The following is a 56,801-nucleotide window of genomic DNA, read 5'->3' as shown; positions in this document are numbered from 1 at the left end:
GCCGAATACGGCATGTTACCCCGCGCGACGCATACCCGTAACGCGCGTGAGGCTGCCAAAGGTAAACAGGGCGGCCGTACCCTGGAAATTCAGCGCCTGATTGCCCGTTCACTGCGTGCTGCTGTGGATTTAAAAGCGCTCGGTGAGTTCACCATCACGCTGGACTGCGATGTGATCCAGGCAGATGGCGGCACCCGTACCGCTTCTATCACCGGTGCTTGTGTGGCGCTGGCCGATGCACTTAACAAGCTGGTGGCGGCAGGCAAGCTCAAAACCAACCCGCTGAAGGGTATGGTGGCGGCGGTGTCCGTGGGCATCGTCAAGGGCGAAGCGCTGTGCGATCTGGAGTACGTTGAAGACTCCGCCGCTGAAACCGACATGAACGTGGTGATGACGGAAGATGGCCGCATCATTGAAGTGCAGGGCACCGCCGAAGGCGAACCCTTCACTCACGAAGAGCTGCTCTCGTTGCTGGCGCTGGCCCGGGGAGGCATCGAATCCATTGTCGCCATGCAGAAGGCGGCGTTAGAAAATTGATTTTAAGGCGACGTTATAGTCGCCTTTTTTACGTCTGAAAAACGCTTAAGGAGCAAATCCATGAAACCGTATCAGCGCCAGTTTATTGAATTTGCGCTCAACAAGCAGGTACTGAAGTTTGGTGAATTTACGCTGAAATCCGGGCGCAAAAGTCCCTACTTCTTCAATGCCGGGCTGTTTAATACCGGACGCGATCTGGCGTTGTTAGGCCGTTTTTATGCCGAAGCGCTGGTGGACTCCGGTATTGATTTTGACCTGCTGTTTGGTCCGGCTTATAAAGGCATTCCGATTGCCACCACTACTGCCGTTGCGCTCGCGGAGCATCATGAACGTGATGTGCCGTACTGCTTTAACCGTAAAGAAGCCAAAGATCACGGGGAAGGTGGCAGCCTGGTGGGCAGCGCGTTACAGGGCCGCATTATGCTGGTGGATGATGTGATCACCGCCGGTACCGCGATCCGCGAGTCGATGGAAATTATCCAGGCGCACGGCGCGACGCTGGCGGGCGTACTGATTTCTCTGGACCGCCAGGAACGCGGACGCGGCGAAATCTCGGCGATCCAGGAAGTCGAACGCGACTATGGTTGCCAGGTGATTTCAATTATCACGCTGAAAGATCTGATTGCGTATCTGGAAGAGAAGCCAGAAATGGCTGACCATCTGGCGTCGGTACGGGCGTACCGCGAAGCGTACGGCGTGTAAGTAAAAAGGCCCGGTGCGTTACCGGGCCTGAACATTATTGCAACTGCGCGGCCATCAATGGCCAGCGGGCGTCAAAATCTTCCGTCGGACGATATTTGAACTCGCTGCGCACAAAGCGCGACAGCATCCCTTCGCAGAAGGCCAGCAACTGGCTTGCCAGCAGCGCTTCGTCTACGGTGTAACCTTCGCCTTCTCGCATTTTTCGCTCGCGCAGTACCTGGCGCAGCTGCGATTCAATACGATCAAAAAGCTGATTAATGCGGCTTTGCAGGCGATCCTGTTCGAACATCAGCGCATGACCGGTCAAAATGCGCGTCAGACCTGGATTACGCTCACCGAATCCCACCACCAGCAGCACGATAAGACGCAGACGGGCGGTCGTGTCTTTTTCATCTTTCAGGATCAGGTTAATACGTGTGGTCAGGCTATCTTCGATAAACTCAATCAGGCTATCGAACATCCGTGTCTTGCTGGGGAAATGCCGATAAAGCGCCGCTTCTGAAACGCCAACGGAGGCCGCCAGTTTTGCCGTGGTGATGCGCTGGCTGCCGTCGCTGGATTCCAGCATTAATGCCAGAGATTGAAGTATTTCTTCGCGACGATTCCTTTTCGCAGTTTGTTTTTCTGCCATGTTCCAAAATACCCCTGAAAATAAGCACTTGTCAGGCGGACATCCACGCAGCGACCACAAACCGAAGTTTGCGGTAATGTTATGACGTTATGGCGCTGCGAAATGCGTTTAAAAAGCCGCTTATTGACGGCCTGAATGGCCGAAGCCACCTTCACCACGTTCAGTGGCGTCAAAATCTTCTACCAGATTAAATTCTGCCTGAACAATCGGCACGAAAACCATCTGGGCGATACGCTCGCCAGGTTCAATGATGAAGCTGTTTTGTCCACGATTCCAGACGGACACCATCAGTTGCCCCTGGTAATCGGAATCAATCAGGCCTACCAGATTGCCCAGCACCACGCCATGTTTATGCCCCAGCCCTGAGCGCGGCAGGATCACCGCCGCCAACGTTGGGTCAGCAATATGGATCGCCAGACCGGTCGGAATGAGAGTGGTGGCGCCTGGCGCCAGTTCTACGGCGTCATCAAGACAGGCGCGCAGGTCAAGACCGGCAGAGCCGGAGGTGGCATAGGTTGGCAGCGGAAATTCCTGACCAACACGCGGGTCCATAATCTTAACGTCGATTTTTTTCATCATAACGGGTAACGATCTCGTCCAGTAGTTGTTGGCCCAGAAGTGCCTTGCTTTCAAGCGGTAAGACTTTATCGCCATCCTGCCAGAACAGGTGCAGTGCGTTGTTATCGCTATTAAAACCCTGCTGTGCGCCCGAAACATCATTGGCACAAATCAGATCAAGATTTTTACGGCTACGCTTTTGTCGGGCGTATTCTTCCACATTATTTGTTTCGGCAGCAAACCCAACGACGTAAGGGCGATGCGCGGGTAGCGCGGCGACACCCGCCACAATATCCGGGTTTTTCACCATTTTCAGTGTGATTTCATCACCTTGCTTTTTGATCTTCTCGTCGGCAACGGCGGCGGCACGGTAGTCTGCCACAGCGGCGCAACCAATAAAAATCTGCTGCGTTTGCACATTTGCCTGCACGGCAGCTTCCATCTCGAGCGCCGTGGTGACGTCAATACGCGTAACCTGCGGCGGCGTTGCCAGTGATACCGGCCCGCTGACCAGCGTGACGTTCGCGCCACGTCGTGCCGCTGCCGCGGCAATGGCGAAGCCCATTTTCCCGGAGCTGTGATTGGTGATGTAGCGCACCGGATCCAACGGCTCCCGCGTCGGGCCTGCGGTAATCATGATATTAAGATGTTGCAGGTCTTTGACTGGCGAAAAATGCGCCGCGGCCAGATCGACTATTGCCAGCGGATCGAGCATCCGTCCAGGGCCGACATCGCCGCAGGCCTGGCTACCGCTGTCCGGCCCCCAGAGCAGCAAGCCGCGGGAGGCCAGTACACCCAGATTATGCTGAGTGGCGGCCGCCCGGTACATTTGCTGGTTCATGGCGGGCACGACAGCGACCGGAGACGGCGTGGCAAGACAAATTGTCGATACCAGGTCATTGGCCATCCCGGCAGCAACGCGGGCGATTAAATCGGCGGTGGCGGGGGCCAGAATCACCAGATCGGCCCATTTACCCAGTTCGATATGACCCATCGCCGCTTCGGCGGCCGGATCGAGCAGACTGTCGGAAACCGGAAAGCCTGACACCGCCTGCAAACTCATGGGCGTAATAAAGGCTTTGGCGGCCTCGGTCATGGCGACACGCACCTCCGCGCCACGATCGCGCAGGCGGCGCACCAGTTCCGGCGCTTTATAGGCCGCGATACCGCCGCTGACGCCAAGAACGATTTTTTTACCGGCCAGACTCATCATGATTCTTTCCTGTTGGATTTCACCAGAAGGCGGGCATTTTATCACAATCCTGAATCGGTCGTGCTTTTGCGCATTGTTCACTTTGCGAGGCGCTACGCAAAGCCGTCAACCCGTTCTGTGCCAGGATAGCGACTCAACAGGGAGGTAAGGTCCATGGAAGAAACGGTATCTATGCTGCCGCGTGAAAAAACGCTGCAGTTTGGCGTTAAATCGCTCAGTGACGTTGAATTACTGGCGCTATTTTTACGTACCGGAATGCCCGGTAAAAATGTGATGGCGCTGGCACACCATCTGCTGGGTCATTTTGGCTCGCTTTATGGGCTGCTGACCGCAGAATTTGACAGGTTCAGCGAGGTGGGCGGCATTGGTCTGGCGAAGTACGCGCAACTGAAAGGAATTGCCGAACTGGCGCGCCGTTTTTATGAAGTTAAAGTGGCAGTCGAGCCTGCCATTATGTCTCCCGATGTCGCGTTAGCATTTTTGAAAAGTCAGTTAACGGCGGAAGAACGCGAGATCTTTATGGTGATCTATCTTGATAACCAGAACCGGATCCTCAAGCATAGCCGTCTTTTTACCGGCACTATCGCCAATGTAGAGGTGCATCCGCGTGAAATTGTCCGTGAAGCCATCAAAATTAATGCCGTCGGCGTGATCCTTGCGCATAATCATCCGTCAGGCAGCGCGGAACCCAGTAAATCCGATAAAATCATCACCGATCATGTGGTAAAGTGCTGCCAGTTCATGGACATTCGGGTGGTTGACCATCTGGTTATTGGCCGTGGAGAGTATGTTTCATTTGCCGAACGGGGTTGGATTTAGACCACTTTACGCGATCCATTGGGATCTTTGTCTGTTCGGGACTTGAGCACATCGATTACACAGCGTATACTACGCCACCTTTGAGAATCTCGGGTTTGGCATTATGGGCCTGGCATTGTGGGTTCACATTGAACCGCCAGAGGCCAGGTTTGCAGCCTGACGAGGCGCCATAACCCTATACGAAGCTCGAGCTAATTTGATTTTTGGAGAATAGACATGTCCCGAGTCTGCCAAGTTACTGGCAAGCGTCCGGTGACCGGTAATAACCGTTCCCACGCACTGAACGCGACCAAACGCCGTTTCCTGCCGAACCTGCACTCTCACCGTTTTTGGGTTGAGAGCGAGAAGCGTTTTGTCACACTGCGTGTATCTGCTAAAGGTATGCGTGTAATCGATAAAAAAGGCATTGATACAGTTCTGTCCGAACTGCGTGCCCGTGGCGAAAAGTACTAAGTACTTAGAGGAAATAAATCATGGCTAAAGGTATTCGTGAGAAAATCAAGCTGGTTTCTTCTGCTGGTACTGGTCACTTCTATACCACCACGAAGAACAAGCGCACTAAGCCGGAAAAACTGGAACTGAAAAAGTTCGATCCAGTTGTCCGTCAGCACGTGCTCTACAAAGAAGCAAAAATTAAATAATTTTCGCTTTGATGTACAAGAACCCCGCCTGTGCGGGGTTTTTTGCATTCAGCTTCCGGAGAAATCATGCCTGAATTACCTGAAGTGGAAACCAGCCGCCGTGGCATTGAGCCGCACCTGGTGGGCGAAACTATTCTGCATGCTGTCGTGCGCAACGGACGCCTGCGCTGGCCAGTTTCTGATGAAATCCATGCGCTGAGCGACAAACCGGTGCTGAGCGTGCAGCGTCGCGCCAAATATCTGTTGCTGGAGCTGCCCGACGGCTGGATTATTATTCATCTCGGCATGTCCGGGAGCCTGCGGATCCTGCCGTATGAAATGCCTGCGGAAAAGCATGACCACGTCGATCTGGTGATGAGCAATGGCAAAGTACTGCGTTACACCGATCCCCGTCGATTTGGTGCCTGGCTGTGGACGCGATCTCTTGAAGGCCATAACGTGCTGGCACATTTAGGCCCTGAGCCGCTCAGTGACGCCTTTGATGCAGAGTATTTGCGTCAGAAAAGCGCGAAGAAGAAGATTGCCATCAAGCCCTGGCTGATGGATAACAAGCTGGTTGTTGGCGTCGGTAATATTTATGCCAGCGAGTCGCTGTTTGCTGCCGGGATCCATCCTGATCGTCTGGCGTCGTCGCTGTCGGTCGACGAGTGTGAATTACTGGTGCGGGTGATCAAGGCGGTGTTGTTACGCTCTATTGAGCAGGGCGGTACCACGCTGAAAGACTTCCTGCAAAGTGATGGCAAACCGGGTTACTTTGCGCAGGAACTGCAGGTGTATGGTCGGGAAGGCCAGCCGTGTCGTATTTGCGCTGCGCCCATCGTGGCCAGCAAGCATGCCCAGCGCTCAACCTTTTACTGCCGTAACTGCCAGAAGTAAAGCGCGCAGGCGCTACGCCTGTAGCTTCTCAAGTAGCGCCTGATGCACCTGTGCCGGCAGGAAGTGGGTGACGTCACCCTGATGACGGGCCACTTCCTTGACCAGCGACGACGAGATAAACGACCACTCTTTGGATGGCATCAGGAAGACGCTTTCCAGATCCGGCATCAGATGACGGTTCATGTGGGCGAGCTGCATCTCGTATTCGAAGTCAGCGACGGCACGCAGGCCGCGAATAAGAATATTGGCCTGCTGATCGCGGGCAAAATTCGCCATCAGATCGCTAAAACCCACCACTTCAACGTTAGCCAGATGCGCGGTGGCCTGGCGTGCCATTTCAACGCGCTCATCAAGACTGAACAGCGGTTTTTTTCCTGGACTGGCGGCAATCGCCATGATGACCTTATCAAACATGCAGGCCGCACGGGTGATGATGTCGATATGACCGTTAGTGACGGGATCGAACGTGCCGGGATAGATCGCCCGATTTTGCATAATCGACCTTAATGAGCTTTAGGTGGCAAATAGGGTTCAAGTAATTGCAACAAGCGCTGTAGCGCTCCCTGGTTCTGATAGAGCACTTCCACGGCATGTCGACCATAGAAGTTACGGTAATCCGCATCGGTCAGTAAAGAGGTAATTTCATTTGTCAGTGACGCTTCATCGGTCACGGTAATCAACCCTTCAGCTTGTGAAAGGCGCGCACATATATCTTTGAAATTGAAAATATGTGGGCCCATCAGCACCGGGATAGCATGTGCCGCTGCTTCAAGAGGATTGTGCCCGCCTCGCTCTACCAGCGATCCCCCGACAAAGGCAACATCGGCAATACCATAAAGCAGCATAAGCTCGCCCATGGTATCACCGACGACCACTTGCGTCGCGGCGGCCGGGACTTCACCTGAAGAACGGGTGGTATAACGTAATCCACGATCACGAACCAGCTTTACAGCATCCGGGAAACGCTCTGGATGGCGTGGCACCAGGATTAGAAGCAAATCGGGGAACCGTTCCAGTAGCGCCTGATGCGCATCTAAAACAATAGTTTCTTCACCTTCATGCGTGCTGGTCGCAATCCACACCGGGCGATGTGGCGCCCACTGGCGACGTAGTGCTACAGCACGAGAAGCAAGTTGGGGGGTAACTGAAATATCAAATTTGAGGCTGCCAGTAACCGTGAGTTGACTGCGTTTTGCACCCAGCTCAATAAAACGCTCGCCATCTTCATCATTTTGCGCGGCGATAAGCGTAATACGCTGTAATAAGGTGCGCACAAACTTACCTAATTTCGCATAGCCTTTGGCGGAGCGCGCGGACAGACGAGCATTGGCAATGACTAAGGGAATATGACGGTTATGCAGCGCGGCAATCAGATTCGGCCACAGCTCAGTTTCCATGATCAACACAAGTTTAGGATCGACTTTATCCAGAAAACGGTTGATAGACCCGGGCAGGTCATAAGGTAAGTATACATGCTGAACATCGTCCCCGAAGGCCGACATAACACGTTCTGAGCCGGTAGGTGTCATGGTGGTAACGGTGATCGGTAAATCAGGGTAGCGGTGGCGTAACGCCCGCACTAAGGGAATCGCTGCCAGCGTTTCACCCACCGAAACTGAGTGCAGCATTATGCCGCCGGCGTTAAGGGGCTTACTGTAAAACCCGTAGCGCTCGCCCCACCGTTTTCTGTAGGCCGGAGCTTTAGCACCACGCATCCACAGACGCACCCAAATGAGCGGCTGGATAAGGTAGAACAGTGTGGTGTAAAGCAACTGGAGCATAGGACATAACTGGCTTATGAATGTATTGAGGATTCTATGTATTTCACTGTGGCATTACCATTACTTTTGAGGCCTTGGCTGAAGATCGTGAGTACAATGAGCATATTATTAATGCAGCAAAAAATTTTACGGCAAAGAAAAAAGCGATTTTTGTGCCATTTTTGGTATGTAGCCGGAAAACACATGTGTCTTGTTCGCTCTTATAATTAGCTGATTTTCAATGTTAATTCTCGCTATTGTGTAAAAACCATACGGCTCGGAATAAGCGCTAAGAGATGGTACAATAACGACTACTCATTTCATCTGGTGCGATGTGGCAGCGCGAGCGTAACGGTATGATCATTGCTTTTTGCTTGTACAAATATTTTCCTTATGGCGGGTTGCAGCGTGATTTCTTGCGTATTGCACAGACTGTAGCGTCACGTGGTCATAAGGTAATTATATTTACCCAACAGTGGCAGGGTGAGCGGCCGCAAGGCTTTGAGATTGTCATCGTGCCTGTTACCGCCAGGACAAATCACGGAAAAAACGCGCAGTATCACCGTTGGGTCGCCGCCAGGTTAAAGCAGTACGCAGTTGACTGCGTCGTTGGTTTCAACAAAATGCCTGGGCTTGATTTCTACTACGCAGCGGATGTGTGTTATGCCGAAAAAGTCGCGCGCGAAAAAGGTTTCTTATACAAGCTCACCCCGCGTTATCGACATTATGCTTCCTTTGAGCGGGCAACCTTTGAAAGGGGTGCCAGGACACAACTTTTAATGCTCACGGCTACGCAGATCAGTGATTTTGTAAAGCACTATCATACTGAAAAGTCACGCTTTCATATTCTGCCACCTGGAATTTATCCAGACCGTAAATACAGTAACCAGCCTGCCGGCAGCAGAGATGCTTTCCGCAAAAAAAATGGCATTGGCGAACAACAGATCCTGCTCCTGCAAGTGGGTTCGGATTTTAGACGTAAAGGTGTGGAAAGATCTCTTCGTGCCATCGCTGCTTTACCTGAAAATGTGCGAAGCCAGTGTCTTTATTACGTCGTCGGGCAAGATAAGTCAGCACGTTATGAAAATTTAGCCAGGCAATTAGGTATCGCTGACCAGGTGGTCTTCTTTGCAGGCAGAGATGATGTGGCTGAACTGATGTCTGCGGCAGATTTGCTGCTCCATCCTGCGTATCAGGAAGCTGCGGGAATTGTACTCCTTGAAGGCGTAGTGGCAGGGTTGCCCGTGATAGTGAGTGAGGTTTGTGGTTACGCTCATCATATTAAAACGGCAGGCTGCGGTGTGGTTATCCCTGAGCCCTTCGCGCAGGAATCATTAAACCTTGCCCTCTTTGAGGCAGTAACAGATGCCGAAAAACGGCAGGCATGGGCGGAAAAGGCCAGAAGTTACGCTGATACAGAAGACCTCTATAGTTTGGCAGATAAAACGGCTGACATCATTTTAGGCTCTCAACATGATTGAATTAAAAGAACCTTTTTCGACTCTGTGGGCTGATAAAGATCCCTTCGCAGAGGTGGAAACACTTAATGGTGAGGTATTTCGCGCCCTCGAAACGCGCAGAACGTTACGCTTTGAAGTTAACGGCGCAGGGTATTTTTTAAAACTTCATCATGGCACCACCCTTAAAGAAGTAATAAAAAATTTAGTCTCCTTACGTCTGCCGGTGTTAGGTGCCGATCGAGAATGGAACGCCATCCACCGATTAAAAATGCTCGGCGTAGACACTATGGAAGGTAAGGCTTTCGGGCAGAAGGGGATAAATCCACTTGCTCGAACCTCATTCATTATTACAGAAGATCTCTCGCCAACGGTGAGTCTCGAAGACTATTGCAGGGACTGGAAAATTAATCCCCCGGATCTGCACCTCAAGCGCGCCATCATTTCACGGGTTGCGGAAATGGTAGGTAAAATGCATCGCGGTGGTGTAAATCACCGAGATTGTTATATTTGCCATTTTTTACTGCATCTTCCGATGCCAGCAGCGCTCACAGATATGAAAATATCAGTGATTGATTTACATCGAGCCCAAATCCGCAAGAAAGTACCTGTAAGATGGCGTGATAAAGATCTTATCGGCTTATATTTTTCTTCTCTCGATATTGGACTGACAAATCGTGATATTTATCGTTTCTTAAAAGGCTATTTTTTGTTACCTTTGCGGGAAATTTTACAATCTGAAGCAAAGCTTATTGGGAATGCGGCCACAAAGGCGCAAAGTATTCAAGCGAGAACGATCAAAAGAGCATTATGAATCCGCATACATGCTCAGGTTTTATAGGTTGCCTGAAATGAAAATTGATTTCCATAAAATGATAACAAAAAAATTTATTTTTGATCATTCTAGCAATATACAAACTAAACGTTTAAACATTGCTTACGGGGTTGACCGTAACTTTTTATTTGGTGCAGGGGTTTCAATGACATCAGTTATTGTTAACAATCCTGAAATTGCGCTAAATTTCTTTATTGTCACTGATTATGTTGATGAAGACTATTTAGATTGTGTAAAACTGCTTGCCGAGCAGTATCATACATGCATCACCATTTTAGTTTTCGATAATGAAAATTTCAGAAGCTTGCCCAGTACAAAGTCATGGACTTACGCTATGTACTATCGCTATTTTGCATTTGAATATTTAAGTGCTGAGCTTAATTCAGTGCTTTATCTAGATGCAGATGTTATTTGTAAAGGATCTTTATTAGAGCTGACAGATATATATTTTGGCGATGAGTATGCTGCTGTTGTTAATGATATTGATGAAGTTCGTCTGAAATCCGGGAAAAGACTGGGTATACCTGAACTTTCACAGCAATATTTTAACTCCGGCGTGGTATTTGCTAATCTGGTTACCTGGAAGAAAGAAAATCTTTTAGAAAAAGCTTTTGCGATTTTACATGAGAAGCACAAGGATTTACTGTATTTCGATCAGGATGTGTTAAATATTCTTTTTGTCGGTAAATTGATCCATCTGCGACGTGACTTTAATTGCATTTATGGCGTTGATCAGGAATTAGTAAATAAAAGTGATGATGTGTATAAAACATATATTAACGACAATACGATTTTAATACATTATGTGGGCGTGACAAAGCCCTGGCATACATGGGCTAAATACCCAGTATCCCAATATTTTCTTGCCGCTTATAAAAAATCGACGTGGGCAAACCATGGCTTACTGAAAGCACATACGGCAAAACTCTATAAAAGAAAGTCCAGGCACGAAAAACTACAAAAGAAATATGTTAGATCCGTTTTAAGCCATGTCATGTATATAAAAAGTAAAATTCTATCCTGATATTTAAGTGTAAGTGGAGTCAAAATGAAACTCAATGTGGCAGATGCGATAATCACCCAAAAAAGCTACGGTAAGCTGGATGAAAATAAAACTGCACAATTAGATATTGCTTATGGAATTGATAAGAATTTCCAGCTTGGTGCAGGAGTTTCGATCGTTTCAGTAGTAATGAACAATCCTGATCTCAATCTTCATTTTCATATTTTTTCTGATTATGAAGATGAGCAATATAATAAAAATCTTCATAAAGTGGCAGAGGATTTCTCTGTAAAAATAACAATTTATAAAATAGATGATAATTATTTTAATTTCTTACCTAGCACAGCAGCATGGTCGACGGCAACTTATTATCGTTTTATAGCTTTTGAGTATTTATCAACTTCGACTGAAAAATTGCTGTACCTGGATGCAGATGTAATGTGTAAAGGCTCGCTAAAATATCTGACAGAATTAGAGTTTAGCACACATGAATATGCTGCCGTGGTAAAAGATGTGGCTGAAATTCGAGATGTTGCCGGCACTCGCCTAGGTTCGTTAACGTTAAATGGTAATTATTTCAATGCTGGCGTTATGTATGTACTGTTAACAAAATGGAGAGATAATGCTTTTCTTGATAAAGCACTTGAGCTTTTAATTAACAAAAGAGATAGCCTTAAGTTTTTCGATCAAGATGTTTTAAATCTTCTTTTATTAGGTCATACTCATTTCCTGAGCGAAAATTTTAACCGTATTTATGGTATTAAAAACGAGTTAAAATTTAAGGATATTACTAAGTATAAAAATATCATTACTGAATCGACCGTATTGATTCATTATATTGGCGTCACCAAACCCTGGAATACATGGGCTGATTACCCTTCAGCACAATACTTCAAAAAGGCTTACCTGGCGTCTCCCTGGTCAGGGCAACCGCTTATTGGACCCCGAACCCCAAAACAGTTTAAGAAAAAATTTCGTCACGAAAAACTACAAGGTAAATACCTGGATGCAATATCTAGTTATTGTGGGTATTTATTGGCAAAGCTAAAATCTAAATAAAAAGTTGCTCCCTGGTGGGAGCAATCTTTATTATTTGAGTTTAGATTTTAAATATTTTGCATACCATTTTAATGCCGCTAAATAGTGATGTTTTGCAAAACTATTTCTTGAGTAAACACGGTAATCAGTAGGACGCATTTTTGAGGCGTAGGATTTTAATGGTTCTGCTGCCCATGGAGTAAGGTGGTGATAAAAAAGGAAAAGATCCTGAGATAAGCCAGTGTGCTCAGTAAACCATGGCTTCCTTCCACCGGTAAAATGCACAATCTTTGGCAGAGCCTTTTTGTCATAAAAAAAAGTATCTTTGTGTGGCTCTGAATACCAGTTGAAAATATAGTTCCACTCATTCCCAATGAATTTTACATGGCCTTCCATTGCGATATTAAGTGCATCCTGATCAAGATAGGGGAGCGTATTACCCTTTTCAAACAGGATCGCGTTGGCTTTATTCTCAATGTCATGTTCAATCCATTTATCAATATTGATATAAAGAAAACCGGCATTGAAATAATAGGGTGATGTCAGACTAAGCCGTTTAGAATGCCTGCTCTCTTTACCTTCCAGAGCATCATGACTTACCGCGCATATAACGTCACTAATGTCGATTTCGTCTATTCCACTTATATCGCGGAAGCAAAGCGTATCAGCATCCAGGTAGATAAACCTTTTTACCGACCCCTGCAATAGTCTCGGCACAGCGAGTCTCATATAGGTCGATTTATTGATATGTTTTATTTTGAATTCATTCTGGAATTTATCAATATCCTCATTGTTTATTTTTTCAACGTTGATATTGTGATATGTGCTTTTAAGTTTATCAATGTCTTCCTGCGAAACATCATACACAAATACGTGGAATGCTAAATTAACCTGCAGATTATTAACGACAACAGACATGATGGACGTTGCAACATATTCTAAATAATTAGAATCTGTGCAATAAGCGATGTGGATTGTTGGCGTAACATCATTGTCCATCTCAGTCTCTCTCATCTTGTTGATTTAGCTTAATGTCTTGCAATTTTTCATTGACAGCGCTTATTACAGCTTCAGCCGGTATCCACGTTAAATATTGGCCACTACGATCAAGTTCATCTCTGACGGGCATTTCATGGTAAGAACCCGCCCAGAGTAGCGTTGCCTTTTTAGACCATGGTCGCCACTGCTGATAATTAGTGGCACCAAATAAACATACTTGCGGAGTATCAAGCGCTGCGGCCATATGCATTGGCGCGGAATCCACGCCGATAAACATGACTGCATGATCAATCAGGGCAGCAAGTTGTAAAAAAGTGGTTTTACCCGCAAAGGCGGTATTAGGTTTAATGACGCACATCGATGCAATATTTTCAACTTGCTGACGTTCCGCTTCTGCCGGCCCACTGGTTAAAACAACCTGGTAACCTGAGCGAGTAAGATGATCGATAACCTTGGCAAATTTATCATCATCCCAACATTTAAAAAGCTGTCTGGCAGTGGGTTGTATGACTATGTAATTCTTTGCATTGAATCCCGCATCAATGCCGAAGAGCGACTGATAGTCGCTTTCACGATAGTAAAGCGTCAGTTCTGGTATGACATCCTTATCAGCAAAATCTAATCCTTTTAGAATCGAAAGATTTTGCTCAACAATATTGACCCCAGAAACGGGAACCGTTTTTGTGAACAATTTATTCCAGCGTTCTTCCTGCCGTCTAAAGGCAATGGAGTCACGATGCAGTGAAGAAAGGAGATAAGCAATGGGCCATTGATCCGACAGGTTAATGATCAAATCATATGAGTTATTCTTTAAATCCTTTCGCAGCTTAAAAAAGTTAGTAATCTTCTGCCAAAAGCCGTCCTTTTTATTAAGCAGATGAAACTGATTGATACGCGGATCGGCGGATAAGATTGCTTTTGTATCTTTATACAGCAATAAATCAATAGTTGCATCGGGATAGCGGCTACGCAAACTGGCGATGACTGGAGTGGTCAATAGCACATCACCATAAAATTTTAATTTACAAACAAGTATCTTGTTAACATTACCGTTCATATCAATTCCTTGTCGCCCAGAAATTTTTATAGACTTTCGAAAGACGGTGACGTATATAAGACAAATTGCTATCGATCGTAGTAAATTTCATTTTAAAAAATACTTTTCTACTCACCATTCTGGAGTCGAAACAGGCCAGGGCTTTATTTATTACATTCAACATATCTGTGTCGTAGCCATAATATCCTTTGGTCTTGCGCAGAATTTTACGACCTTCTAAAAAAGAATTTACAACCATCAGTGTGGCGATAGTTCTTTTTTCAGGGTGTTCACAAATGTAGTCACACATTTTATTCATTGCGAAAAACATATGTCTGGCATCATCAACAATTAAATTTTCAGTGATACTGCAAGAATTTAATCTGTAATAATACAGTGCGCATTTGATTTTTAATATTTTTTCGCATTTGAAATACTGGAATGGACAAAAAATCATGTCTTCATAGCGTCGATACGCTTCAAAACGATCATTGCCGATGATATTCCTGTGAAAAATTTTTGTTACCAAATGCCATTGTGCTGCACGGAAAATAGGCATCAAAGCCAGCATCTGCTGGTCCTTCAGAGCGATGGTATCCGTAGGTATGTGGCTATTTCTGGTAACTAATTTTTTTACATCTCGGGTAAGATTAAAATCAATAATATGATATTGCTCTTCCCTTAAAATGGGTAATAAAACGTCAAAATAGACTGGGCTAACGCTATCATCACTATCAACAAAACCAATATATTTACCGGTCGCGTGTTCAAGGCCTTTATTTCTGCTTAGCGCGACGCCACTATTTTCCTGATGAAAATATTTAATATGTGAGTCCGGGTTTTGCTGTAAATACTGAGTGATCACTTCTCCTGTACCATCGGTAGAGCCATCATCAATAATGATCAGCTCAACTTCATCAGTGATACCGACTTGTAAAGAGGCCAACGTTTCACCGATAAAGTTAACGTTGTTATATGCTGGTATTATGATGCTTAGCAAATAGCCCGAAAGATTACTCATACGATTTTTCTCTCACCGTACTATTACCCGGTATTAGCATAGAGGCTATGCAGATGGCAAGCATAGCGCTTAGTGCCTCTCCTTTGGCATAAAGTAGTACATCGCTCATACCATATAATATGATAGCGCATGTCGTAATCCCTAACAGGGGGTTTCTATAAATATATGCGGTATAAAGCATCGCCAGATACAGCATTAACAACGCGATTACCCCTGGTATTCCTTTTAATGAAAAAGTATCCATTATTTCATTATGCAGATGGACGTTGAGGAATACCGTTGCCCCTTTCAAAGAGGGATCGCTCGTGGCTGCGGCTTTTACATAAGCATTACGTTGCTCAAGGGACTGGCCCAGGGGGCTGGCGACTCCCGCGATATACGCGGCGTGCTGCATTGCGAGCCTTGCACCTATTGAAGTCCTGCTGTTCTGCTTACTGTAAGCATGCATATCTCTTTTAAAATCTGTATAACGCTTTTCGAGCACCGGCTGTAGAGCAAATACAGAAATAAACATAATCACTAAAAAGGCAGCAATCGACTGCATTAGAATACGCGGTTTTTTCCGGAAATGAAGCAAGGGAAAAACTACTGCCAGAACAGGATATAAGAGAATGGCTGCACGCGTTTGCGTTAATATAATTAAGGCAAAAGAAATAATAAAATGTAAAAAGTAGAATACCACTGCGAATTTTTTTCCCAGGTTCAATATGGCCTGGGAAGCAATTAACGCGATGAAAGTCAGAGCATAAGCTGTACCCGTTGCATGTTCAAAGCCCAGCGTTACCCGATAGTCGGTAGTTAAACTGCCCGGTGATACAAAATACTGATACGCCCCGTATAGATAAAGCATGAGTGCAACGAGGATGACCACCGCAGAGGTGGCTTGTAGGGATGTAGATGTTGTGCGTTTCTGACAGTAAATTCCCAGAGCTACAAACCCCGAGAAAATTAAAACTTTGCCGCCGTTTTGATAAGAACGATACGCCGCAGTGAATATTGATTCCGAATGTTTGAACACGTCCACCCAAACTATTTGCAGGACACCAAAAAGAATCATCAGCCCAGGGAGGATTAAAACACGCTTGTCTGCCAGTACGCTGCGCAAATTTTTACCAATGACGGGTAACGATAGCCCTGTGGTGGCAATAAAAAACTTTAGCGCCAAATCTGGATTGATCAGTAACAAAGAAAATGACAACAGGCAGCCTGCTTTAAACAACCATTCTGCAATTGCAAACGGTGTTATCGCAGCCCGATCCAGATTATTTGAGAAGACATGGCCAAAAAGCATAGTGAACTCTTTTAAGTAATAAGAATCAATAGTATAGGTCTTTCAAAACGCAATCAGCCATAATAGAAGATAATTTATTATCTTTACTTTTAAGGGCAATCTGATTCAACCCGTAACCCCCGATCAGACCCGGATCCGTAGGGCCATAGAGGGTAACATTCGGTCGATCAAGAGCGGCTGTCAGATGACTCAAGCCGGTATCAACCGAAACCACAAATTTCGCTCCTGCCAGTACCTGCGCCACACTTTCTAAATTCATACGCGGCAAAACATCCACATAATCAAATCCCTCTGCCAGTCTCCGTGCGCGGGCTTCTTCGTGAGGCGCGCCCCAGGGTAACTTGATGCGCAACCCTGAATCCTTCAGTAACCCTATCAATGCCCGCCAGTTTTCTTCGGGCCAGTGCTTATCATCGCGAGTGGTGGCGTGCAAAAATACCGCATAATTCCCGGTATTTGAATTCAGATTATTCAAAAAGTGCTGTGAGATGCCGTAATCGCCCTGAGTCTGCGGTCTGGTATAACCCAGGCTGCTGGCGAAGAGTTCGCGGGTACGCTCCACGGCGTGCTGCGCTTTCGCGATGGCATGGCGACGGTTATAAAACAGGCTCGCCAGCGGTTCGCGGGCACTGTGCCAGTCCATGCCATGCTTCACGCCGCGCGCCAGGCGGGTCACCAGTGCGGCGCTTTTTACTAAGCCTTGTGCGTCAATAACAGCGTCATACTGCTTGCTACGAACCGCGTCGCGAAATGCCTGCCGTTCAGCGCGAACAGGCGCGGAAAACCACGCTTTGCGCCAGCGGCGTATCGCCACCGGGATAACGCGATCGACAGCGGCATGCCAGCTTGGGATCTGTGCGAAACCTTCTTCCACCACCCAGTCAAAACGGATACCCGGAATAGCCTGCATAGCGTCGGTTAACGCCGGCAGCGTATGCAGCACGTCGCCCATCGACGAGGTTTTTACGATCAACACCCGCATCCGTTATCCTTCTTCTGCCACTAATAGCGCGTTTAGTTCGTTAAGCACACGTTCCGGTGTGATGTCGATCAGGCTCTGATGATAGCCCTGCTCGCTGTCGCCTTTGCGCACTTTGTGATAGCCGGTGATCAAGCGGATCACGCGGGCTTTGTGCGACAGCGGCGGAGTAAAATCGGGACTGCTGGGTCCGTACAGTGCCACCAGCGGACGGTTCAGCGCCGCGGCGACGTGCATCAAACCGGAGTCGTTAGTAACTACGGCTTTACAGGCAGCCAGTAAAATGACGGCCTGCTCGAGTTGGGTTTCACCGGCGAGGTTACGGCACCAGGCCTGCTGCTCAATGCTCAACGCGGCAAGGATCTCATTGCCGGCGTCGTGATCCTTTGCCGAACCGAACAAGACAACCTGATAACCTTCATCGATCAACTGCTTAGCCAGTTCCGCGTAATGGTAGTGAGGCCAGCGTTTTGCCGGGCCGAATTCCGCACCGGGACAAAAGCCGATAACAGGACGTTCAGAAGACACGCCGAACGCATCGCTGGTCTGGGCTTTTTCCGCCTCAGTAACCTGCAACTGCGGCCACAGCAGCGGCTGCGGCAGATCTTTCGCCGATTGCATCACCCCTTTGTCGTAGGCCAGCGCCACGTAGCGCTCTACCATCAGCGGCCAGGCGTTTTTATCCAGCACGCGCGCGTCGTTGAGTACGCCATAACGCATTTCACCACGCCAGCCGGTACGGTGCGGTATCCCCGCAAAGAACGGCACCAGCGCGGATTTAAAGGAGTTCGGCAGGACGTAAGCGCGGTCGTAACGCCGTTCACGCAGGCTATGCCCGAGCTTACGACGCTCGCCAAGCGCAAGCGCACCGTGTCCCAGTGGCATGGCGATCGCCTCGTTGACTTCCGGCATGCGCGACAATAACGGACGGCACCACGCGGGTGCCATCACGTCGATAATCGCCTGAGGATAGCGCGCCCTGAGCGTGCGATAGAGACTTTGCGACATCATCATGTCGCCCACCCATGACGGGCCAATCACCAGAATTCGCATAGGGTACCTTACGCGTCGCGGTTCAGCCAGGCCATATATTCCGCTACGCCTTCGGCCACGGTTTTGAATGGCTTGTCGTAGCCTGCGGCACGCAGGTTAGTCAGATCCGCCTGAGTGAACGCCTGATAGCGGCCTTTCAGTTTTTCCGGGAACGGAATGTACTCGATGCTGCCTTTCTTATGGAACGCCAGGGTCGCATCGGCCACGGCCTGGAAGGACTCTGCACGGCCGGTGCCGAGGTTGAAAATACCGGACACGCCGTTTTCCCAGAACCACAGGTTCACCGCTGCCACGTCGCCCACATAAACGAAATCGCGTTTAAAGTTTTCGCTGCCTTCAAACAGCTTCGGCGTTTCGCCGTTGTTCAGCTGGGTGTTGAGATGGAAAGCTACGCTTGCCATGCTGCCTTTGTGGCCTTCGCGCGGGCCATAGACGTTGAAGTAGCGGAAACCGACAATCGGGGATGTCGCTTCCGGCAGGATCTGGCGCACATATTCATCGAATAAAAACTTGGAGTAGCCGTAAACGTTCAGCGGCTTTTCGTACTCGCGGGATTCAATAAAGTCAGAGGTACGGCCACCGTAGGTCGCCGCCGAAGAGGCATACAGGAACGGAATATTATGCTCGAGGCAGTAGTGCAGCACCTCTTTGGAGTACTGATAGTTGTTATCCATCATGTACTTGCCGTCCCATTCAGTGGTGGACGAACAGGCACCCTCATGGAAAATCGCCTCGATGTCGCCGAACTCTTCGCCTGCCATCACCTGGATCAGGAAGTCTTCTTTATCCATATAATCGGCGATATTCAGATCCACCAGGTTCGCAAACTTGGTGCCATCTTTCAGGTTATCCACGACCAGAATGTCAGTGATGCCCTTGTCATTCAGCGCTTTAACGATGTTGCTGCCGATAAAGCCTGCGCCGCCGGTAACGATAATCATAACTGTGACCTTTGAATTGAGGCGCGCCGGGACAATCCCGGACACGAATATTTCTTATCATACCATCACATTGCAGACCCTTCAGCCATTCACCGCCAACCTTCCCGACGACACGTGATTTATGCTGCAAAATGAACAATGGATGATGCGTCATCTCGTATCAACGTATAGCTTTGGGTAATATGTGCCGAAATTTGTCCAGTCTGGAGAATTGCAATGCGTGGGGATTTTTACAAACAGTTAAGCCATGACCTGGAAACCGCGCGTGCGGAAGGGTTGTTTAAAGAAGAACGTATCATCACCTCGGCGCAACAGGCGGATATTACCGTCGGTGACGGCAGCCAGGTGATCAACTTTTGCGCCAATAACTACCTGGGTCTGGCGAACCACCCGGAACTGATTGCCGCCGCCAAAGCGGGGATGGATTCTCATGGTTTCGGCATGGCGTCGGTGCGTTTCATTTGTGGCACTCAGGACAGCCACAAAGTGCTGGAGCAGAAGCTGGCTGAATTCCTCGGCATGGAAGATGCAATCCTGTACTCCTCCTGTTTCGATGCCAACGGTGGTCTGTTTGAAACCCTGCTGGGCGCAGAAGACGCCATTATTTCTGATGCGCTGAACCACGCCTCAATTATTGATGGTGTGCGCCTGTGTAAAGCGAAGCGTTTCCGCTATGCCAACAACGATATGCAGGAGCTGGAAGCGCGTCTGAAAGAAGCCCGCGACGGCGGGGCGCGTCACGTGCTGATCGCCACCGACGGCGTGTTCTCGATGGACGGCGTGATCGCCAACCTGAAAGGCGTGTGCGATCTGGCAGACAAATACGATGCGCTGGTGATGGTGGATGATTCCCACGCGGTCGGTTTTGTCGGTGAAAATGGTCGCGGCACCCATGAATACTGCGACGTGATGAGCCGTGTCGACATCATTACCGGGACGCTCGGTAAAGCCCTCGGCGGCGCATCCGGCGGTTATACGGCGGCGCGCAAAGAAGTGGTGGAATGGCTGCGTCAGCGCTCCCGTCCGTATCTTTTCTCCAACTCGCTGGCGCCGGCGATCGTCGCCGCCTCCATCAAAGTGCTGGAGATGCTGGCGGAAGGCAGCGAGCTGCGTAATCGTCTGTGGACCAACGCCCGCCTGTTCCGTGAAAAAATGACCGCCGCAGGCTTTACGCTGGCGGGAGCCGATCACGCCATCATCCCGGTGATGCTGGGTGACGCCGTAGTCGCGCAGAACTTTGCCCGCGAGCTGCAAAAAGAAGGCATTTACGTCACCGGCTTTTTCTTCCCGGTGGTGCCAAAAGGCCAGGCGCGTATCCGCACCCAGATGTCGGCGGCGCATACCCCTGAGCAAATCGAACGTGCGGTGGACGCCTTTACCCGCATCGGTAAAAAACTTGGCGTGATTGCCTGAGGACCCGTGATGAAAGCCTTATCGAAGCTGAAAGCAGAAGAAGGGATCTGGATGACCGATGTGCCGCAACCGGACGTCGGCCATAATGACCTGCTGATCAAAATCCGTAAAACTGCGATTTGCGGCACGGACGTGCATATCTATAACTGGGACGAATGGTCACAAAAAACCATTCCCGTGCCGATGGTGGTAGGGCACGAGTATGTCGGCGAAGTGGTCGGCATTGGGCAGGAAGTGAAAGGCTTTAAAATCGGCGATCGCGTTTCCGGCGAAGGGCACATTACCTGCGGGCATTGCCGCAACTGCCGCGGTGGCCGCACCCATCTGTGCCGCAACACCATCGGCGTGGGCGTCAACCGCCAGGGTTGTTTCGCCGAGTATCTGGTGATCCCGGCGTTTAACGCCTTCAAAATCCCGGACAATATTTCCGACGAGCTGGCGTCTATTTTTGACCCGTTCGGCAATGCGGTGCATACCGCACTGTCATTCGATCTGGTGGGCGAAGATGTGCTGGTGTCCGGCGCAGGCCCGATTGGCATTATGGCCGCGGCGGTGGCGAAACATGTCGGCGCGCGTCATGTGGTGATCACCGATGTGAATGAATATCGTCTGGATCTGGCGCGTAAAATGGGCGTGACCCGCGCGGTCAACGTCGCTAAAGAGAACCTGAACGATGTGATGACCGAACTGGGCATGACCGAAGGGTTTGACGTGGGTCTGGAGATGTCCGGCGCACCGGCGGCGTTCCGTACCATGCTCGACACCATGAACCACGGCGGTCGCATCGCGCTGCTGGGTATTCCGCCGTCTGAGATGTCCATCGACTGGAATAAAGTGATCTTCAAAGGCCTGTTTATTAAAGGCATTTATGGCCGTGAGATGTTTGAAACCTGGTACAAAATGGCGGCATTGATCCAGTCTGGCCTGGATTTAACGCCGATCATTACCCACCGTTTCTCAATCGATGCCTACCAGGAAGGCTTTGACGCCATGCGTTCCGGTCAGTCAGGAAAAGTCATCCTGAGTTGGGATAAGTGATAAGCCGTTAGCGGTAATAATAATATGGCCGGGTCTGATAACCCGGCCATAGTACCAGGCAATTATTTGCCGCGCAGTTTTCTGGATAGCTGGCGGAATTTTTCTTTCAGTACGATGAAATTATAAGTCACACCCTGTGAGGCAATATTAATATTATATTTTCGGTGTAACGCCAAAATATCATTAGCCTGGCAAATTTTCATATTTCCTTTGCAGGATAAGTCGATAATTCTTAGCGCCCCGCCCGGGGTACGAATAAAATTCCCCGGATGAATGTCATTAGACGCCAGCCCGGCGCGATGAAGCTGCAACACGCACGCTTTGACCTCGTCAGCATTGGTAGCATCAATACTGCGTAAGGGCTCACCATCAATATACTCATGAATAGTATAGACATCATAGCACTGGCGAAAACGCGTTTTTTCAGCAACACAGTAGAGATCGGCGGTGCAGGCACGCGCTTCTGGTGACAGACGATCAAGTATCTTGATCAAACGAGAATAGAAGGGGCCGGAAATGAAATCCTGTAATTTTTTTTCAAGGCGAGGATCGCGTTCACGGTCATTTTTTATTATAAATTTCTGTGACTTATATTCAACAATCTCTACGCTACGCATAGGGTTGCCGCTGCTGAGTGGCTTGCCGCTAACCTCATTGTTTATGTACTTTTCCATCAGGACCTGTAGATCGCTTTCAGCCTCTTTGCAGTAAACTGTATAGCCTTTGACATGTGTCTTACTGATGGTCATCACTTCCCTCAAGATAATTATTTTTGCGCAAAACTCATAAGCACTGAGTATACATTGTGTGAGTTCTGCGATGTTGACTCATTTGTGCGGCACTGCTCTTTGCGGCTGGGCGCCGCGTGGTTGTTAGCGCAGATCTTACTGGCTACCTGATTTTTTATTATTTTTAACAGAATGGCCAGGCCATATATATTAACTGGATGAATGTTTCAGAATAAGAATAATCCTCAATGTCCTGCCTGACTTATAACCTTCCCGAACTTTACCGCGCCTCTTAATAATTCCTTAATAAACCTGGTGTAAAAAGCACGCATGTATCACTCACCACGATCGCCAGTATTATCATGAAAAAATGTAAAGATACGTTGAGCGTCATCATTCCTTTATACAACGCAGGCCATGAGTTTGAGGCCTGTATGGAATCCCTGATCGCGCAAACGTGGAAGGCACTGGAGATTATCATTGTAAATGATGGTTCCACGGACAATTCTGTAGCGATAGCGCAAAAATACGCTGATACCTATCCACACGTCACTCTGCTGCATCAAGCGAACTCAGGGGCTTCAGTTGCCCGCAATCGCGGAATGGAAATAGCGACCGGTGAGTATATTGCCTTTGTCGATGCCGATGATCTGACCTATCCGCAGATGTATGAAACCTTGATGACCATGGCGTTAAAGGACGACCTGGATGTTGCCCAATGTAATGCGGACTGGTGTATACGTGACACGGGTAATACCTGGCCTTCTATCCCCCTTGATCGTGTACGCACAACGGAGGTGCTGAATGGGCCCGAGTGGTTACGTATGGGGCTTGCGTCGCGTCGCTGGACGCATGTGGTATGGATGGGGGTATATCGCCGCGAGCTTATTACACGTAATAAAATTACCTTTATTCCCGGACTACATCATCAGGATATTATCTGGACGACTGAGGTAATGTTTAATGCGCGTCGGGTGAAATATACCGAAGCCTGCCTGTATAAATATTTCCTGCATGATAGTTCAGTCAGCCGGTTGAAACGGCAGGGCTGTAAAAATCTTCGTTACCAGCGCCATTATATTAAGATCACGCGCCTGCTTGAAAAACTTAACCATGATTATGCCGGGAGAATTACGATCTACCCGGAATTCCATCAGCAGATAACTTATGAAGCATTACGCGTTTGCCATGCGGTGCGCAAAGAGCCGGATGTGTTAACACGTCAGCAGATGATCGCGGAGATTTTTACCTCCGGAATGTACAAACGGATGGTGACGAATGTACGCAGCGCTAAAGTCGCGTACCAGGCGCTCCTGTGGTCTTATCGACTCTGGCGCTGGCGCGATAAGACAATCTCGCCCTATCACGTCGTGCGTAAGGCATTTAATCTGCGTTAGCGTTTATGCCGCGGGCACCCATCGATTTATCCCAGCCCTGCCATTGATGCTGGAAGTAGCTTATCAGCGTGCTCTGCTTGATGCTTTCGCCGAGCACGTCGAAGAACTTCACAGCGTTGACCGGCGCTAACGGTTTTTTCGGTTTGCAGATCTTCACCGTCTGGAAAGGATTACGCGGCGCGTCGTTCTTTGGAAGCGTTCGGTTTGGCGTCGACGTATCCACTTGCGGCTCATTGAGCAGGCTGCCCGGGCGCACCAGCGTAATATCCGGCGGCAGGGTAGGCAGCATCTGTTGCAGCACACGCACTGTCGACGGATGCGGGTGGCCAATAGCAATCGCCGAGCCGTTACGGCGCGCCAGTTCTACCGCGCGGTTAAACTGGCGGCGAATATCGGCCTCGTTCTGCGTATCGTCGAGGAAGACTTTTCGCTTGATCACTTTCACGCCAGTACCGGTGGCGGCGCGCATCGCCTGGCTGTTGCCGATGGTCATGCTGTCGAGAAAATAGAGATCGTAACGCGCCAGCGCCTGCATCACCTTCTGCATACCGAACAGGTTAGAGGTCATGGCGCTGCCCATATGGTTATTCAGGCCAACGGCATAGGGCACGTTGTCTACCGCAGTGCGGATAATGCGTTCGATTTCATCGCTGCTCATGTCCGGACGCAGCGTGTCTTTTTCCAGCGGCTGTTTGCTGATCGGGGCCATCGGCAGGTGTATTAACACTTCATGGCCCGTGTTATGCGCTTTGGTGGCCATTTCCCGCGCATGGGGTGCATTAGGCAGCACCGCAACGGAGATGGCCGCTGGCATCGCCAGTACCTGATTCTCGTTGTGCGGGCGATACCCAAAATCATCGATCACGATGGCGAGTTTCCCGGCGAATACCGGCGCGGCAAAAACCATAAGGCTGATAAGAGAAAAACACAGACGACGAAATTGAAGCAAAACTTATCTTCCCAACCACGGTTGTGGATTGACCGCCTGACCCTGGCGGCGAATTTCGAAATAGAGTGAAGGTCTGCCCTGACCGCCACTGCTGCCCACAAGGGCAATCGGTTGACCGGCACGCACCTGCGTACCCACGCTGACCAGCGCGCTCTGATTATAGCCATAAAGGCTCATGTCACCTTTACCGTGCTCCACCACCACCACCAGACCATAGCCCTGCAGCCAGTCAGCGAGGATCACACGGCCATCGGCAATGGCTTTCACTTCGCTGCCTTCAGACGCGCCGATCACAATCCCTTTCCACCGTAGCTCACCCTGCAACTGTTCGCCATAGCGATGGAGGATAGTGCCGCGTGCCGGCCAGTAGGCCTGGCCGCGCGGTGATCCCAGACCGCCGGTGCGGGACATTAACGACTGCTCGCTTTCCGTCGGCTTATAAGTGGTGCCTTTGCGCGTGGCATCTTTCTGGCGATCGCGTACCGCCTGGGCTTCGCGTGCTTCACGTTCCGCACGCGCTTTGGCGGCGGCTTCAGCGCGGGCAAGGGTATTGCGCAGCCGTGATTCGTTGGCCCGCAGCTCGCTCAGCTGTTGCTGGCCCTGCTGGATAGACGACTCAAGGCCGGAGAGGGTTTTCTTACGCTCGTTGCGCGCCTGCTCAAGCTTAGCCTGCTGCGCCTGCTGCTCATAAAGCAGGGTTTGCTGCTGGCTCTGCTTCTCTTCCAGCTCGGCTTTCTGGGCGTTGACTTCTTCGCGAGTCTGCTGGAGCTGCGCGATGGTTTCCTGACGCGCCTGATTCAGATAGCCGTAGTAGGCCTGCAAACGCTGTGCGCGCTGGCCTTCTTCGCCGCTCAGGATCATCTGCATCCCGCTGTGCTCACCCTGACGGAATGCCGCATCGAGCTGCGCGGCCAGATTGCGCTCCTGGCTGGCGCGCTGGCGCTCCAGTTTAGCGATAGACGCATTCATGGCATCGATTTGTTTATTCAGTTGGGCGAGGGTGTTCTGGGTTTCGCGCAAGGCGCGGGCGGCAGCGGAAATCGCTTCTTCCTGGGCTTTTAACTGGGCAAGGAGGCTGCTGCGCTGCTGCTGTTGCTGACGGACGGCACGCTCTTTGGCGGCAATGTCAGCCTGAATGGATTTTAACTGATCGCGGTCATCCGCATGGGCTGAAAAGGCGCACAACAATACGCCAGCGCTGAGCGCGCTGGCGTAGATAATGGACCGGATCGACACAGTCCTGGTGTTTGAAAAAATCGCCTTTCCCCTCATGGGGAGCGATTATTCCACGATGAACAGCGGCTTACCAGTCATCTCTTGCGGGATTTCCATCCCCATCAGCGCCAGCATGGTCGGTGCGATGTCGGAAAGTTTGCCGCCTTCAACCGCTTTCACGGATTTATCGCCAACGTAGATCAGCGGCACCGGCAGGTTAGTGTGCGCGGTATGCGCCTGACCGGTTGCCGGGTCGCGCATCTGCTCAGCATTGCCGTGATCCGCGGTAATCAACAGCTGACCGCCCACGGACTCCACCGCATCGCTGACCTGCGCGATGCAGTTATCCAGCGTTTCAACAGCGGCAACTGCCGCTTCGAATACGCCGGTATGACCCACCATGTCGCCATTCGGATAGTTGCAGATGATGGTGTCGTACTTGCCGCTCTTGATCGCCGCGACCAGTTTTTCAGTTAATTCTGCACTGCTCATTTCCGGTTGCAGATCGTAGGTCGCCACTTTCGGGGAGTTGATCAGGATGCGATCTTCCCCTGCAAACGGCTCCTCGACGCCACCATTAAAGAAGAAGGTCACATGGGCGTACTTCTCAGTTTCGGAGATACGCAGCTGGGTTTTGTCATGCTTCGCCATCCACTCGCCGAAGGTGTTCGCAAGTGATGCCGGTGCATAAGCCACGGTGGTTTTGATGTCGGCGGCATATTCGGTCAGCATAACGAAATCGCTAAACTGCACCACTTTCTGACGGGCGAAGCCGTCGAAATCGGCATTCACAAAGGCGCGGGTGATTTCGCGGGCGCGGTCAGCACGGAAGTTCATGAAAATCAGCGCATCGCCATCGACCATCGCGGAATCCGCCTGGCCTGCCGCGCGGATCACCGTCGCTTTTACGAATTCGTCGTTTTCATCACGGGCATACGCCGCCTGCAAACCTGCGACCGCGCTGTCTGCCTGGAATTCGCCTTTCGCCTGCGTCAGCAGGTTGTACGCCTGTTCCACGCGATCCCAGCGGTTATCGCGGTCCATCGCATAGTAACGACCAATAATAGTGGCGACGCGGCCTTTGCCCAGTTCAGCAAATTTGTCTTCAAAACGTTTCAGGGAGGATTCTGCGCTGCGTGGCGGGGTATCGCGGCCATCCAGGAAAGCATGCAGATAGATTTTTTCTGCGCCGCGCTGGGCTGCCAGTTCAACCATCGCAAGGATATGATCTTCATGGCTGTGCACGCCGCCCGCAGACAGCAGGCCCATAATATGCACGGCTTTGCCATTGGCAGTGGCGTTATCCACTGCGGCGGTCAGCGCCGGGTTGCTGAAGAAAGTACCTTGTTTAATTTCAACATCCAGACGGGTCAGATCCTGATAAACGATACGACCCGCACCCAGGTTGACGTGACCGACTTCAGAGTTGCCCATCTGCCGGTCCGGCAGACCCACTTCGAGGCCGGATGCGTCAACAAGCGTATGCGGACGTTTAGCCCACAGGGCATCCATGACCGGGGTTTTAGCGTTAAAAATAGCGTTATCCTGCTGGTCTTCACGGTAGCCATAGCCATCCAGGATCACCAGTACCATAGGTTTTTTAGAAACCGACATTGCGACAACCTCATGCTCATGAGTCAAAAATTTGCGTAATTTTACTACAGCTGAATCGATCAAATAGCCGCAGAAGATCAAAGATTGGTAGGGGGAAGGGCGGTGTTTTTAATGGCTTTAAGCATTTTTTTCGTAACGCGCCGCAGAAAATGCATTCCGTTGTGCTCGCTGGCTGTATTTGCTACACCGCACAGGTATACTCCTTCCCTGGTTTTTAATCACTGAGTCGGGAGTTGTTGCCCTCCATGCAAGAAATTATGCAATTTGTTAGCCGTCACCCCATACTTTGTATCGGATGGGTTGTCTTACTGGCGGCGGTGCTGTTCACCACCTTCAAAGGTCTGGTATCGAAAGTTAAAATCATCACGCGTGGTGAAGCAACGCGTCTGATTAACAAAGAAGATGCCGTGGTTGTGGATCTGCGTCAGCGTGACGATTTCCGCAAAGGTCACATCGCGGGTGCCGTCAATTTGCTGCCCAACGACATTAAAGCCAATAACCTCGGTGAGCTTGAGAAAAGCAAAAGCAAACCCATTATTGTAGTTGATGGCACCGGTATGCAGGCGCAAGCCCCGGCAAGTGAGCTGATTAAAGCGGGCTTCGAGCGGGTCTATGTACTGAAAGATGGCGTAGCTGGCTGGAGTGGTGAAAACCTCCCGCTGGTGCGCGGTAAATAAATCACAAGTGGAGTGCAGTCATGGCCAACATTGAAATCTATACCAAAGCGACCTGCCCTTTTTGCCATCGTGCAAAAGCGCTGCTCAACAGCAAAGGCGTTGCCTTTGAAGAGCTGCCGATTGATGGTGATGCGGTGAAGCGTGAAGAGATGATTCAACGTAGTGGCCGTACGACCGTGCCGCAGATTTTTATTGATGCACAGCACATTGGCGGCTGTGACGACTTGTATGCGCTGGACGCGCGTGGTGGACTCGATCCCCTGTTACGCTAAAGCGTATTTAGGACAACACTAAGGGTTTTACTCATGTCAGAACAAAATAACACCGAAATGGCTTTCCAGATCCAACGCATTTACACCAAGGATGTGTCTTTCGAAGCGCCTAATGCGCCGCACGTCTTCCAGAAAGACTGGCAGCCGGAAGTAAAACTGGATCTGGACACCGCTTCCAGCCAGCTCGCTGACGACGTTTATGAAGTGGTGCTGCGTGTCACTGTGACTGCAAGCCTGGGTGAAGAAACGGCATTCCTGTGTGAAGTTCAGCAGGCCGGTATCTTCTCCGTTGGTGGTATCGAAGGTACCCAGATGGCGCATTGCCTTGGCGCGTACTGCCCGAACATTCTGTTCCCGTACGCCCGCGAATGCATCACCAGCCTGGTTTCCCGCGGTACGTTCCCGCAGCTGAACCTTGCACCGGTCAACTTCGATGCGCTGTTCATGAACTATTTGCAGCAGCAGGCAGGCGAAGGTACCGAACAACCTCAGGATGCCTGATGAGTACGATAAATGCTCATATGACTGTGATCGGTGCCGGCTCTTACGGCACCGCTCTTGCCATTACCCTGGCAAGAAATGGCCACGAAGTGGTGCTTTGGGGCCACGATCCAAAACATATCGCGACGCTGCAACATGATCGTTGCAACGTGGCGTTCCTCCCGGATGTGCCCTTTCCCGATACGCTGCACCTTGAAAGCGACTTAGCCACGGCGCTTGCCGCGAGTCGCAATATCCTGGTGGTGGTGCCAAGCCATGTCTTTGGCGACGTGCTGCGACAAATCAAACCATTAATGCGCGACGACGCGCGCGTGGTCTGGGCGACCAAAGGCTTAGAAGCCGAAACGGGCCGTCTGTTGCAGGATGTAGCGCGTGAAGCGCTGGGCGATGCCATTCCGCTGGCGGTGATTTCCGGGCCAACCTTCGCCAAAGAACTGGCGGCGGGCCTGCCAACGGCGATTTCCCTGGCCTCCACCGATGAGGTATTTGCTGAAGACTTGCAGCAGTTGCTGCACTGCGGCAAAAGCTTCCGCGTCTACAGCAACCCGGATTTTATCGGTGTGCAGCTGGGCGGGGCGGTGAAAAACGTGATTGCCATCGGCGCGGGTATGTCCGACGGCATCGGTTTTGGTGCCAATGCGCGTACCGCGCTGATCACCCGTGGGTTGTCCGAAATGTCCCGTCTGGGCGTGGCGCTGGGTGCCGATCCCTCCACCTTTATGGGCATGGCCGGTCTGGGCGATCTGGTCTTAACCTGCACTGACAACCAGTCCCGCAACCGTCGTTTCGGGATGGCGTTAGGTCAGGGCATGGACGTAAAAAGTGCACAGGAAAGTATCGGCCAGGTCGTTGAAGGGTACCGCAATACGAAAGAAGTCCGCGAGCTGGCACACCGCTTTGGTGTCGAAATGCCAATAACCGAGGAAATTTATCAAGTATTGTATTGCGGAAAAAATGCGCGCGAGGCAGCATTGACCCTGTTAGGCCGCTCCCGTAAGGATGAGCGTACCAGCCATCCGGCTCCCTAATCCTCATCACTGACACGGCCATCGCAGAGTGGCCGGTCATTTTATTTCGCCTGGAGTATGCAATGCCGTGTGAAGAACTGGATCTCGTCTGGAATAATATTAAAGCCGAAGCCCGGGCGCTGGCCGACTGTGAGCCTATGTTGGCCAGTTTTTATCACGCAACCTTACTCAAGCACGAAAACCTCGGCAGCGCGCTGAGCTATATGCTGGCGAACAAGCTGGCGTCGCCGATCATGCCCGCTATTGCCATTCGTGAAGTGGTAGAAGAAGCCTACGCCGCTGACCCGGAAATGATTGCCTCCGCCGCCTGCGATATTCAGGCCGTGCGCACCCGTGATCCGGCGGTAGATAAATACTCCACGCCGCTGCTCTATCTGAAAGGGTTTCACGCCCTGCAGTCTTACCGTATCGGTCACTGGCTATGGAATCAGGGCCGCCGCGCGCTGGCAATTTTCCTGCAAAATCAGGTGTCGGTGTCCTTCCAGGTGGATATTCACCCGGCGGCGAAGATTGGCCGCGGTATCATGCTCGACCATGCCACCGGTATTGTGGTGGGCGAAACGGCGGTAGTGGAAGATGACGTGTCTATTCTGCAATCGGTCACGCTCGGCGGAACCGGCAAAACCAGCGGCGATCGCCATCCGAAGATCCGCGAAGGTGTAATGATTGGCGCCGGGGCGAAAATTCTCGGCAACATCGAAGTCGGGCGTGGCGCGAAGATTGGCGCAGGTTCCGTGGTGTTGCAACCGGTGCCGCCGCACACGACCGTGGCAGGTGTACCGGCCCGCATTGTTGGCAAGCCGGAATCAGACAAACCCGCGATGGATATGGATCAGCATTTCAATGGTGCGAATCACCGTTTCGAATACGGCGACGGTATTTAACGCTAGCTGCGCAGTACCGCGCCCGGATAGCCAAGCTGACGCCAGGCTTCATACACCACCACCGACACCGCATTAGACAGGTTCATGCTGCGGCTGTCCGGCATCATCGGGATGCGGATCTTCTGCTCTTTGGGCAGCGCATCCAGAATAGCGGCAGGCAGACCGCGCGTCTCCGGGCCAAACATCAGATAATCCCCGTCCTGATAACTCACCGCGCTGTGGGCCGGCGTGCCTTTGGTGGTCAGGGCAAACAGCCGCTGCGGATTTTCTGCCGCCACAAAAGCGGCATGATCGGCATGACGCACCACTGCGGTAAATTCGTGATAATCCAGCCCGGCGCGGCGCAGACGCTTGTCATCCCAGGTAAAGCCCATTGGCTCAATGATGTGCAGGCGAAACCCGGTGTTGGCACACAGGCGGATAATATTCCCGGTATTCGGCGGGATTTCAGGTTCGAATAAGACAATGTTCAGCATGCTGCCCCCTCAAGAATGGCGGGCAGCATAGCAAAAATCAGGCGGCATCGCCTGTTTTCACCGGCGCAAACACCGATTCATGCTCAACGTTCTGCACCAGCGAGTCGCGGCTGATTTCGCTTATCGAACGTGCGCCGGTTAACGTCATCGCCACGCGCATCTCTTTTTCGATCAGGTTCAGCAGGTTCGCCACTCCCGCCTGACCGTGGGTCGCCAGCGCATACAGATAGGCACGGCCCAGCAGCACGGTATCTGCGCCCAGGGCGATCATTCGCACCACGTCCAGCCCGTTACGGATGCCGCTGTCTGCGAGGATCGCGATGTCACCTTTCACCGCATCGGCAATCGCCGGCAGCGCGCGGGCAGACGAGAGCACGCCGTCCAGCTGACGCCCGCCGTGGTTCGACACCACAATGCCGTCTGCGCCAAAACGAACCGCATCGCGCGCATCGTCTGCATCGAGGATCCCCTTGATCACCATCGGGCCGTCCCAGAATTCGCGGATCCACTCCAGGTCTTTCCAGGAGATGGACGGATCGAAGTTATTCGCCAGCCAGCCAATATAATCCTCCAGTCCGGTCGGCTTGCCGAGGTAAGTGGAGATGTTGCCCAGATCGTGAGGGCGACCATTAACGCCGACGTCCCACGCCCACTGCGGATGTGTTACCGCCTGCCAGTAACGGCGCATCGCCGCGTTGGCACCGCTCATACCGGAATGCGCATCCCGGTAGCGTGCGCCCGGTGTCGGCATATCGACGGTAAACACCAGCGTTGAACATCCTGCCGCTTTGGCGCGCTCCAGCGCGTTTCGCATAAACCCGCGATCCCGCAGCACGTACAGCTGGAACCACATCGGACGCTTAATCGTCGGGGCGACCTCTTCAATCGGGCAGACGGATACCGTCGACAGGGTGAAAGGGATGCCTTTGGCATCGGCTGCCGCGGCCGCCTGCACTTCGCCGCGCCGCGCGTACATGCCGCACAGCCCCACCGGGGCCAGCGCCACCGGCATCGACAACTTTTCGTTAAACAGCGTGGTTTCCAGGCTCAGATCGGACATGTTTTTCAGCACGCGCTGGCGCAGCGCCACCTGCGAGAGATCTTCCACGTTGCGGCGCAGCGTATATTCCGCGTAGGCACCGCCATCGATGTAATGGAAAAGAAAGGGCGGCAGGATACGCTGTGCTGCGGCACGGTAATCACTGGCTGCGGAAATAATCATGGGTTTCTCCCTGACAGTTCATTGGGTTAACCGGGCAGGCGAGTGATGCGCGCCTGGCGGGCCTGATCCTCATCGAATCGTTTAATGGTGGTATGCACAAATTCCAGATGCAGCATCATCGCCTTACGCGCGCCGTCGGCGTCACCGGCCATAATGGCATCCATTACCGCCTGATGCTGTTCGGTGAGCTGCGCGAACACCGGCGGCACGAAATACATCCGCTGGCGGCTCTGTTTCACCGACAGTTGCAGCAGATCGAAGAAGCCGCGCATGGTCTGCAACAGCACCACATTGTGGGACGCTTCAGCGATGGCTAAGTGAAAGCGCACATCCGCCTGCGAGGCCAGATCCGGGTCATCACTCAGGGTGGCATCAAAGCAGAGCTGAATTTTTTCTTTATCTGCGGCGGTGGCGCGCAGGGCGGCATGCCAGGCCGTGCTCGCCTCAATCGCATGGCGGGCTTCCAGAATGTCGAAGCTGTAATCCGGATCGTCCGCCATCAGCGTTTTTAGCGGATAGACAATGTTTTGCTCGGACCAGTCTTCCTGCGGCCAGTGCACAAAAGTGCCGCCGCCGCGTCGGCTGAGCAGCACGCCTTCACTGATAAGCTTCGCAATCGCCTCCCGCAGGGAATTGCGGGAGACGCCCAACTGCGCCGCCAGCTTGCGCTCGGCGGGCAAGCGCGCCCCTGGCTCAAGCTGCTGTTCATCTATCAGCGCACGCAAGCGATCGGCGATGGTGTCGGACAGACGCACGGGCATCACTATCATGGGATCATCCAGGTCAGAACGTAGGCTTGTAGTGTCGTGATCACCCCCACCATGCAGGTGAAAATCAGGCTGTGTTTAACGGTAAAGCGGAACAGGTCGGATTCTTTGCCCACCAGTCCCACCGCTGCGCAGGCGATGGCGATAGACTGCGGCGAAATCATCTTGCCAGTCACGCCGCCGGTGGTGTTCGCCGCCACCAGCAGCACATCCGAGACGCCGATTTGCTGGGCGGCGGTCGCCTGCAGCGCAGCAAAAAGCGCGTTTGATGAGGTATCGGAGCCGGTCAGGAACACCCCCAGCCAGCCGAGGAACGGCGAGAAAAAGGTAAACGCATGACCGGTATGGGAAAGTGCCAGCGCCAGCGTTGAGGACAGCCCGGAATAGTTGGAGATAAACGCGAACGCCAGCACCATGCCAATGGAGTAAATCGGCAGCGCCAGCTCTTTCAGCGTGCTGCCGAAGGTGACGAGCGCGTCTTTCGGTTTCATGCGCAACCAGACGATGGAGATCAGCGCTGCGAACAGAATGGCCGTGCCGGTGGCAGAGAACCAGTCGAATTTATACACCGCCGCATAAGGCGTGGCCGCGTTCACCACCGGCGGCATACGCGCCACCAGCTTATCCAGATGCGGCACAGAAATGTTGATCACCCAGTCATACATCGCGCCGCCCGGCGCAAACAGCGCTTTGAACGGCGGAATACTCCACAGGGTAACGGTGGCGGTCAAAAACAGGAACGGTGACCAGGCGCGCAGGATTTGCCCGCGGGAGTAGTGTTTCGGCGTAACGGCGGCATCCCCCGCAGTGGCATTCACATCGTCAAAGCGGAAAATACGCACCGGCTGCCAGCGACGCAGGAACAGCGTCAGGCATACCAGCGAAACCAGCGACGAGATAATGTCCGGCAGTTCCGGCCCGATAAAGTTAGAGCTGAGGTACTGGGCGATGGCAAAGGAGCCGCCTGCCACCATCACCGCCGGCCAGGTTTCCTTCACGCCGCGCCAGCCGTCCATAATCGCCATGATCCAGAACAGCACGATGATCGTCAGGAACGGCAACTGGCGGCCCACCATCTGGCCGATTTCAAAGCTGTCCAGCCCGGTCACCTGGCCTGCCACGAGGATCGGGATGCCCATCGCGCCAAAGGCCACCGGCGCGGTGTTCACGATCAGGCAAAGCCCGGCGGCATAGAGTGGTTTAAAGCCCAGCCCCACCAGCAACGCGGCGGTAATGGCGACCGGCGCGCCAAAGCCGGCGGCCCCTTCCAGAAAGGCCCCGAACGAGAAGCCGACGATCAGCATTTGCAGGCGCTGGTCCGGTGTAATCGAAAGGATGGATGAGCGGATGATCTCGAACTGCCCGGTTTTGACCGAGATTTTATAGACGAAAACTGCCGCGATGATGATCCACGCAATCGGCCACAGGCCGTAAAAGAAGCCGTACACCACCGAGGCGAGCGCGTTGTCCACCGGCATATCGTAGAAGAACAGCGCAACGGCCAGCGCGATGGCTACTGTCCAGCTGGCGGCGATATAGCCTTTCAGCTTGAGCTGAATTAAGGCAAAGAAGAAAAACAGGATCGGTAACGAGGCGATAAGGCTCGACAGCCACAGATTCCCTGCCGGATCGTAGTTTTGTTGCCAGAGGCTCATGGAGATCTCCTGAGGGCCATTCATCCTGTCGCGCGGTGAGTCTGCGCTCAGCTTCGCGTCACATTGTCTGTAAAAGTGGCCCTGCCAGTTAAGGGTTGTAGGGTTAATGACAATGAATGGTTAACCAAATGTTATTGACTGGCAATGCATGTGTAACGTGAAATTGGGGTTTTGTGAGCGAACAAAGGCTGAGGGAAAGAATTGGTAGGACCACATCAGGCGGGGAACACAGATAAAACCTCTCCCGCCGGTGGGGAGAGGTCAGAAAGCGGGGTTCAGAATTCGGTTTTCGAAAAGCCGGTCATCTCTTTCAGTTCCATCTCGCGACCTAGCTCGGTCATCGGATGCACCACCACCAGGCCACGCACGCTTTTCTTCAGCTTGCCCATGTCGGCCTGTTCTTTTTTGGTGATCGCGCGGCGGAACGGCATGTCTGCCAGTTTCTGCGCATCTTTGCTCAGCTTGTGCCCATGCAGGGCGCGCAGACGGGCGATTTCACCTTCCAGCGTCTCTTTTTCTTTTTCCAGCTCGGCGTATTTGTCGGCGGCTTCGGCCAGCGAGATCGCGGCCTGCTGGTGGCGGATGGCGTCAAGGCGATCGCTCAGGCGTTTAATTTCACTCTTTTCAACTTCTTTCATGACAATTGGACTCTAAATCGGGGAGATATTGCGCTAAGGATACACTAATCCGCGGGCGGTTACTTCTGAAAGGCTTTTTTCAGGCTGATACGGGAGATCAGCTCTGTCAGGGAAAGCACCATGGTGGATCGCACAATCTGTTGATAACGCTGCTTTTGCATCGCGTAGAGGTCGGCATCGCTGAGATCAAACGGCGGCGCAGGCGGCAGGGCGGCAACGCAGTGCAGCTCACCGAAGGGGCCTAAGATCTCGTCGTCAGTAAACGCGTATTCGCTGCCGTCGTGGTTCAGCTCTTCCCGCAGCGCCATCAGCAGTTCGGCGTCCTCATATTCCAGGCGGCTGATCACGCCAAGCCCGTAAATGAGTTTTAAGCGCACAGACAAATCGCCCAGCGGGCCGTCGCCGTCAAGCAGCGGCTCAACGGCATATTTCACCGCGTAATCGTCTTTGCGAAAAACCTGAAGCACCAGAATATTTACCGCTTCGGTGAGTAACTCGACGGCGGCAATCAAAAAGCTGCGTACGGTTTTGCCTGCATTAAGACGCTCAAGCACACGGTTTTCAAAGGCCTGGGTTTCTTCCATTATTGCCTGCATATCCGACAATCTGTTGTTCAGGCGCGGAAGGCTCCGCGCCGGGTTTGGCATCATGCCTTTGCGTTGTACGCGTTTACCGCCTCTGCCACGACGTCGCTCGTCGCGTCCAGACCGGAAATCTGCGCCAGCGCAGCCTGCGGGCCTTTCTCTTCTATCAGCTGTGCCAGTTCAATCGCCTGCGGATCCTGCTCGCTGCGATAGTGCATCGCCGCGGCAATGCCCAGCACCAGGTTGTGATGCGGCAGATCATATTCCAGCGTGCCCAGCAGCGGTTTGATCAGGCGATCGCCCGCGCTCAGTTTACGCAGCGGCTGACGACCAACGCGCTCCACATCATCTTTCAGATAAGGATTTTCAAAACGACCCAAAATTTTCTGGATATAGGCGGCGTGTTTCTGCGTGTCGAAACCATAACGTTTGATCAGCACCGCACCGCTTTCTACCATCGCACCTTTTACCACAGTACGGATTTTCTCGTCGAGGATGGCGTCACGGATAGTCTGCAAACCGGCCTGCTGGCCGAGATAAGCGGTAATAGCGTGACCGGTGTTCAGAGTGAACAGTTTACGTTCAACGAAGGCCATCAGGTTATCGGTCAGCTCCATACCCGCGATGGTCGGCGGCGTGCCTTTGAACTGCGTCTGGTCGACGATCCACTCGCTGAAGGTTTCCACCGTCACTTCCAGCGGATCGTTGGTGGCCGAGGCCGACGGCGGCACGATACGGTCAACGGCGGAGTCCACAAAGCCGGTATGTGCTTCTACCCAGGCTTTATCTTCTTCCGCCAGCGCGTTAAACACGTGACCTTTCAGCTGCGTGGTGCCGCGCACCATATTTTCACAGGCGATGATATTGAGCGGCGTGTCGTTACCCTGGGCTTTGCGTTTTGCCAGGCCTTTAGCGATAGCCGGGGCGATACGCTCCAGCACCACCGGGCCAACCGCCGTGGTCACCAGATCAACCTGCGCGATGAGATCGATAACCTCGTCGCCAATGCTGCTGACCGCGTTAACACCCGAAACGGTGTCCACCTGTTCATTTTCACCGACAACGTGAACCTGATAGCTATGACGGGCATTCAGGGCGTCGAGCACCGCCTGATTCACATCGGCGAATGTCAGCTCAATACCCGCGTCCGCCAGCAATTTGCCGATGAAGCCACGTCCGATATTACCTGCGCCAAAATGTAATGCTTTCATAGAATTAACCTTCATTAATGTTTTTACCCGAGAGGGCTGGGGTGAGGAGGCGAATTCTCCTCACCCTAACCCTCTCCCAATGGGAGAGGGGAAAGGGCGTAACCTTACTTGTTCAGCAGAGCCAGCACTTCTTCAACGCTCTGCGTGTGCGTCAGGCGCTCAATCACAGACTCGTCGTCCAGTGCATTGGTCAGGCTGGTGATCACCTGTACGTGCTCGTTATTACGGGCAGCAATACCGATAACCAGACGGGCAACATCATCGGCGTCATCACCGAAGCGCACGCCTTCCGGATACTGGCAGAATACCACGCCGGTCTTCAGAACACGGTCTTTCGCTTCCACCGTACCGTGCGGCACAGCGATGGACTCACCCAGATAGGTCGGGGTCAGTTTTTCGCGATCCAGCATCGCCTGCACATATTCCGGCTCAACGTAGCCGCCTTTTACCAGTTGCTCACCGGCAAAAATAATGGCTTCTTCTTTAGTGCTCGCCGTGCGGCCCAGGAAGATGTTTTCTGCGCCCAGACGGAACAGGTGGCTGTTACTTTCGTCGAAGCTGTCCTGCAGGCTGGTGCGGACTTTTTCTTCATTCTGCAGATGGCGCTGCGCGACAACCAGACGCTCCGTCAGGCTGGTATACAGGCCGCTGTCGAGGAAGTTGGTCAGCGAAATATGCTGTGCCTGCGGTACCTGACGCATCGCGCGCTCAGTGAGGTCGCGGTGCGTGATCACCAGGTCAACATCCGGTGGCAGGTTGTTGATCGCGCTGTTGGTCACGGAGATGTTAGTCAGCCCCGCATCCTGCACTTTCTTACGCAGCACGCCTGCGCCCATGGCGCTGGAACCCATACCGGCATCACAGGCGACGATGATTTTACGTACATGGCTCAGGTCGTTGGACACTTCGCCCGCCGTCAGCGGAGAGGCACCTTTAGACTCGGCTTTCATGTCCTGCATGCGACGGGTCGCGGCTTCAATATCGTCTTCTTCTTTCACTTTGCTGGTTTTCAGCAGAATGGCGGAGATCACGAAAGAGACGGCCAGCGCGGCGAAAATCGCGGCGAGGTTAGCAAAATAAGCACCTTTCGGAGTCATCGCCAGTACCGCCAGGATAGAACCCGGAGACGCCGGAGATACCAGACCACCGCCCAGCACGTTCAGCGTAAACACGCCAGTCATACCGCCGAGGATCACCGCGATCAGCAGACGCGGGTTCATCAGCACATACGGGAAGTAAATTTCGTGGATACCACCCAGGAAGTGGATGATTGCCGCGCCGCCCGCAGACTGTTTAGCGCTACCGCGACCGAAGAATATATAGGCCAGCAGTACGCCCATACCCGGACCCGGGTTGGCTTCAATCAGGAAGAAGATGGACTTGCCGAGATCGTGAGACTGCTGAATACCCAACGGCGAGAAGATACCGTGGTTGATGGCGTTGTTGAGGAACAGGATTTTCGCCGGTTCAACAAAGATGGACGCCAGCGGCAGCATGTCATGGACAACCATGAAGTTAACGCCCGCCGCCAGTACTTTAGACAGCACTTCAACCGCCGGGCCAATGCCGAGGAACGCCAGAATGGCGAGGATCATACCGATGATGCCAGCGGAGAAGTTATTCACCAGCATTTCGAAACCGGATTTGATCTTACCGTCTACCGCGGCATCAAATTTCTTGATGCACAGACCGCCCAGCGGACCAGCAATCATGGCACCGAGGAACATCGGCATATCTGCGCCAACGATAACGCCCATGGTGGTGATAGCACCCACTACGCCGCCACGCTCGCCACCAACCAGACGCCCACCGGTATAACCGATCAGCAGTGGCAGCAGATACGTAATCATCGGGCCGACGAGTTTCGCCAGCGTTTCGTTCGGTAACCATCCCGTTGGAATAAACAGTGCGGTGATAATACCCCAGGCGATAAACGCGCCGATGTTGGGCATCACCATATTGCTAAGGAATCGACCAAAGCTTTGCACTTTGATCTTAATATCGGATGACATAAAACACCCCTTCTTATGTTTGCTATCGCACAGGCCGGAAGCCCGAGGTTTGTTGTTAATGTGGCGGCAGAGGTAGCCGGACCCATGATGTGTGTGAGGCGAAATCTGGCACCGAATCGTCTTTCTGTCCAGATCGTGACCTTTGGTGTGATCTAAATCACATAAACATAGGGTGTGACCGGTAATTTGACGTGATCTGAATCACAAAATACTTGTGTAAAAAAAGAACAATGACGAAAAATCATGCCCCAATTGGGGGTTAATGTGATTTTAATCACATTTTTATGTGGCGACTTTGTTGTTAATTTGTGATTTGTATCACAAGAAATTTTTGCCAGGCGTTTTCTGACTGTGCTCAAAGACAAACTGTGTTGTGCGCGTCGCCGCCGGATGTAACTTCCTTACACGCCTCACACCCTACGAAACCGAGTTTTCACATTTATGAAGGCTCGCCTGCCTTTTGCGCGACGGTGGGCCATAATGATCTTTTCACAGGCGATTAAGGACCCGGCCATGAAACTGATCGGCAGTTATACCAGCCCCTTTGTGCGAAAGATTTCCGTGATTTTGCTGGAAAAAGGCATCACCTTCGAATTCGTCAATGAACTGCCCTATAACGCAGAGAATGGCGTTTCACAATTCAATCCGCTCGGCAAAGTGCCTGCGCTGGTCACTGACGACGGCGAAACCTGGTTTGATTCGCCGATTATTGCGGAATATCTGGAACAGCTGGGTATGGCACCTGCGCTGCTGCCCACCGATGCGAAAGCCGCATTGCGGGTGCGCCAGCTGGAAGCACTGGCGGACGGCATTATGGATGCGGCGCTGACCTCCGTGCGCGAGCAGACCCGTCCGGCAGCGCAGCAGTCGGAAAGCGAACTGGTGCGCCAGCGGGAAAAAATCAGCCGCGCGCTCGATGCGCTTGAACAATACGCCGCCAACGGCGTGTTGCAGTCGCAGTCCCTCGATCTGGCGAACATCGCCGTCGCCTGCGCAATCGGCTATCTGAACTTCCGCCGCGTCTCGCCGGGCTGGTGCGTCGAGCGCCCGCAGCTGGTGAAGCTGGTGGAAACGCTCTTCCAGCGCGAAAGCTTTGCCCGCACCGAACCGCCCAAGGCTTGATACGCATTATGACAGCCTGAGCAAAGACGCTGTACAATCCCCTCACGTCGACCCCTTCCCGACGGAGGGGCCAATCACAGCAAGGCAGTGTCATGACCCCTGAAAATCGTTCCCTGTTCAGCCAGATCCCGGCAACCGACCGTTTATTGCGCGATGACGCTTTCCGCCCGCTAGTAGCGACTTTTGGTCATACGCGGGTGGTGGAAGCGTTGCGCCAGTTGCAGGACGAGGCCCGCGCCGCTATCCATGACAGCCAGACGCTGCCAGCGTGGAGCGCTGACTGGGCCGGGGCGACGCGCCAGCACCTTCATCAACAACAGCAAAGCGCCATCCGTCCGGTAATAAACCTCACCGGCACGGTGCTGCACACCAATCTCGGACGGGCATTGCAGGCGGAAGCGGCGATAGAGGCGGTGGCACAAGCCATGCGCTCCCCGGTATCGCTGGAGTACGATCTGGACGGTGCAGGGCGCGGGCATCGCGACAGCGCGCTGGCGGCCATGCTGTGTCGTCTGACGGGCGCGGAAGACGCCTGTATCGTCAATAACAACGCGGCGGCGGTGCTGTTAATGCTGGCGGCCACGGCGAGCGGCCAGGAAGTGGTGGTATCGCGGGGCGAACTGGTGGAGATTGGCGGCGCGTTCCGCATTCCGGACGTCATGCGCCAGGCGGGCTGCGTGCTGCATGAAGTCGGCACAACCAACCGCACCCATGCCAAAGATTATCGTCAGGCCATCAACGACAACACTGCGCTGCTGATGAAAGTGCATACCAGTAATTATCAGATCGAAGGCTTTACCAAAGCCGTGGACGAAGCGGAACTGGTCGCCATCGGCAACGAGCACGCCGTTCCGGTCGTCGTGGATTTGGGCAGCGGCTCGCTGGTGGATCTCAGCCAGTACGGGCTGCCGAAAGAGCCCATGCCACAGGCGCTGATCGCCGCGGGTGTCAGCCTGGTCAGCTTCTCCGGCGATAAACTGCTCGGCGGCCCGCAGGCCGGGATCATCGTCGGCAAAAAAGCGCTCATTGCCCGCCTGCAACAGCACCCGTTAAAACGTGCGCTGCGGGCCGACAAAATGACCCTCGCCGCGCTGGAGGCCACACTGCGCCTCTATCTGCATCCGGAAAAACTCACGCAGGATCTGCCGACGCTGCGCCTGCTGACCCGCGATACCGCGGCGATCCGCGCCGTGGCGGAAAAACTTCAGCCCATCCTTGCCGCGCATTTTCCTGACTTCCACGTGCAGGTGGAAGCCTGTCTGTCGCAGATTGGCAGCGGCTCGCTGCCGGTGGATCGGCTGCCGAGCGTGGCCCTCACCTTCACCCCGCAGGACGGGCGCGGTAGCAGGCTGGAAACGCTGGCGGCGCAATGGCGCACGCGCGACGTGCCGGTGATCGGCCGCATCACCGATGGCCGCCTGTGGCTCGATTTACGTTGTCTTGAGGACGAAACCCGTTTTCTGGAGATGTTACTGAAATGATTATTGCCACCGCCGGACATGTGGATCACGGCAAAACGACGCTGCTGGAAGCGATCACCGGCGTCAATGCCGACCGTCTGCCGGAAGAGAAAAAACGCGGCATGACCATCGATCTGGGTTATGCCTACTGGCCGCAGGCCGATGGCCGTGTACCGGGATTTATTGATGTGCCGGGCCATGAAAAGTTTCTCGCCAATATGCTGGCAGGCGTCGGCGGTATCGATCACGCGCTGCTGGTGGTGGCCTGTGATGATGGCGTGATGGCCCAGACCCGCGAACATCTGGCGATTTTGCAACTGACCGGACAGCCAACCCTGACCGTGGCGCTGACCAAAGCCGACCGGGTGGACGAGGCGCGCATTGCCGCCGTCCAGGACGAGGTGCGCGCCACGCTGCGCGAATACGGCTTTACCGATGCGGCGCTCTTTATCACCGCTGCGACCACCCAGCGCGGCATCGATGAACTGCGCGAGCATTTGCTGCATCTCCCGGAGCGGGAACATGTGCAGCATCAGCGTTTCCGGCTGGCGATTGACCGCGCCTTTACGGTGAAGGGCGCAGGGCTGGTGGTAACCGGCACGGCGCTGTCGGGCGATGTGCGCACCGGCGATACCCTGTGGCTGACCGGTATCAACAAACCCATGCGCGTGCGCGGTCTGCATGCGCAAAACCAGCCGGTCGATCATGCGATGGCCGGGGAGCGTATCGCCCTGAACATTACCGGCGATGCCGAAAAAGAGGCGCTCAACCGCGGCGACTGGCTGCTCAGCGAGGCGCCCACGGAGCCGTCATCCCGCGTTATTGTTGCGCTGCAAAGCCATACGCCCCTGACGCAGTGGCAGCCCTTACATATTCACCATGCCGCCAGCCATATCACCGGGCGCGTCTCGCTGCTGACCGACGATCTGGCCGAGTTGGTGCTCGACAGCCCGCTGTGGCTGGCAGACAACGATCGGCTGGTGCTGCGTGATATTTCGGCGCGCACCACGCTGGCCGGGGCGCGAGTCGTGATGCTCGATCCTCCCCGTCGTGGCAAGCGTAAAACGGCATATCTCGACTGGCTCGCCACGCTTGCCGCCGCCGGGGACGACGCCAGCGCGCTGGCCGCGCATCTGACGCGCGGTGCCGTCTCCCTCAGCCGCTTTGGCTGGGTGCGGCAGTTAAGTCGCAGTGGACTGGACGCGTTAACGCGCCATGACGGGCTGATCCAGTCGGGGGACAGCGTACTGAGTGTGGCGGTGGCCGCAGGCTGGCAGCGTAAACTGCTCGACACGCTGGCGACCTATCACGAACAGCATAAAGACGAACCCGGTCCCGGACGCGAGCGTCTGCGGCGCATGGCGCTGCCGATGGAAGACGACGCTCTGGTGCTGACGTTAATCGAGCGGATGCGTGAAAGCGGCGACATTGCCAGCCATCACGGCTGGCTGCATCTGCCGGATCATAAAGCCGGTTTCACCGAAGAACAGGCGGCGATCTGGCAGCGTGCGGCAGCGCTGTTTGCTGATGAGCCCTGGTGGGTCCGCGATCTGGCGCGGGAAACGGGTACCGATGAGCCGTTAATGCGCAGTGTATTACGACAGGCGGCGCAGCAGGGGCTGATCACCGCGATCGTAAAAGATCGCTATTACCGTAACGACCGGATCGTGGCTTTTGCCAGTATGATCCGCGAACTGGATCAGGCGCGGGGATCAACCTGTGCGGCAGATTTCCGCGATCGGCTGAACGTTGGACGTAAGCTGGCGATCCAGATCCTCGAATATTTTGACCGCATCGGCTTTACCCGCCGACGCGGCAACGACCATCTGCTGCGTGATGCGCAGCTGTTTCCGGAAAACCACTGAATCCAGCCGGGGTGTCACCCGGCTTTCACCTGCTGCTTCGCCAGCCATACCGCGCCGAGCCTGCCCGCCTGGTTACCCAGTTTGCAGGGAAGAATCGGCGCTTTCAGAAATTCCCACATCTCGAAGGTTTCCAGATGGCGATCGAGCAGCTGATAGACTTTTTCCTGCTCGCTTAACCCGCCGCCGATCAGTACCACCTGCGGGTCGTACATGGAAATCACGCTGTAAATACCGCGCGATAAAAAGCGCGCCCACTGGTTAACGGCTTCACGCAGGTGTACGTCGCTGTCCATGCGTTCGAAGATCTCTTTTCCGTGGGGCATCTCTTCGGCAGACAGCGCAAGCGCACGGCGGCACGCCTCCATCAGACCGCGGGCGGAAGCGACTTCATGCATGCTCTCGCCCTCGTTGCCGACCGGCATCACGCCAAACTCGCCCCCACGGAAATGCGATCCGCGATACAGCTCGCCGTCAAAAATGATACCGCCGCCGATACCCGTGCCCACGGTGATACAGACCACGTTATCGTAATTCCGGGCAGCCCCGCGCCAGCGCTCGCCCAGCGCCGCACAGTTAGCATCGTTTTCGACAATCACCGGCAGATCGCAGAGCCCGGCAAACAGCTCGCGCAGGTTAGTCCCGTCCATAAAATCCAGCGCCCCGGCTTTCAGGGCGATACCCGTACGGATGTTGATATAACCCGGGAAACTGACACCAACGGCGGCGATGTCGTGATCCTTCTGATACCCCTCCACCACCGCTTGCCATTTCTGCTTGAACGTCTCAATGTCGTCCGGCGTGTCATACTCGTCTGAGGTCAGCTCCTCGCCGTTCTCATCAATTACGCCATGCTTGATATGTGTGCCACCCACGTCAAAACCGATAAAAAGCTGCATAGTTTGTTTCCTGTGATACCCGCTTGCGCTAAGTATGGCTCAGGCCAACCAACGCAATGTAAAGTAAGGTAATAAACACCTTCACTCATTCTTAAATTTTGGCACGGTGGTGGAAATGCTTAATCCAGGACCGTTATTTTTAGCGGTCTGAAGCGGCTATAAATCCACAGACCAAGGCAACTTAGCGAACCGATGATGGCCGTCATGATCGCGCTCATCAGGACGCCGATAAACAGCCCGACCGGCAGCGCAAGCAGCCCATGGATATACTGCTGGTTCCAGCTCACGGTGTCGTAGCCAAAGCAGCCGAATAACCCAAAAATAAAGCCCAGCACGCCCATGGGAATGCTCAGGCCGATAAGCAGTAAACGATAAATGCTGCGGGCTTTAATACGTTTTGTATCGATCACCGCGCGGTTTTCAGTGTTCATACAACATCCTGTTGAATTTATAGAATGTTTATTATGGGCTGAATTCTCGCGCGGATCGAATGCCGCGTTACCCTTCATTAATCCAGATGCGCATTTCCCCTTCGCCACGATTCGCCCAGCTGAACCACGGAATAAACGTTAATTTCTGCGGAGTACGGCTCGCCGGGGAGGCATCGTAATGCCACAGCGGCTGCTGGTCGGCCTGTGCAGTAGTCTGTTTATAGCCATCGGTCTGGATGAGAATTTTATGCGCAAAAATCCCCTTGCCCGTAATCGCGGTAAAGACGCTCTCTTTCGGCAGCCAGAGGTTATGCAGCTCCTCGCCGTTATCGGCCTGCTCCAGACAATAAATCAACGGACCGCGCTGTACGGCGACTTTACCAGCCTGATGGCGCACCAGCGGGTTGCCATACACCCGCCGCACAGGCATTGGCAACGTCAGGGACACCGTATCACCTTCCTGCCAGACACGATGAAGATGCAGATAACCTTTGCGGATCTCACCGGCGACCGGTTCGCCATTTAGCATAATGGCAGGTTCAGGGCACCAGTCGGGCAGGCGTAACGCCAGGGTATGGGACACCGGCTCCGGCGACTCAATACGCAGGGTGAGATTTTCCTGCCAGGGAAAATTACCGCTAAGGTGTAAGCGCAGCGTCCCATCGCCGACCGGGATTTCTGCCCGGTTGCCAATGTAAAGGTTGATAAACAGCGTATCCGCCTGCGGGGTGTAAATGTAATGGCCGATAGAGGTCAGCAGACGGGCGATATTGGGTGGACAGCAGGCGCAGCCAAACCAGCGCTGGCGCACCGGCTGGATGTGGTCGTAAATATGATTAAATGGCAGCGAACGGGGCTGTACTTCCAGAGGATTAACGTAAAAGAAGTGTTTTCCGTCGAGCGCCATGCCGCCAAGCACCGTGTTATACAGCGCGCGTTCCATAACGTCGGCATACTGGCTGTCGCCTTCCATTTCCAGCATCCGCCGGGCAAACATCATCAGGCCAATGGAGGCGCAGCTCTCGGCGTACACCGTATCGTTCGGCAGATCGTAATCGTGGCTGAACGCCTCGCCCCGGCTCTGTGATCCGATACCGCCAGTAATATAGAGCTGACGACGGACCATGTTTTGCCACAAACGCAGACAATCCTGACGCTTGCCCTCATCACCGGCCAGCCGCGCCAGATGCGCCACGCCGGTCATCAGATAGACAAAACGTACCGCATGGCCGATGGCGGTGTCCTGTTCTGAAAGCGGCTTATGCGCCTGGCTATAGGCCTTGTCTTTTACCATCCACGCGGTGCCGTGATTCGGCCAGTGCCAGGTGCCGCCACGCTTTGCAAATTCGACATCATAGAAGTGCGGCTGCGTACCGCGCTGTTCCACGAACCAGGCCACCCGATCGCAATAACGTTTTTCGCCGGTCACTTCAAACAAGCGCATCAGGGCCAGTTCTATTTCCGGGTGCCCGTCGTAGCCAGGCAACTGATCCACTCCGGGGCCAAAGACACGATCAATGTGATCGGCAAGGCGGCAGGCGACATTGAGCAGCGTGCGTTTACCGGTGGCCTGGAAATAAGCCACCGCCGCTTCGATCATATGTCCGGCGGTGTACAGCTCATGGCATTCCGCCAGATTTGTCCAGCGCTCGCCAGGGGCTTTAACGGTAAACCAGGTGTTGAGATAACCGTCGTCACACTGCGCGGCAGCAATCAGCGCGATCACCTCATCGGCGGTGTTTTCCAGTTCGGCATCGGGTTTCTGGCACAGGGACCAGGCCACCGCTTCCAGCCATTTCGCCACATCGCTGTCCTGAAAAACCATACCGTAAAATTCTCCCTCCTGCAGACCGGCGGCGATGCGGAAATTCGCAATCGCATGGCTGGGATCGGCATCCGGAATACGGTCATTCAACGCATCCCACTGGTAAGGGATCACCACATTGCGCACAAGTTGCTGATACTGACCTAAAAACGGATCAGTGACCTTAAGCGTGTGCAGGTCGGTTTCCATTACATTCATCATCTTCTCCTCAGGACTGAACATGACGCTGACGCAGATCGGTGGCAATGCGCGACATCATCGGGTTATTAAGTTTGCAGGCGCGAATAGTGACGGCCAGCAGCAGGTGGAAAAGGGCGGGCAACAGGGTTTCCATCGCCGTGATGCCCTGTAGCGACGCGGCAGTTTGATTGCCTGCGCCTGGCTGGTAAGCGACGAAAATAAACAGCAGGCTGATGATCCCGGCGCTGGAGGCCCAGGCAAGCTTGATAAAAAACAGATTGAAGGCGAAGTTCATGCCGGATGAGCGCACGCCGGTTTTCCATTCACCGTAGTCATCGGAAAAGGCCATCAGTGAAAAGTGCAGCGGCAGCGTGAAGCCGAGGATCACGCCGTTACCGAGAATGACCGCCAGCCATAGTGTTTGATACGCCGGGCCGCCCGGCAAAAACCACATTCCAATAGCCAGTGCTGCCAGCACCAGGTTGGTGTAGTAATACAGTTTCACGGCATCAATACGGCGGGTCAGCGGGTTAACGATCACCGAGCCTAAAATCGAGGCGAAAGTCACCATGGTAAAGAACAGCGAGGTGTACGCCGTGCTGCCTTCTAGCACGTAGGTGATGAAATACATGTACCCACCACCGCGAATATTGAACACGTTGATCAGCAGGAATGACATCACCAGCATCAGTAACAGCTGATCGTTTTTACGCAGCCCGGCAAGGTGTTCGCGCAGGGTGAATTTACCCATCAGCGCCAGCGGCACCCGTTCACGCACCCAGAAAAAACAGCATAAGAACATCACCACGGCGAGTGCACAAAGGACACCGACACCCGCCTGGTAACCGTTGGCCGCATTGCCCTGACCGAGCACGTCAACCATCCATGGCAGGCCGACCGACACCAGGAAGCCTGCGACGCCGCACAATACAAAGCGCCAGGACTGACACGAAATCACCTCATCGTGCCGGGTCGTCATGGTATTGATCAGCGCACAATAGGGAACGTTAATCGCCGTGTAGCCCACGGAGAGCAGCAGATAGGTACCAAACGCCCAGGCAATTTTTACCCCCATGCTGGCATCCGGTACGGTGAAGGTCAGAACGCCAATAATGCCAATTGGTATGGCTACCCACAGCTGCCAGGGACGAAAGCGTCCCCAACGGCTTTGCGTACGGTCGGCAATAATGCCCATGACCGGATCGGAAATAGCATCAAAGACGCGTAAGGCGATAAACAACGTGCCGACCAGCGCCGGGGTCAGGCCAAAAATATCGGTATAAAAAAAGGTAAGGAAATTCATTATCAGGCAGGTAATAACCGTGCCGCCGGCATCGCCCAGGCCGTAACCTATTTTTTCGCGTACCGATAATATGGCGTCACGATCATGATGGGCAATATCCGTTCCGGACAGAGATGTAGAGGTCATCGATAACTCCTCGCAGCGTGGAGAGGTCGTTTTCACATTGCCCGTGAAACACCACAGGCCGTTATTATGGGTTATGACCTTATTCATTCTGCCCGGATTAGAGGCGGCAACAAGGCAACAAATAAGTATAAAAAGATGACGATCCCGACCTCATCCACAAAATGTGAAGCCGATCGGGCTGGTGGAAAATAATTCATTAATAATCAATTTATAAGCGTTTAATTACCGGTGATAAAAACAGGAAATTGAATATTCATGCTTGAATTATCCATAACACTTCCGATTAAAGTGCAAAACGGCGGGCTATTTATTTCACGCGGTGTAGGTCGCCATCCGGCGCGTAAACTGGCGTCGTGGGAGGTGATTTATGTCGAAAAGGGAACGTTGACGATCGAAGAAGAAGGGCGGCTATTTCGGGTGAACGCCGGTGAGAGTTTATTATTATGGCCGCAGCGGCGTCACGTTGGCGTGGAGGATTTTCCCGCCGATCTTAAATTCTACTGGCTGCATTTTGAAGTACAGACCAGCAACAGGATCGGTGAACCGACGCTACCGCTTGCGGTCCCTCAGCATACGACGCCCAGGGATCCGCAATATATTATTGCGTTATTCCGCCAGTTTTTAAGCGAGCAGGAAAAATTAACGCGCAGCGCCGCGCTGGAACTTATTTTATTACTGATCCTGCAACAAATAACCCTGACCGGAAGCGTTGAAAGGCAGCAGGACGATCGCGGCGTCTCTTTTGCCTGGAAAGCGCAGCAGCTTATTCGCACCCAGTTTCATCGGCCAGTTTCCACCGCCACGCTCGCGCGGGAATTACACTGCAATGCCGATTACCTCGGGCGCGTTTACCGGCGAACGTTTCACCTGACGCTGACGGAAGCGATCCACCGCCAGCGGGTGCGGGCGGCGGAAAAATTTTTACTCAGTGATGCACGTTCGCTAAAAGAGATTGCCACGCTGTGCGGTTTTAGCGACGTCGGTTATTTCAGAAAAATTTTCCGTAAGCACACCGGCTTAACGCCCGCCGTCTGGAAACGACGCTACTGCAAAGAGCATATCAACTCATAACGTTACTGCCCGTAATAGGCGTTCGCGCCATGTTTACGCAGGTAATGTTTATCCAGCAGCGCAGACTGCATCTCCGGCAGTTGCGGCGCGAGCTGGCGGGAAAACAGTCCCATACAGGCACACTCCTCCAGTACCACGGCGTTGTGCACCGCATCGGCGGCATCTTTTCCCCAGGCGAAGGGGCCGTGAGAGTGCACCAGTACCGCCGGAATGTGCTGCGGGTTGAGATCGCGTTGTGCGAAGGTTTCTATGATCACCTCCCCCGTCTGGTATTCGTACTCGCCGTGGATTTCATCGTCGGTCATCTGGCGGGTGCAGGGGATCGCCCCGTAAAAATAATCGGCATGGGTGGTGCCCCAGGCGGGCAGATCCAGCCCGGCCTGCGCCCAAATGGTGGCGTGGCGCGAGTGAGTGTGCACAATGCCGCCGATGTCCGGATAACGGCGATACAGCGCCAGATGCGTCGGCGTATCAGAGGAGGGTTTTTTACTGCCTTCCACTACCGCGCCGCTGGCGATCTCGACCACCACCATGTCTTGCGCTGTCATCACGTCGTACTCAACGCCGGAGGGTTTGATCACCATCAGCGTTCGCGTGGCATCCATGGCGCTGACGTTGCCCCAGGTAAACGTCACCAGACCATGCGCCGGTAGCGCCAGATTGGCGGCCAGCACCTCGGCTTTCAGTTGCTCTAACATGTTAATCCTCCTTCCTGCATGCGGGCTTCGATCCAGCGGCGCGCCTGGATAATCTCCAGTACCGGCTCGCTGGCTTTTTCCGTCCACATTTCAATAAGAAACGCGCCGCGATAGTTGAGTTGTTGCAGCGTGCTAAACACGTCAACGAAATCGACGCAGCCTTCGCCAAAGGGCACATCGCGGAACTGGCCGGGACTGTGCGTGGTGACCGGCTGGGTATCTTTCAGATGGATAGCCGCGATGCGGTCAATGCCGAGCGTCAGTTCAGCTGCGACATCGTTGCCCCAGGCGCTGAGGTTGCCGACGTCCGGATAGACGCTGAACCACGGCGAGGCGAGCAGTTCATCCCACTTTTTCCATTTGCTGATGGAATTCATAAAAGCGGTGTCCATGATTTCCACCGCCAGCATCACCTGAGCGGCGGCGGCCTGTTCGACGGCCCACGCCAGCCCCTCGGCAAAGCGCTGCTGGGTGCCGTCATCATGCGTTTCGTAGTAGACGTCGTACCCGGCAAGCTGAATGGTGCGGATCCCCAGATCACGCGCCAGGCGGATAGCTTTGGTCATGATCTCTCGGGCGCGCAGGCGAACGTTTTCGTCGCGACTGCCGAACGGAAAACGGCGGTGCGCCGACAGACACATCGATGGAATGGCGACGCCGGTTTCCAGCATTGCCTCCACCAGGGATGCGCGTTGGGCGGTGCTCCAGTCGAGGCGCGCCAGGCGTTCGTCGGTTTCATCCACCGACATTTCGACAAAATCGAAGCCGCAGCTTTTCGCCAGCACCAGCCGCTCCGGCCAGCGCAGATCTTTGGGCAGGGCTTTTTCATAAATGCCTAACGGATGGCTGCGCATCAGCGATCTCCCCAGATGTCACGGATGTGTGCGTGGAATTCCCCGGCGACCTGTGCCGGATGGGTAGCGCCAGCCAGCGCGCGTCCGGCAATAAAGGCTTTGACGTTGATGTCACGGAACAGCGGCAGATCGGCAGGTGTAATGCCGCCGGTGACGGAGAGTTCAAGGCCAATGTCAGACAGCGCTTTCATACGCGCTAAATCCGCGTCGCCCCACTGCTGACCGCTGGCCTGCGCATCGCGTCCCCGGTGATAAATAGCCTGGCGCACGCCTGTACGATGCCAGGCGCGGGCATCCTCCAGCGTCCAGTTGCCGAACAGTTCGATCTGGATCTCCCTGCCCATTGACTGCGCCACGGCATGCCCTTTTTCTACGGTGGCGAGGGGCGCGGCGCAGATGATGGTCATCCAGTCAGCGCCCGCCGTAAACGCCTGCCCGGCGAGGGTTTCCCCGGCGTCGGCGACCTTCCAGTCAGCGACGATAATATTATCCGGGCACTGCTCTCGCAGAGCGCGCACAGCGTTCAGCCCTTCACTGAGGCACAAGATGGTGCCGGCTTCGACAATATCGACATGGTCCTGTAACAGCGCGGCATCGCGCAGGGCAGCCGCAAGGCGGGTGTGATCGAGCGCCAGTTGCAGTAGTGGTCGGCTCATAGGGTGTGCTCCTTAATACGGGCATGAAAGCCCTGAAGTGCTTCAATCAACAGTTGATAGTGGTGATATTTGCGCTGATATGCGGCGTAGGCGGCCATCTCCGGCATCAGGGTGCGGATCTCGTGCCGCAGGCGGTGCTGCGCGTCGCGGAAAGTGGTGTACAGGCCGGTGCCCACCTGGGCGGCCAGCGCCGCACCGAAGCAGCCCGTCTCTTCCAGTTGTGGTAATTCCACCGGCAGACCGCTGACGTTCGCCAGCATCTGCATCCAGACGTCAGAACGGGCAGGTCCGCCGGTCACACGCAGCACGCGCACATCGCGAAAGCGCTCGCGCATGCGGGTGAGATGCGTCATATGGCTGAACACCACGCCTTCATACACCGCCTGCAACAAATGGGCGCGGGTGTGCAGCGCCTGCATACCGTAGAAACCGCTGGTCATATCCAGCCCGGCGTTGCTGCCGTAAAGAAACGGCAGGAAAAACAGATCGCTGCCCGCGGGCGGCAGGGTGGCGACGGCCTGATTGATCTCTGCAAACGGCATCGCGCCCCACTGGCTGGTCAGCCATTCGAGATTGCCGGAAGACGTGGGGCTGGCTTCATGGACGATGTACTGATCGTCGTTAACAAAGCGACCATAGACATAGGGGTGGGCTTCGTTATCCCGCAATCCTCCGGTGATGCCGCTGGTTACTGCCCAGGTGCCCATCACCGCGTTAAGCTGATGCTCATCTTTCAGACCCGCGCAGAGTGCGGTGGAAACCACATCAAACAAGCCACCGACGACGGGCGTACCCGCCGCCAGACCGGTTATGGCGGCTGCCTGAGCGGTGATTTCCCCGCAAATTTGTGCCGATCCCACAATTGGCGGCAGGGCGGCGTCAATTTCGCTGATGCCGAGCCAGCGGGTGAGCTGTGGATCGTAAGATCCGCAAGACATGTTGTAGAGGTTGGACTCGGAGATATTGCTCTCTTCGCAGCCCTTTTCGGCGGTCAGGCACCAGCGCAGATAATCATGGCCCATCATTACGCAGCCGATTTTCGCGTAGCGCGCAGGCTCGTGCTCTTTGATCCAGCGCAGTAGCGAGGCCGGATGTCCGGTCCACAACGTCTGTCGGGTATGCGGATAGAGCCGTTGCGGAATGCCATCCTGTTGCCAGCGGCGGACGATCTCCAGCGCGCGACGGTCGGATGACAGGATGGCGTGGCCCAGTGGACGGTCCTCTTTATCCAGCAGAAACAGGCCTTTACCCTGTGCGGAAATACCCACGCCCTGGATTTGCTCGCCGGTGACGCCGGTGCGTTGCAGCAAGCGGGCGATAGTGGCGGCGCAGTGTTGCCACAAATCGTGCAGGTCGCGCTCCGCACGGCCAGGTTTTTCACTCAGCGTGTGCAGCGGCTGGCGTTCGATGCTGTGCTCGTTGCCATGGCGGTCATACAGCCCTGCTTTCAGGTAAGTGCCGCCACAATCAATACCCAGCCAGAAGGGCTGTTTGTTATTCATACTGATACCTCTGTTACGGTGCACGCGTTGCCGGGTGGCGCTTCGCTTACCCGGCCTACTGTTTGGCGTTGCCGGGAGGTGCTTTGCTTACCCGGCCTACTGTTTGGCGTTGCCGGGTGGTGCTTCGCTTACCCGGTCTGTGGTTTGGTGGTGTTGCCGGGTGGTGTGGACGTTGTAGGCCCGGCAAGCTTGCGCCGCCGGGCGTTGCCGTTACGCCGCATGCTTACGCTGGCTGAGGTTCGGTTTTGACGGAGCGCGGGCCACATCGCACTTGGCGGGCAGCAGCAGCGCCATCAGTGCCGCCAGCGCCAGCGACACGGCCAGGCAGTAAACGCCCGCGTCTTTGCTGTAGAGCGTGATCAGCACGCCGACGGCATAGGGGCCGCAGAAGCCGCCAAGATTCCCCAGCGCATTGATCACCCCGCGCGCGCCACCGGCCATTTCGGCGCTGAACAGGCGGGCCGGAATGGTCCAGAACACCCCTGCGGCGGATTGCAGGAAAAAGCCGCAGCCGACCAGCGCCGAATAAGACAGCCAGACGTTGTCTTTCAGCGCGACCGACAGGAACATGCACAGCGAAAAGCCGATCAGCGGCAGGGAAACGAACAGCTTGCGCTTGCCGGTTTTGTCCGACAGGGAAGAAAACAGGAACATCCCGGCAATCGCCCCGACGTAAGGCAGAATGGCGAGCATTCCCACCTGGCCCATGGTGGAGTGGGTCAGCTCTTTCAGGATGGTGGGCAGCCACAGGGTATAGCCGTAAATGCCGGTCTGATAGAAGAAGTTAAGGGCAATCAGCTGCCACATGGTTTTATCCGCCAGCACCGCGCTCAGGGAGGCATTGCGCACTTCTTTTCCGGCGATAGCGCGCTGCTCGGCAGCCAGCGTGTCGACAAGGTAGTTTTTCTCGGCGTCGCTTATCCAGCGGGCTTCCTGTGGACGGTCATAAACGGTTAACGCCCACAGCACCAGCACCAGCAACGAGAGCAAGCCTTCAATAATAAACAGCCAGCGCCAGTCGAGAACGGTAATGATCCAGCCGGAAAGTGGCGCGGTGACGATCCCGGCTATAGGCACGAACATGATAACGATGGCGTTTGCCCGTCCACGCTCGGCGTCGGGGAACCAGTTGCTGATCATCGTCAGCACCACCGGCAACATTCCCCCTTCGGCAACGCCGAGCAGAAAACGCAGCACCAGCAGTTGATACTGATTAGTGATAAGGCCAGTGAGTACGGAGATCACCGCCCAGGCTACCAGCGACCAGCCTATAAACTTTTTACCGCTGCCGTGCACGGCGATTTTGCCGCCGGGGACCTGCAAAAAGAGATAGCCAATGAAAAATATCCCACCAGCCAGCCCCGCCATGGTGGCGGAAATACCGAGTTCGGCATCCATACCGCCCGGCATTGCAAAAGCAATATTGACCCGATCCATATAAGAAATAATACAGGCAATGAGTATGGGGGGAATAATTCGCAGCCAGCGCTGGCGCGGGATAATATTACGTTCAGATGTAGGTGTAGAGGAAGTGTTCATCGTTGTCGTCTCATTAAAAACGGGAGTTATGATTAAGGTATTGGCGTTATTTTTTTATTATTGTGTGGCATTAATTAACGCAGTAATGCCATCGCGTAATATCGCAATCCGATGGTCAACATCAGCATTAGCATTAATTTCCAGCAGCTTGATACCGGAAAAAAGTAACGCTGCGGGCGGCGCCGCATTAAATAATTCTCGCGCCCGCTCTGCCGTTAATAAACTTTCCGGGCAGAAGGGGGCGAAAGGCGCATGCAGATCCTGCCAGTCACCGTATGGGCCATTTTCACTGGTGCCGGAAAACATCAGGGCGCTGAATTTCCCGGCGGCCTGGGCGGTGTGGACATGGGCGAGCGGCAAGTCGGCGCTGCGGCCTTCGATGGCGGAACGCGCCCAGTTAATGCACAGGCTGACGTTAAGATCGGCAATGCAGTCCAGCACCGCATCCAGCGGCAGGAAACCCTTGCGCGGCGCGGTCTGCGTCATGGCATCGCAGTGTTCCAGTACCAGCTCGCACGACCAGTCCCAGCTGGCTATCTCGTTGATGGAGCGGGAAAAGGCATCGCGGGCGTCGGCCACGCTGGCATTGCCCGCCTGCGGCGCGGCCTGGAGTTCAAGAGCGATGATCTTGTTCGCCTGCGCCTCATTGATGTCGTTGATTTTGCTGTGCAGATGGCGGTAATAGGCCACACAAGCACGGCGCTGCGCTTCATCGGCGGAGGCGAGGCCAAATCCACCGTTACCGGCGCGGCGACGCATGGTTTCCATCACCGCCGTCACCACAATCTGCCAGTCGGCGGGCGTGTGTTTCAGTAACCATGCATCGCCATACGGATGTAAATTTTCCAGGCAGGGCTGTTCGATGCCGCGAATATGCGGCGTGTCGGCAAGTTGCCGCCAGAAGGTAGCCTCCTCATGTTCATTTTTCTGGTGAAACGACGGCGCGCAGGGATACGCGCCGATAATATAACCGGCGTCAGGGTTTTGCATTTTATGGCTCCTGCCTGTCAGGCGGAATTAATTCAGTGCGCTGAGTGCTACTTTTACGACAATTTTTCGAATTGGCGTGGCGCTGCTTTTATTACAGCCAGGGCGATGTACATCCTGTGGGAAAAATATCGCATAACTGCCCGGCACCATTTCAAAAAAGAATTCGTTTTCGCTGTGGTGATAAAAAATAATATCGCGCTCGGTTAATAAGGATTCGCTAATCACGTTATTGCCGGTGTCGATCGCCAGACCTATTTTTTCTTCGCCCCACGCCAGAAACTGAATATCCAGATACTGGCGGTGGACTTCCGGGCGGATCTCCTCTTTGGGCCGGGTAGTGAGATCGATAATCTGCGCAAAGATGTTTTTGCCGTCGATTTCCACCACGCCCGGCGGCAGGGCGCGAAAATCGGTGGTACGCAGAAATTCGAGGGCGGTTTCAATCGCTGCCGGCAGGCGGCAGGGATTAGGTTGAGCAATATGACCGAAAAGCATGATCAGCCTCCTTACAGCGCCTGGATTTTTTCCCATACGCTGTCATCTACGGTGATGCCGTGACGACGATTTTCTTGCGCAAGGCGTGTGAATTCGTGCCCCGGCAGACGGATAGCG

58 protein-coding genes (2 of these 58 cut by a window edge) are annotated in these 56,801 nt (G+C 53.7%); 22 read left to right on the top strand and 36 right to left on the bottom strand.

The features are described from left to right. Positions 1-537, top strand: partial view of a ribonuclease PH gene (rph, locus tag KW828_RS08930; protein ID WP_218336047.1) — the 3' portion only. It extends 180 nt beyond the left edge of the window; 537 of the gene's 717 nt are visible here — the last part of the coding sequence; its start codon lies beyond the left edge, outside the window; its stop codon occupies positions 535-537. A 60-nt stretch (positions 538-597) separates the two neighbouring features. Then, positions 598-1,239 (top strand): orotate phosphoribosyltransferase, encoded by a 642-nt coding sequence (gene pyrE / locus KW828_RS08925; protein WP_218336046.1) that lies wholly within the window; start codon positions 598-600, stop codon positions 1,237-1,239. A 34-nt stretch (positions 1,240-1,273) separates the two neighbouring features. On the opposite strand, the gene slmA is transcribed toward pyrE, so the two are convergent. The 3 genes from slmA to coaBC form a co-directional block, all read right to left on the bottom strand. Further along, positions 1,274-1,870: a nucleoid occlusion factor SlmA gene (slmA, locus tag KW828_RS08920; protein ID WP_088221192.1), complete on the bottom strand. Its 597-nt coding sequence runs from the start codon at positions 1,868-1,870 to the stop codon at positions 1,274-1,276. A 120-nt stretch (positions 1,871-1,990) separates the two neighbouring features. Continuing rightward, positions 1,991-2,449, bottom strand: a complete 459-nt coding sequence (gene dut / locus KW828_RS08915; RefSeq protein ID WP_218336045.1) for a dUTP diphosphatase — start codon at positions 2,447-2,449, stop codon at positions 1,991-1,993. Then, positions 2,427-3,638 (bottom strand): bifunctional phosphopantothenoylcysteine decarboxylase/phosphopantothenate--cysteine ligase CoaBC, encoded by a 1,212-nt coding sequence (coaBC, locus tag KW828_RS08910; protein WP_218336094.1) that lies wholly within the window; start codon positions 3,636-3,638, stop codon positions 2,427-2,429. The genes dut and coaBC overlap by 23 nt, the downstream gene beginning before the upstream one ends. Before the next feature lie 156 nt (positions 3,639-3,794). Here coaBC and radC point away from each other — a divergent pair, with 156 nt between their 5' ends. The 4 genes from radC to mutM all read left to right on the top strand — a co-directional run bounded on the left by radC (position 3,795) and on the right by mutM (position 5,977). Further along, positions 3,795-4,460, top strand: coding sequence for a DNA repair protein RadC (radC, locus tag KW828_RS08905; RefSeq protein WP_218336044.1), 666 nt, complete (start codon positions 3,795-3,797; stop codon positions 4,458-4,460). Between the two features lie 216 nt (positions 4,461-4,676). Next, on the top strand, positions 4,677-4,913 hold the full coding sequence (gene rpmB, locus KW828_RS08900; protein ID WP_002436699.1) for a 50S ribosomal protein L28: 237 nt from the start codon (positions 4,677-4,679) through the stop codon (positions 4,911-4,913). Between the two features lie 20 nt (positions 4,914-4,933). Then, positions 4,934-5,101 (top strand): 50S ribosomal protein L33, encoded by a 168-nt coding sequence (gene rpmG, locus KW828_RS08895; protein WP_003024094.1) that lies wholly within the window; start codon positions 4,934-4,936, stop codon positions 5,099-5,101. A 66-nt stretch (positions 5,102-5,167) separates the two neighbouring features. Then, positions 5,168-5,977, top strand: coding sequence for a bifunctional DNA-formamidopyrimidine glycosylase/DNA-(apurinic or apyrimidinic site) lyase (gene mutM, locus KW828_RS08890; RefSeq protein WP_218336043.1), 810 nt, complete (start codon positions 5,168-5,170; stop codon positions 5,975-5,977). A gap of 12 nt (positions 5,978-5,989) precedes the next feature. Here the strand turns inward: mutM and coaD are convergent, their stop codons facing one another. After that, entirely contained in the window at positions 5,990-6,472 is a 483-nt protein-coding gene (coaD, locus tag KW828_RS08885; RefSeq protein ID WP_218336042.1) for a pantetheine-phosphate adenylyltransferase, read from the bottom strand. Positions 6,473-6,480: 8 nt separating this feature from the next. Continuing rightward, complete coding sequence (waaA, locus tag KW828_RS08880) at positions 6,481-7,758, bottom strand: lipid IV(A) 3-deoxy-D-manno-octulosonic acid transferase (protein WP_218336041.1); 1,278 nt, start codon at positions 7,756-7,758, stop codon at positions 6,481-6,483. Between the two features lie 335 nt (positions 7,759-8,093). Here waaA and KW828_RS08875 point away from each other — a divergent pair, with 335 nt between their 5' ends. From KW828_RS08875 to KW828_RS08860, 4 genes are read left to right on the top strand one after another with little or no spacing between them, the layout of a single operon-like run. Next, positions 8,094-9,218, top strand: coding sequence for a glycosyltransferase family 4 protein (locus KW828_RS08875; protein WP_218336040.1), 1,125 nt, complete (start codon positions 8,094-8,096; stop codon positions 9,216-9,218). Beyond that, positions 9,211-10,008 carry a lipopolysaccharide core heptose(I) kinase RfaP gene (rfaP, locus tag KW828_RS08870; RefSeq protein ID WP_218336039.1) on the top strand — a complete coding sequence of 266 codons (798 nt, stop codon included), beginning with the start codon at positions 9,211-9,213 and terminating at the stop codon, positions 10,006-10,008. The genes KW828_RS08875 and rfaP overlap by 8 nt, the downstream gene beginning before the upstream one ends. Positions 10,009-10,045: 37 nt before the next feature. Continuing rightward, on the top strand, positions 10,046-11,053 hold the full coding sequence (locus tag KW828_RS08865; RefSeq protein ID WP_218336038.1) for a glycosyltransferase: 1,008 nt from the start codon (positions 10,046-10,048) through the stop codon (positions 11,051-11,053). A gap of 24 nt (positions 11,054-11,077) precedes the next feature. Further along, positions 11,078-12,091: a glycosyltransferase gene (locus KW828_RS08860; RefSeq protein WP_218336037.1), complete on the top strand. Its 1,014-nt coding sequence runs from the start codon at positions 11,078-11,080 to the stop codon at positions 12,089-12,091. A gap of 30 nt (positions 12,092-12,121) precedes the next feature. On the opposite strand, the gene KW828_RS08855 is transcribed toward KW828_RS08860, so the two are convergent. From KW828_RS08855 to rfaD, 7 genes are read right to left on the bottom strand one after another with little or no spacing between them, the layout of a single operon-like run. After that, complete coding sequence (locus tag KW828_RS08855; RefSeq protein WP_218336036.1) at positions 12,122-13,069, bottom strand: glycosyltransferase family 8 protein; 948 nt, start codon at positions 13,067-13,069, stop codon at positions 12,122-12,124. A gap of 1 nt (position 13,070) precedes the next feature. Beyond that, on the bottom strand, positions 13,071-14,126 hold the full coding sequence (gene rfaQ, locus KW828_RS08850) for a lipopolysaccharide core heptosyltransferase RfaQ (RefSeq protein ID WP_218336035.1): 1,056 nt from the start codon (positions 14,124-14,126) through the stop codon (positions 13,071-13,073). A 1-nt stretch (position 14,127) separates the two neighbouring features. Then, positions 14,128-15,126 carry a glycosyltransferase gene (locus KW828_RS08845; protein ID WP_218336034.1) on the bottom strand — a complete coding sequence of 333 codons (999 nt, stop codon included), beginning with the start codon at positions 15,124-15,126 and terminating at the stop codon, positions 14,128-14,130. Next, positions 15,119-16,417, bottom strand: a complete 1,299-nt coding sequence (locus tag KW828_RS08840; protein WP_256350094.1) for an O-antigen ligase — start codon at positions 16,415-16,417, stop codon at positions 15,119-15,121. The genes KW828_RS08845 and KW828_RS08840 overlap by 8 nt, the downstream gene beginning before the upstream one ends. A 25-nt stretch (positions 16,418-16,442) precedes the next feature. Further along, positions 16,443-17,399, bottom strand: a complete 957-nt coding sequence (gene rfaC / locus KW828_RS08835; RefSeq protein WP_218336033.1) for a lipopolysaccharide heptosyltransferase RfaC — start codon at positions 17,397-17,399, stop codon at positions 16,443-16,445. A 3-nt stretch (positions 17,400-17,402) separates the two neighbouring features. Continuing rightward, positions 17,403-18,449: an ADP-heptose--LPS heptosyltransferase RfaF gene (rfaF, locus tag KW828_RS08830; RefSeq protein WP_218336032.1), complete on the bottom strand. Its 1,047-nt coding sequence runs from the start codon at positions 18,447-18,449 to the stop codon at positions 17,403-17,405. 8 nt (positions 18,450-18,457) lie between these two features. Further along, complete coding sequence (gene rfaD / locus KW828_RS08825; RefSeq protein WP_218336031.1) at positions 18,458-19,390, bottom strand: ADP-glyceromanno-heptose 6-epimerase; 933 nt, start codon at positions 19,388-19,390, stop codon at positions 18,458-18,460. Positions 19,391-19,606: 216 nt separating this feature from the next. Between rfaD and kbl the strand changes: the two genes are divergently transcribed. Together kbl and tdh are read left to right on the top strand one after the other, a co-directional pair. Beyond that, complete coding sequence (gene kbl / locus KW828_RS08820; protein ID WP_218336030.1) at positions 19,607-20,803, top strand: glycine C-acetyltransferase; 1,197 nt, start codon at positions 19,607-19,609, stop codon at positions 20,801-20,803. A gap of 9 nt (positions 20,804-20,812) precedes the next feature. After that, entirely contained in the window at positions 20,813-21,841 is a 1,029-nt protein-coding gene (gene tdh, locus KW828_RS08815) for an L-threonine 3-dehydrogenase (RefSeq protein WP_218336029.1), read from the top strand. 62 nt (positions 21,842-21,903) lie between these two features. Here tdh and rfaY read toward each other — a convergent pair whose 3' ends face one another. Continuing rightward, on the bottom strand, positions 21,904-22,590 hold the full coding sequence (gene rfaY, locus KW828_RS08810; protein ID WP_218336028.1) for a lipopolysaccharide core heptose(II) kinase RfaY: 687 nt from the start codon (positions 22,588-22,590) through the stop codon (positions 21,904-21,906). Between the two features lie 341 nt (positions 22,591-22,931). On the opposite strand from rfaY, the gene KW828_RS08805 reads away from it, so the two are divergent. Next, positions 22,932-23,966, top strand: coding sequence for a glycosyltransferase (locus KW828_RS08805; protein ID WP_218336027.1), 1,035 nt, complete (start codon positions 22,932-22,934; stop codon positions 23,964-23,966). On the opposite strand, the gene KW828_RS08800 is transcribed toward KW828_RS08805, so the two are convergent. Genes KW828_RS08800 through gpmM form a run of 3 tightly spaced genes read right to left on the bottom strand, consistent with a single transcriptional unit; the run spans position 23,953 to position 27,744 of the window. Continuing rightward, positions 23,953-24,915, bottom strand: coding sequence for a divergent polysaccharide deacetylase family protein (locus KW828_RS08800; RefSeq protein ID WP_218336026.1), 963 nt, complete (start codon positions 24,913-24,915; stop codon positions 23,953-23,955). The genes KW828_RS08805 and KW828_RS08800 overlap by 14 nt on opposite strands. A 3-nt stretch (positions 24,916-24,918) precedes the next feature. Beyond that, on the bottom strand, positions 24,919-26,187 hold the full coding sequence (gene envC, locus KW828_RS08795) for a murein hydrolase activator EnvC (RefSeq protein WP_218336025.1): 1,269 nt from the start codon (positions 26,185-26,187) through the stop codon (positions 24,919-24,921). 9 nt (positions 26,188-26,196) lie between these two features. After that, positions 26,197-27,744 (bottom strand): 2,3-bisphosphoglycerate-independent phosphoglycerate mutase, encoded by a 1,548-nt coding sequence (gpmM, locus tag KW828_RS08790; RefSeq protein ID WP_218336024.1) that lies wholly within the window; start codon positions 27,742-27,744, stop codon positions 26,197-26,199. A gap of 245 nt (positions 27,745-27,989) precedes the next feature. On the opposite strand from gpmM, the gene KW828_RS08785 reads away from it, so the two are divergent. The 5 genes from KW828_RS08785 to cysE all read left to right on the top strand — a co-directional run bounded on the left by KW828_RS08785 (position 27,990) and on the right by cysE (position 31,106). Then, positions 27,990-28,421, top strand: coding sequence for a rhodanese-like domain-containing protein (locus KW828_RS08785; protein ID WP_088221171.1), 432 nt, complete (start codon positions 27,990-27,992; stop codon positions 28,419-28,421). A 20-nt stretch (positions 28,422-28,441) separates the two neighbouring features. Then, entirely contained in the window at positions 28,442-28,693 is a 252-nt protein-coding gene (gene grxC, locus KW828_RS08780; RefSeq protein WP_218336023.1) for a glutaredoxin 3, read from the top strand. A 33-nt stretch (positions 28,694-28,726) separates the two neighbouring features. After that, positions 28,727-29,194 (top strand): protein-export chaperone SecB, encoded by a 468-nt coding sequence (gene secB / locus KW828_RS08775; protein ID WP_176400583.1) that lies wholly within the window; start codon positions 28,727-28,729, stop codon positions 29,192-29,194. Then, positions 29,194-30,222, top strand: a complete 1,029-nt coding sequence (gene gpsA / locus KW828_RS08770) for an NAD(P)H-dependent glycerol-3-phosphate dehydrogenase (RefSeq protein ID WP_129363858.1) — start codon at positions 29,194-29,196, stop codon at positions 30,220-30,222. The genes secB and gpsA overlap by 1 nt, the downstream gene beginning before the upstream one ends. A 62-nt stretch (positions 30,223-30,284) precedes the next feature. Further along, on the top strand, positions 30,285-31,106 hold the full coding sequence (cysE, locus tag KW828_RS08765) for a serine O-acetyltransferase (RefSeq protein WP_218336022.1): 822 nt from the start codon (positions 30,285-30,287) through the stop codon (positions 31,104-31,106). 2 nt (positions 31,107-31,108) lie between these two features. On the opposite strand, the gene trmL is transcribed toward cysE, so the two are convergent. The 8 genes from trmL to KW828_RS08725 all read right to left on the bottom strand — a co-directional run bounded on the left by trmL (position 31,109) and on the right by KW828_RS08725 (position 39,671). Beyond that, entirely contained in the window at positions 31,109-31,582 is a 474-nt protein-coding gene (trmL, locus tag KW828_RS08760; RefSeq protein ID WP_218336021.1) for a tRNA (uridine(34)/cytosine(34)/5-carboxymethylaminomethyluridine(34)-2'-O)-methyltransferase TrmL, read from the bottom strand. Positions 31,583-31,619: 37 nt separating this feature from the next. Continuing rightward, positions 31,620-32,804 (bottom strand): FMN-dependent L-lactate dehydrogenase LldD, encoded by a 1,185-nt coding sequence (lldD, locus tag KW828_RS08755; RefSeq protein WP_218336020.1) that lies wholly within the window; start codon positions 32,802-32,804, stop codon positions 31,620-31,622. 26 nt (positions 32,805-32,830) lie between these two features. Next, entirely contained in the window at positions 32,831-33,574 is a 744-nt protein-coding gene (lldR, locus tag KW828_RS08750; RefSeq protein ID WP_218336019.1) for a transcriptional regulator LldR, read from the bottom strand. Continuing rightward, positions 33,571-35,226, bottom strand: coding sequence for an L-lactate permease (gene lldP, locus KW828_RS08745; RefSeq protein WP_218336018.1), 1,656 nt, complete (start codon positions 35,224-35,226; stop codon positions 33,571-33,573). The genes lldR and lldP overlap by 4 nt, the downstream gene beginning before the upstream one ends. Before the next feature lie 275 nt (positions 35,227-35,501). Next, positions 35,502-35,864 carry a YibL family ribosome-associated protein gene (locus tag KW828_RS08740; protein WP_218336017.1) on the bottom strand — a complete coding sequence of 121 codons (363 nt, stop codon included), beginning with the start codon at positions 35,862-35,864 and terminating at the stop codon, positions 35,502-35,504. Positions 35,865-35,923: 59 nt separating this feature from the next. Next, positions 35,924-36,514: a mannitol operon repressor MtlR gene (gene mtlR / locus KW828_RS08735; protein ID WP_218336016.1), complete on the bottom strand. Its 591-nt coding sequence runs from the start codon at positions 36,512-36,514 to the stop codon at positions 35,924-35,926. Beyond that, positions 36,511-37,659, bottom strand: coding sequence for a mannitol-1-phosphate 5-dehydrogenase (gene mtlD, locus KW828_RS08730; RefSeq protein ID WP_218336015.1), 1,149 nt, complete (start codon positions 37,657-37,659; stop codon positions 36,511-36,513). Before mtlD ends, mtlR begins: the two co-directional genes overlap by 4 nt. A gap of 104 nt (positions 37,660-37,763) precedes the next feature. Beyond that, positions 37,764-39,671, bottom strand: a complete 1,908-nt coding sequence (locus tag KW828_RS08725; protein WP_218336014.1) for a PTS mannitol transporter subunit IICBA — start codon at positions 39,669-39,671, stop codon at positions 37,764-37,766. Between the two features lie 513 nt (positions 39,672-40,184). On the opposite strand from KW828_RS08725, the gene KW828_RS08720 reads away from it, so the two are divergent. From KW828_RS08720 to selB, 3 genes are all read left to right on the top strand, one after another. Beyond that, complete coding sequence (locus tag KW828_RS08720; protein ID WP_218336013.1) at positions 40,185-40,793, top strand: glutathione S-transferase; 609 nt, start codon at positions 40,185-40,187, stop codon at positions 40,791-40,793. 92 nt (positions 40,794-40,885) lie between these two features. Continuing rightward, entirely contained in the window at positions 40,886-42,274 is a 1,389-nt protein-coding gene (gene selA, locus KW828_RS08715) for an L-seryl-tRNA(Sec) selenium transferase (protein WP_218336012.1), read from the top strand. Continuing rightward, a complete protein-coding gene (selB, locus tag KW828_RS08710) occupies positions 42,271-44,118 on the top strand; it encodes a selenocysteine-specific translation elongation factor (protein ID WP_218336011.1) in 1,848 nt (615 codons plus the stop codon). Before selA ends, selB begins: the two co-directional genes overlap by 4 nt. A gap of 14 nt (positions 44,119-44,132) precedes the next feature. On the opposite strand, the gene KW828_RS08705 is transcribed toward selB, so the two are convergent. From KW828_RS08705 to KW828_RS08690, 4 genes are all read right to left on the bottom strand, one after another. Then, complete coding sequence (locus KW828_RS08705) at positions 44,133-45,014, bottom strand: ROK family protein (RefSeq protein ID WP_218336010.1); 882 nt, start codon at positions 45,012-45,014, stop codon at positions 44,133-44,135. Between the two features lie 119 nt (positions 45,015-45,133). After that, on the bottom strand, positions 45,134-45,445 hold the full coding sequence (locus KW828_RS08700; RefSeq protein WP_218336009.1) for a hypothetical protein: 312 nt from the start codon (positions 45,443-45,445) through the stop codon (positions 45,134-45,136). Positions 45,446-45,512: 67 nt separating this feature from the next. Continuing rightward, positions 45,513-47,468: a glycoside hydrolase family 127 protein gene (locus tag KW828_RS08695; RefSeq protein ID WP_218336092.1), complete on the bottom strand. Its 1,956-nt coding sequence runs from the start codon at positions 47,466-47,468 to the stop codon at positions 45,513-45,515. A gap of 10 nt (positions 47,469-47,478) precedes the next feature. Continuing rightward, complete coding sequence (locus KW828_RS08690; RefSeq protein ID WP_218336008.1) at positions 47,479-48,879, bottom strand: MFS transporter; 1,401 nt, start codon at positions 48,877-48,879, stop codon at positions 47,479-47,481. A 255-nt stretch (positions 48,880-49,134) separates the two neighbouring features. On the opposite strand from KW828_RS08690, the gene KW828_RS08685 reads away from it, so the two are divergent. Beyond that, complete coding sequence (locus KW828_RS08685) at positions 49,135-49,950, top strand: helix-turn-helix domain-containing protein (RefSeq protein ID WP_218336007.1); 816 nt, start codon at positions 49,135-49,137, stop codon at positions 49,948-49,950. 2 nt (positions 49,951-49,952) lie between these two features. Here KW828_RS08685 and araD read toward each other — a convergent pair whose 3' ends face one another. From araD to yiaK, 8 genes are all read right to left on the bottom strand, one after another. Then, complete coding sequence (gene araD, locus KW828_RS08680; RefSeq protein WP_218336006.1) at positions 49,953-50,648, bottom strand: L-ribulose-5-phosphate 4-epimerase; 696 nt, start codon at positions 50,646-50,648, stop codon at positions 49,953-49,955. Beyond that, entirely contained in the window at positions 50,642-51,502 is an 861-nt protein-coding gene (locus tag KW828_RS08675; RefSeq protein WP_218336005.1) for an L-ribulose-5-phosphate 3-epimerase, read from the bottom strand. Before KW828_RS08675 ends, araD begins: the two co-directional genes overlap by 7 nt. Continuing rightward, positions 51,502-52,158 (bottom strand): 3-keto-L-gulonate-6-phosphate decarboxylase UlaD, encoded by a 657-nt coding sequence (ulaD, locus tag KW828_RS08670; protein ID WP_218336004.1) that lies wholly within the window; start codon positions 52,156-52,158, stop codon positions 51,502-51,504. The genes KW828_RS08675 and ulaD overlap by 1 nt, the downstream gene beginning before the upstream one ends. Continuing rightward, the gene (locus KW828_RS08665; protein ID WP_218336003.1) at positions 52,155-53,660 is read right to left on the bottom strand and encodes an FGGY-family carbohydrate kinase; all 1,506 of its coding nucleotides are present in this window, start codon (positions 53,658-53,660) and stop codon (positions 52,155-52,157) included. The genes ulaD and KW828_RS08665 overlap by 4 nt, the downstream gene beginning before the upstream one ends. Before the next feature lie 210 nt (positions 53,661-53,870). Next, a complete protein-coding gene (locus KW828_RS08660; RefSeq protein ID WP_218336002.1) occupies positions 53,871-55,199 on the bottom strand; it encodes an MFS transporter in 1,329 nt (442 codons plus the stop codon). Between the two features lie 57 nt (positions 55,200-55,256). Next, a complete protein-coding gene (locus tag KW828_RS08655; protein WP_218336001.1) occupies positions 55,257-56,189 on the bottom strand; it encodes a DUF4862 family protein in 933 nt (310 codons plus the stop codon). A 27-nt stretch (positions 56,190-56,216) separates the two neighbouring features. Next, on the bottom strand, positions 56,217-56,684 hold the full coding sequence (locus KW828_RS08650) for a YhcH/YjgK/YiaL family protein (RefSeq protein WP_218336000.1): 468 nt from the start codon (positions 56,682-56,684) through the stop codon (positions 56,217-56,219). Positions 56,685-56,695: 11 nt separating this feature from the next. Continuing rightward, positions 56,696-56,801 carry the 3' end of a 3-dehydro-L-gulonate 2-dehydrogenase gene (yiaK, locus tag KW828_RS08645; RefSeq protein ID WP_218335999.1) on the bottom strand. Its footprint extends 893 nt past the window's final position, so 106 of the gene's 999 nt are visible here — the last part of the coding sequence; its start codon lies beyond the right edge, outside the window — the gene reads right to left on this strand; the stop codon is at positions 56,696-56,698.

This window comes from Enterobacter sp. ENT03 (genome assembly GCF_019218745.1).
GTDB lineage: Bacteria > Pseudomonadota > Gammaproteobacteria > Enterobacterales > Enterobacteriaceae > Enterobacter_D.
This window is presented reverse-complemented; position numbering and strand designations above follow the sequence as displayed.

Excerpts from the sequence above, each read along its gene's own strand:
- pyrE (WP_218336046.1), top strand. The coding sequence starts at position 598 with ATGAAACCGTATCAGCGCCAGTTTATTGAATTTGCGCTCAACAAGCAG.
- slmA (WP_088221192.1), bottom strand. The coding sequence starts at position 1,870 with ATGGCAGAAAAACAAACTGCGAAAAGGAATCGTCGCGAAGAAATACTT.
- dut (WP_218336045.1), bottom strand. The coding sequence starts at position 2,449 with ATGATGAAAAAAATCGACGTTAAGATTATGGACCCGCGTGTTGGTCAG.
- coaBC (WP_218336094.1), bottom strand. The coding sequence starts at position 3,638 with ATGAGTCTGGCCGGTAAAAAAATCGTTCTTGGCGTCAGCGGCGGTATC.
- radC (WP_218336044.1), top strand. The coding sequence starts at position 3,795 with ATGGAAGAAACGGTATCTATGCTGCCGCGTGAAAAAACGCTGCAGTTT.
- rpmB (WP_002436699.1), top strand. The coding sequence starts at position 4,677 with ATGTCCCGAGTCTGCCAAGTTACTGGCAAGCGTCCGGTGACCGGTAAT.
- rpmG (WP_003024094.1), top strand. The coding sequence starts at position 4,934 with ATGGCTAAAGGTATTCGTGAGAAAATCAAGCTGGTTTCTTCTGCTGGT.
- mutM (WP_218336043.1), top strand. The coding sequence starts at position 5,168 with ATGCCTGAATTACCTGAAGTGGAAACCAGCCGCCGTGGCATTGAGCCG.
- coaD (WP_218336042.1), bottom strand. The coding sequence starts at position 6,472 with ATGCAAAATCGGGCGATCTATCCCGGCACGTTCGATCCCGTCACTAAC.
- waaA (WP_218336041.1), bottom strand. The coding sequence starts at position 7,758 with ATGCTCCAGTTGCTTTACACCACACTGTTCTACCTTATCCAGCCGCTC.
- KW828_RS08875 (WP_218336040.1), top strand. The coding sequence starts at position 8,094 with ATGATCATTGCTTTTTGCTTGTACAAATATTTTCCTTATGGCGGGTTG.
- rfaP (WP_218336039.1), top strand. The coding sequence starts at position 9,211 with ATGATTGAATTAAAAGAACCTTTTTCGACTCTGTGGGCTGATAAAGAT.
- KW828_RS08865 (WP_218336038.1), top strand. The coding sequence starts at position 10,046 with ATGAAAATTGATTTCCATAAAATGATAACAAAAAAATTTATTTTTGAT.
- KW828_RS08860 (WP_218336037.1), top strand. The coding sequence starts at position 11,078 with ATGAAACTCAATGTGGCAGATGCGATAATCACCCAAAAAAGCTACGGT.
- KW828_RS08855 (WP_218336036.1), bottom strand. The coding sequence starts at position 13,069 with ATGGACAATGATGTTACGCCAACAATCCACATCGCTTATTGCACAGAT.
- rfaQ (WP_218336035.1), bottom strand. The coding sequence starts at position 14,126 with ATGAACGGTAATGTTAACAAGATACTTGTTTGTAAATTAAAATTTTAT.
- KW828_RS08845 (WP_218336034.1), bottom strand. The coding sequence starts at position 15,126 with ATGAGTAATCTTTCGGGCTATTTGCTAAGCATCATAATACCAGCATAT.
- KW828_RS08840 (WP_256350094.1), bottom strand. The coding sequence starts at position 16,417 with ATGCTTTTTGGCCATGTCTTCTCAAATAATCTGGATCGGGCTGCGATA.
- rfaC (WP_218336033.1), bottom strand. The coding sequence starts at position 17,399 with ATGCGGGTGTTGATCGTAAAAACCTCGTCGATGGGCGACGTGCTGCAT.
- rfaF (WP_218336032.1), bottom strand. The coding sequence starts at position 18,449 with ATGCGAATTCTGGTGATTGGCCCGTCATGGGTGGGCGACATGATGATG.
- rfaD (WP_218336031.1), bottom strand. The coding sequence starts at position 19,390 with ATGATTATCGTTACCGGCGGCGCAGGCTTTATCGGCAGCAACATCGTT.
- kbl (WP_218336030.1), top strand. The coding sequence starts at position 19,607 with ATGCGTGGGGATTTTTACAAACAGTTAAGCCATGACCTGGAAACCGCG.
- tdh (WP_218336029.1), top strand. The coding sequence starts at position 20,813 with ATGAAAGCCTTATCGAAGCTGAAAGCAGAAGAAGGGATCTGGATGACC.
- rfaY (WP_218336028.1), bottom strand. The coding sequence starts at position 22,590 with ATGACCATCAGTAAGACACATGTCAAAGGCTATACAGTTTACTGCAAA.
- KW828_RS08805 (WP_218336027.1), top strand. The coding sequence starts at position 22,932 with ATGAAAAAATGTAAAGATACGTTGAGCGTCATCATTCCTTTATACAAC.
- envC (WP_218336025.1), bottom strand. The coding sequence starts at position 26,187 with ATGAGGGGAAAGGCGATTTTTTCAAACACCAGGACTGTGTCGATCCGG.
- gpmM (WP_218336024.1), bottom strand. The coding sequence starts at position 27,744 with ATGTCGGTTTCTAAAAAACCTATGGTACTGGTGATCCTGGATGGCTAT.
- KW828_RS08785 (WP_088221171.1), top strand. The coding sequence starts at position 27,990 with ATGCAAGAAATTATGCAATTTGTTAGCCGTCACCCCATACTTTGTATC.
- grxC (WP_218336023.1), top strand. The coding sequence starts at position 28,442 with ATGGCCAACATTGAAATCTATACCAAAGCGACCTGCCCTTTTTGCCAT.
- secB (WP_176400583.1), top strand. The coding sequence starts at position 28,727 with ATGTCAGAACAAAATAACACCGAAATGGCTTTCCAGATCCAACGCATT.
- gpsA (WP_129363858.1), top strand. The coding sequence starts at position 29,194 with ATGAGTACGATAAATGCTCATATGACTGTGATCGGTGCCGGCTCTTAC.
- cysE (WP_218336022.1), top strand. The coding sequence starts at position 30,285 with ATGCCGTGTGAAGAACTGGATCTCGTCTGGAATAATATTAAAGCCGAA.
- trmL (WP_218336021.1), bottom strand. The coding sequence starts at position 31,582 with ATGCTGAACATTGTCTTATTCGAACCTGAAATCCCGCCGAATACCGGG.
- lldD (WP_218336020.1), bottom strand. The coding sequence starts at position 32,804 with ATGATTATTTCCGCAGCCAGTGATTACCGTGCCGCAGCACAGCGTATC.
- lldR (WP_218336019.1), bottom strand. The coding sequence starts at position 33,574 with ATGATAGTGATGCCCGTGCGTCTGTCCGACACCATCGCCGATCGCTTG.
- lldP (WP_218336018.1), bottom strand. The coding sequence starts at position 35,226 with ATGAGCCTCTGGCAACAAAACTACGATCCGGCAGGGAATCTGTGGCTG.
- KW828_RS08740 (WP_218336017.1), bottom strand. The coding sequence starts at position 35,864 with ATGAAAGAAGTTGAAAAGAGTGAAATTAAACGCCTGAGCGATCGCCTT.
- mtlR (WP_218336016.1), bottom strand. The coding sequence starts at position 36,514 with ATGATGCCAAACCCGGCGCGGAGCCTTCCGCGCCTGAACAACAGATTG.
- mtlD (WP_218336015.1), bottom strand. The coding sequence starts at position 37,659 with ATGAAAGCATTACATTTTGGCGCAGGTAATATCGGACGTGGCTTCATC.
- KW828_RS08725 (WP_218336014.1), bottom strand. The coding sequence starts at position 39,671 with ATGTCATCCGATATTAAGATCAAAGTGCAAAGCTTTGGTCGATTCCTT.
- KW828_RS08720 (WP_218336013.1), top strand. The coding sequence starts at position 40,185 with ATGAAACTGATCGGCAGTTATACCAGCCCCTTTGTGCGAAAGATTTCC.
- selA (WP_218336012.1), top strand. The coding sequence starts at position 40,886 with ATGACCCCTGAAAATCGTTCCCTGTTCAGCCAGATCCCGGCAACCGAC.
- selB (WP_218336011.1), top strand. The coding sequence starts at position 42,271 with ATGATTATTGCCACCGCCGGACATGTGGATCACGGCAAAACGACGCTG.
- KW828_RS08705 (WP_218336010.1), bottom strand. The coding sequence starts at position 45,014 with ATGCAGCTTTTTATCGGTTTTGACGTGGGTGGCACACATATCAAGCAT.
- KW828_RS08700 (WP_218336009.1), bottom strand. The coding sequence starts at position 45,445 with ATGAACACTGAAAACCGCGCGGTGATCGATACAAAACGTATTAAAGCC.
- KW828_RS08695 (WP_218336092.1), bottom strand. The coding sequence starts at position 47,468 with ATGAATGTAATGGAAACCGACCTGCACACGCTTAAGGTCACTGATCCG.
- KW828_RS08690 (WP_218336008.1), bottom strand. The coding sequence starts at position 48,879 with ATGACCTCTACATCTCTGTCCGGAACGGATATTGCCCATCATGATCGT.
- KW828_RS08685 (WP_218336007.1), top strand. The coding sequence starts at position 49,135 with ATGCTTGAATTATCCATAACACTTCCGATTAAAGTGCAAAACGGCGGG.
- araD (WP_218336006.1), bottom strand. The coding sequence starts at position 50,648 with ATGTTAGAGCAACTGAAAGCCGAGGTGCTGGCCGCCAATCTGGCGCTA.
- KW828_RS08675 (WP_218336005.1), bottom strand. The coding sequence starts at position 51,502 with ATGCGCAGCCATCCGTTAGGCATTTATGAAAAAGCCCTGCCCAAAGAT.
- ulaD (WP_218336004.1), bottom strand. The coding sequence starts at position 52,158 with ATGAGCCGACCACTACTGCAACTGGCGCTCGATCACACCCGCCTTGCG.
- KW828_RS08665 (WP_218336003.1), bottom strand. The coding sequence starts at position 53,660 with ATGAATAACAAACAGCCCTTCTGGCTGGGTATTGATTGTGGCGGCACT.
- KW828_RS08660 (WP_218336002.1), bottom strand. The coding sequence starts at position 55,199 with ATGAACACTTCCTCTACACCTACATCTGAACGTAATATTATCCCGCGC.
- KW828_RS08655 (WP_218336001.1), bottom strand. The coding sequence starts at position 56,189 with ATGCAAAACCCTGACGCCGGTTATATTATCGGCGCGTATCCCTGCGCG.
- KW828_RS08650 (WP_218336000.1), bottom strand. The coding sequence starts at position 56,684 with ATGCTTTTCGGTCATATTGCTCAACCTAATCCCTGCCGCCTGCCGGCA.